Source organism: Cyclobacterium sp. SYSU L10401, from assembly GCF_010993705.1.
Lineage (GTDB): Bacteria > Bacteroidota > Bacteroidia > Cytophagales > Cyclobacteriaceae > Cyclobacterium.
On the sequence record NZ_WOFO01000008.1, the window covers coordinates 163,455 to 221,125 of the forward strand.

Below are 57,671 nucleotides of genomic sequence, written 5' to 3' on the forward strand. Positions count from 1 at the left end.
AGTGTCAGGCAGCTGATGTCAATTTTTTTACCCAGTTGCTGTCGCTTGTACCAGGTCAGTTTTTGCATGTTGTTGGTCAGCCAGCGAGGGTTTTGCAGGTGCATTTCCTGCTCGATTTTCGCAATCGCTTCATTCGCAGGCAGCAACAGGGGCTCCTGTTGCCAAAATACATCCTGCGGGTTTAATGCCTGTTTGCGGGTATTTTCCCATGCCTTTTCCATACCTGCTGCCAGCCTTTCAGCCAGCAGTTTGCGGTTGATTTTTGAGCCATCATTGTATTTGCCTGCAGCAATATTAGCACCAGCACCATTAAAATGCACATGCAGGGCTTCAGGGACAGCCAGTTGTCGCAGGTAGCGGGCTATTCCGGGGAAATCGGGGTTGGCTACTTTGGTCAGGTAATAGCTCTGCGGGTGCACGGCATAATAACTGAGCACCGCTATGGGTTGATCCCCATTCCAGAAACTGATCAGGGAAACTTCAGGATCGATCAGGCCTTCCGGGAAATCCCGGATTTGGGGATCTTGGGTAGAGGAGCTACGAAAATATTGGACTTTCCCGTCAGCACCTATTATACGGCGGTTGGAAGCCACCTTTTCCACTATTGCCTTCCCTGTTCCCACATGGCTGAGGGGTTGAGCCTCGGTTAACGCTGTTTCTATGGCCTCTTCCAGTCTGTTCAATAATACATGGTCAAAGGAACTTTCAAAAGCCTGCGGATCCAGTCCGGCATCCACCAGGATTTTTTCCGCACCCCAATCGCTGATGGGGGCATCATGTTGGTGGACCGTATGGATGGCTACCCTTGAAGGAATGGTGGAGGCTGCCTTTGCCAGGTGCGCTTTAAAGGCATCCTGGCTTTCATTTCCTATTCCAATCCAGTCCACTGCGCAAAGCACAATGGGAAGGCCGCTGCCGCTGAGGACGATTCCTTTGGCCCTGAGGCCTAAATCATCCCTGTTTTCCATCCGGTCATAGGCAAGCAAACTTCCAACCGGGGGAGTGGCATCCACATCAAAGACGGCAACTGACAATCCGGTAAGTTTTTCTTTGTTGCCCTGCCAGGCCAGGGCAGGCATGGACAGGAACAGGCAGAGCAGGCATAAAATCGAGGGAATCGGGCGTTTTATTTTAGTCATTATTCGATGGGGTATGCTGGTGAATCCAGTTAATCATTTCTTTTTGGGATGTCTCTGCGAATCGGTTAAACCCTTTTGGTATATACTGGTAAGGTTTGTTTTTGGCCCCCATTTGATTGGAAATAATTTCCAGATTTTTCAAATTACTGCTGATGGCTTTCAGGTCTGCATGCCTGTCTTGTTCAGGGCTGACCACCATCAGGGGCCGGGGCAGGATAGCAGCAAGTATTTCCGGGAAATCCACCGGTATTCCGGAAGGGTCGTCTTTATATAATCCCCATTTTGGGACCAAACCATACAGGTGAGAATAGGCCTTGATCCCCTCCAATTCTTCGCCAGCCTCCCTTAAGGAAGTAAAGGCGGAAGCAATCGCTACCCCGTCAACCTGATCTTCCAAAGCAGCAGTAAACAGTGCTACTGTTCCGCCCAAGGCATAACCGGCCAGGTAAATGTGGTCGGTATCCACAAATGCCAGTTGACCCAAAGCCTGAATAGCATCACGCGTATCCTTTACCATTTTGCCCATTTTGGACCAATCCGGATACCTGTCATAAAAATCAGCACCTTCCTCTATGCGACTGCCATAACCCAACAAGTCCATGGTGAATACGGCCATCCCCTTCTCCAGACAGGTTTCAATAAAATGGTTCATTCCCGTATCAAAGCCGGTGTTGGTATATTTGTGCAGGTAAATGACAACCGGGATTTTGTTACCACTGTCTGTTTTGAATTTCCCCTGATCATCCGAAGGGAGGTAAAGGGCACCATGCTGGTAATCTCCCAAAGCATTGTAGGGCGCAATATTTCGTCTGATCCCATGGGTGACCCGGGGGCGGTTGAGCAACAAATCCAGGTAATCACTATTGGAGCTTAAACTTGATATGGGATCGGCAGCGATCCCCTCGGGCTGTTTTCCAAGGGTCCACCGGATTTTTTCCCGGACGTTTTCCTGCCAGCCTTTCAGGTCTTCCCTGGTCATGGAGGAAATGTCATTCACCAAGGAGGGTAATTCGACCGATTGGTCTTTTGGCAAGGCAGATGGGGTGTTTTTCTTTTCCCAGAGATCAAAGTCAAAGCTATAGTACCTTTTGTTTTCCCATTTTTTGTCGGACCTGCCAAATTGAATGTCCAGCCAGTCCAGGTAAGATTCGATGTCTCTGGCAGCCACCGCATGTTTTCCATCCCTGAAGCGTATGCCTAATTTTTCTGGCTGCCCCAAAAATTCATATACCTTCTTCAGGGACTGGTAATTTTGTTCGATGGCCCAGGGATCACCTCCCCCGGCTTCCCTGATGGACGAACTCAATAAAAGGGAGTTGGGTGCTATCAAGGCCATCAGAGAATTTTGATCAATCGGCAATTTGTGCTCCCTGCCATTAAAAAACCGCAAACGGGGATGAAACCATTGAGGCCTGATGGAATTAAGGTAATCAATAGATTCATTTTCATGTCTTTCATCCGTATAACGGTAGGGGATCTCGCCGCCTGTGCCTCCGCTACTGCTGATCAGGGCCGTGATTCTGGAGTCAAAGGCGGCGGCAAAGATCGATAATTTGGCATTTCTGGAGTGCCCGGTTAAAGCAATTTTATCTTTATCTACTTCTGGTATGGTGTACAAGTAATCTACGGCCCTTTGTGCTCCCCAGGCCCGGGTCATTAAAGCGGACCAGTCGTATTCCGGGTATACTTCCTGGTAGGCAATGGTTTCATCAAAGACATCGGCTCCGGCATAAATCAATCCCATGTAGCCCCTTCTTACAGCTATTTGTACCCAGCCCCGGTGATTCCACTGGCTCATAAATACCGGATGAGGTCCCTCGCCCGGGGGAGTGTAAACCTCCAGGGTCAACCGGGCTTTTTCATGATTGCCAAACTTCAGCAGGACGGTTTGAACCTTGATGGCACCTTCCATATGTTCTGAAATTATTTCTGAAGTAAGGTTTTCAGGGGGATTGGGAAAGGTACCGGACAATAAATGGATGGCTTGTTCTTTGATCCACTCTCTTTTGTTTTGCCACTGCTCCATCGATTTCACAGGGACCTGCTGACCACCTACCTCCAGGACCAGAGGGTCTGGGAGGAAAGGGATATCAGGCAGTAAGTCGAAATCAGGAGGCAGTTCACCGGTTCTTTTTTGCCAGGCACCCCATGTGCTGTCCTTAAAGCTAAGGCGTTCAAAGGAGGCAAACACATTTCTGGTCCTTTGATCAGCTCTCGGATGGGGTCTGTTATGTTCCAGTAGGTTTTCCAGAAAGGCTTTACGCTTTATGGTATCTACTGACTGGGCAATTCCAAAATAAGGGATCAGGCAGAGTAGTAGAGGTAGGAGAAGGGGATACAGCGATTTGCCTGTTAAATTTTTCATGATTATGGGCTGGGTTCGGCTTTTGAAATTTAATTATCCTAAAATTAATGACAAAATTCCACAGAAAAAGGATCAATGGTAAAAATCCCGTCAGGACATCTGTATCCGCTGTATACAGCAGGAGAGGGAGGAGTTGATTTTGGGAAAAAGCTTCATTTACAGGTGAATTTATTAAAAAAATCAGGAATTTTTGAGTGATAAAGCTTCAAATTGATGGATTAGGTCCATCAAATGTATCTTTTACAGTTTCTTTCTTGAAAGGATTAGGAATAATAATATCTTTGTCGAAATTAAAAAATCTATATATTTCTTTAATAGCTGATATGGAACAATTATTTCTCTATTTGGTCCCTTTTTTGGGTATTTTTGGGTTGGTGGTGATGGCCATTAAATCTGCCTGGGTAACCAAGCAGCCTACCGGTGAACAGAACATGGTAGAGTTGGCGGGTTATATTGGTAAGGGAGCGATGTCGTTCCTGAAAGCGGAGTGGAAGGTAATGTTTTATTTTGTAGTGATTGCTGCCATCATCCTGGGATGGTCGGGCACATTACTGGACAATTCCAGTCCCATTATTGCAGTATCTTTTGTCATTGGAGCCGTTTTATCTGCCTTTGCCGGATACCTGGGAATGAAAATTGCCACTAAATCCAATGTAAGAACCACTGAGGCGGCAAAAACAAGTCTTGCCAAAGCATTGAATGTTTCCTTCACCGGAGGGACGGTTATGGGTCTGGGAGTAGCTGGTCTTGCCGTATTGGGAATGGGAGGCTTATTTATCATATTTTACAACATGTTTGTATTGTCTTCCGGAGGCGATGTCAATGGGCATGAAATGGAGACCGCCCTGGAGGTATTGGCCGGGTTTTCCCTGGGGGCAGAATCTATTGCCTTGTTTGCCAGAGTAGGAGGAGGGATCTACACCAAGGCTGCTGATGTAGGAGCCGATCTGGTGGGAAAAGTTGAAGCCGGAATACCGGAAGATGATGTAAGGAATCCCGCAACCATTGCAGATAACGTAGGTGATAACGTAGGTGATGTGGCCGGAATGGGTGCAGATTTATTTGGTTCATACGTGGCCACCATATTGGCTTCCATGGTATTGGGAAGGGAAATTGTAAGTAATGACAACTTTGGAGGGATTGCCCCGGTGCTGTTGCCGCTGGTTATTGCCGGTCTGGGACTGGTTTTCTCTATTATTGGAACCGTTTTCGTTAAAATTAAGTCCGAAACTGGAAATGTACAGGCAGCCCTAAACCGGGGGAATTGGATTTCAATCCTGTTAACGGTAGCTGCCTCTTTCTTTGTGATCGATTACATGCTGCCTGAGGGAGACCTGGTCATGTCCAGGTTAAATTCCATTGCTTTTACCAAAATGGGAGTTTTTGGAGCTGTTTTTATCGGATTGATTGTAGGTGCCCTGATGAGTATCATTACCGAACATTATACCGCCATGGGTAAAGGTCCGGTCAATTCAATCATCAGGCAATCGTCTACGGGCCATGCCACGAACATCATCGGCGGTCTGGCAGTAGGCATGCAATCTACCGTGTTGCCTATTTTGGTGCTTGCCGGAGGAATTTTCTCTTCCTATATGGCAGCCGGATTATATGGAGTAGCCATAGCCGCCGCAGGCATGATGGCCACCACCGCCATGCAATTGGCGATTGATGCTTTTGGTCCCATCGCCGATAATGCCGGTGGAATAGCAGAAATGTCCGGCCTTCCCAAAGAGGTCAGGGAAAGAACAGATATATTGGATGCCGTTGGCAATACCACCGCAGCAACGGGCAAGGGGTTTGCTATCGCCTCAGCCGCCCTGACAGCCCTGGCATTATTTGCTGCTTATGTAGGGATATCGGGTATTTCTACCATAGACATTTATAAGGCAGATGTATTGTCCGGATTGTTTGTGGGAGCCATGATCCCCTTTATTTTTTCTTCCCTGGCAATAGCTGCCGTGGGTAGGGCAGCCATGGATATGGTCAATGAGGTGAGGAGGCAATTCAAAGAGATGCCGGGAATTATGGACTATACCCAAAAACCGGATTATGAAAAATGTGTGGAGATATCCACCAAAGCTTCCATTCGGGAGATGGTGGCACCGGGTGCAATCGCCCTTTTATCGCCCATTATTGTGGGTTTCCTCTTTGGGCATGAAGTGTTGGGTGGCATGTTGGCTGGAGTAACCGTCTCAGGTGTTTTGATGGGGATTTTTCAGAACAATGCCGGAGGAGCCTGGGACAACGCCAAGAAATCTTTTGAAAAAGGAGTGGAAATCAACGGAGAAATGTATTACAAAGGCTCTGAGCCCCACAAGGCCTCTGTTACCGGGGACACGGTAGGAGATCCCTTTAAAGATACCTCAGGTCCTTCCATGAATATTCTGATCAAGCTGACTTCTATCGTTTCCATAGTCATTGCACCTTTTATTCCTTTGGATAGTCCATTGGGGATTTCGGATAATGCGGGGAGCGAAGAAATAAAAAAGGTGGTACAGGTACCCGAAACTTCCCCTGAAGCACTGGAAGTTTTGGAAATCAATTGAACCAAACCTGAATGTAATATTCTTCATGGCCGCCAATACATGCATTGGCGGCTTTTTGGTTCCGAGGGGCTATACCCAAAATACCAGAGATAAGATGCCCTTACTATCGGTGATTGTCTATAAATAAATGCTACAAAAGATGCCTTCCTATTTAAAGACCTGTTTGATGTTATGCTTGTTGTCCATTGGTATGGCAGCGTTCGGTTCATCTTCAGCTTTCTCTGTTTATGGTTCTCCGGATCAATTGAAAGGAAGAGTGATTTGTATAGATCCCGGTCATGGAGGTACAGCAGATACTGATGCTTACCGCGTGGGTCCTACCGGTGAGCGGGAGGAGTGGGTGAATTTACGGGTTGCCCTGTATTTGAGGGATTTGCTGGAAAATGCCGGGGCAAAAGTGGTGCTCACCAGAAGAGACGATTCTTTTGTCTCTTTGGAAGACAGGAGTAAAATGGCAGTTGCAAACAAGGCAGAATTATTTGTCTCTATCCACCACAATGCCACAGCAGATCCGGCGGTCAATTTTCCTATCATTTATTTTCACGGAAGTGCTTTGGAGAACGGTGCCAGTGTGGCACTGGGACAGCAGGTGGCAAAGCACTTGCTCCAGCACCTATTTGATGATCAGGGTCCCTTTAGTTTGGTTTCTGATTTTACCATTTTTTCCCGAGCCGGGGCAAGTGTACTGCGGGGAACATATGGTATTCCCGGCATCATTGCAGAGGCATCCTTTTTTACCCATCCTGAGGAAGAAGACAGGCTTAAATTGAGCGCCTACAACAAACGGGAGGCCAGGGCTTATTTCGAAGCCATTGCTGATTTTTTTTCCATGTCCGTACCAGTGGTAAAAGAGAAAAAAGAACCCCTGGAAATCACCCCTTTTCCGGTTTTTCAGGAGGAGGAAAGAATGCGTCCGGAGGCCTTGCAATGGAAAGCCAATTATGAAGAAGGTAAACGCCTTATGGAAACAGGTGATGAAAAAGATCAAGAGAGGGCTTACCGACTGTTAAGTCTATCTGTGAAATCTTTTCCGGACTCCTATGTAGCCAAACAATGTCATGAATTACGGGCAGCTATTCTCTCCCGGAAGGGTGATGGAAAAGCAGCGGATATGGAACACAAACGTATAAAGGCTTTTTATCCCTGAAAGCGATTAGGATCTTTCTTCCAATTCGGTTTGCAACTGGGAAATGACGGTTTCCAAAACGGTATTGGTTTCCATGATCAGCGGGGATAGTTTTTCCGGCTGACTTTCCAATTCAGCCAGCTGCTCAATTTCCCGGATTACTGGAATTAAAATTTCTATTTTAATATTATCGATACTTGGTTTGATCTGGTGGGCCAGGTTCTTGATTTCCGTGTAATTCTTTTCGTCAAAAGCAGAATTCAGTCCGCTTATGGTTTTTTTTGCCTGATCAATAAATAATTTGATCATTTCTATGATAAATTCATCACTTCCACCGCTGATTTCCTCCAAATTTATCAGGTCATACAATTTCCCCTGGTGATTTTCCATGTTTGGTTTGGTCTTTTAAAGGCTACAAATATAGGGTTTGAAACGGAAAAAACAGCATAGGGTAATTTCATGTTTTTTTCATGCTTCACAAAAAAATAGACTTAAATTGCGCCCAGTTATATAAAATCAGCAATAAATAATTTTTATTCATGTCAGATTTGAATCATTATTCAAAGATAGCCAGCGAGTTGGGTGTGCGAAATGATCAGGTGGTAAGTACCGCCGGGTTGCTGGATGAGGGGGCGACCATCCCATTTATTTCCAGGTATAGAAAGGAGGTTACCGGTAGTTTGGATGAAGTACAGGTTGCAGCCATCAGGGACCGCCTGCAACAACTCAGGGATCTGGAAAAGCGTAAAGAGGCCATTATCAAATCCATAGAGGAGCAGGGTAAGCTGACAGCCGAGCTGGAGGCCAGGGTACTGGCGGCCGAAACCATGAGTCTTTTGGAAGACATATACCTTCCTTTCAAGCCCAAACGGAGAACGAAGGGTACCATTGCCAGGGAAAAGGGTCTTGAACCCCTGGCCAATCAGATTTATGCACAGGATAGACTTCAGCCGGATACTATTGCCCAAGCTTATGTGGACGAGGAGAAGGGAGTAGGATCTATTGAAGAAGCCCTTCAGGGAGCAAGGGACATCATGGCTGAATGGATAAATGAAGATGTAGAAGTAAGGAAAAATTTGCGCAAACTGTTTATTGAAGAGGGGAAATTCACTTCCAGGGTGATTCCGGGAAAGGAGCAGGAGGCCATGAAGTACAAAGATTATTTTGATTGGGAAGAGCCCATTAAATCCGCTCCTTCGCACCGGGTACTGGCCATGAGAAGAGGGGAAAAGGAACTTTTTCTGATGTTGGATACAGGACCGCTGGAATCAGTCGCCCTGCAAATGATAGAAAAAAGGGTCTTAAAGACTACCAATCCCTGTGCAACGCAGGTAAGCCTGGCCATTAAAGACAGCTATAAACGATTGTTGAAACCTTCGATGGAAACTGAAGTCAGGCTTTATTCCAAGAAAAAGGCGGACGAAGCGGCGATCAAGGTTTTTACAGAAAATCTGAGACAGCTACTCCTGGCTTCTCCGCTGGGAGAAAAGTCGGTGATGGCCATAGATCCGGGGTTCCGTACGGGATGTAAATTAGTTTGTTTGGGACCTCAGGGGCAGTTGTTGCAAAATGAAACCATTTATCCCAATGAACCTCAAAAGAAAACCCATGAATCCGGTGCTTTGGTAAAATACCTGGTAGAGCGACATGGGATTGAAGCCATTGCCATAGGAAATGGCACGGCCAGCAGGGAAACAGAGCTCTTCATCAAAAACATTGGACTGGCACCTGAAGTATTGGTCGTCATGGTCAACGAAAGTGGGGCCTCCATTTATTCTGCTTCCGAGGTGGCCAGGGAGGAGTTTCCTGATCATGACCTGACCGTAAGAGGAGCTGTTTCCATAGGAAGAAGGCTCATGGACCCTTTGGCAGAATTAGTAAAAATTGATGCCAAATCCATAGGTGTGGGGCAATACCAGCATGATGTAGATCAAACGGCACTTAAAAATTCATTGGATGATACGGTAATGAGTTGTGTAAATGGGGTAGGGGTTGAAGTGAATACTGCCTCTAAGCAACTCCTTACTTATGTCTCCGGTCTGGGTCCATCTCTGGCTCAAAATATTGTAGCCTTTAGGAATGAGCACGGACCTTTCAAGAGTAGGGAGGACATCAAAAAGGTGCCCCGCCTGGGAGAGAAAGCCTATGAGCAGGCAGCTGGATTTTTAAGGATAAGAAATGGGGTAAATCCCTTGGATAGCAGTGCTGTGCATCCGGAAAGGTATGATTTGATCAAAAGGATGGCAGAGGACATGGGCGTGTCTGTGGCACAATTGATTAAGGATGATCAACTGGTCCAGAAGATATCCTTGTCCAGGTATGTGGATGAGCAGGTAGGATTACCTACCCTGCAGGATATCCTGGAAGAATTGGGTAAACCAGGTAGAGACCCGCGAGAACAGTTTGAGGTTTTTCAGTTTCAGGAAGGCATCAATGAAATGAAGGATTTGAAAGTGGGAATGGAGCTGCCTGGGATTGTTACGAATATTACGCAATTTGGGGCCTTTGTAGATATAGGTGTGCACCAGGATGGCCTGGTACACTTGAGTCAGTTGGCAGATCGGTTTGTAAAGGACCCGAAAGAGGTGGTATCTGTCAATCAAAAAGTAACAGTGACGGTAATGGAAGTGGATCTGCCAAGGAAACGGATTGGGCTGAGTATGAAAGCGGATCCATTTGGGAAAACGTCTCAGGAACAGAAGGACAGAGGTCCTGCAAAAAAACGGATATCCAAAAAACCTGATAGTAAGGAAAGCATGGAAGAAAAGCTGAACCTGCTAAAGCAGAAATTTGGAAAATAGGAAATTCGGGAAGATGGTAAAAAAGCCCATGCTCAGTTTTTGAGCATGGGCTTTTTTTGTAAAAATTCAACTAAAAACACTGAGGGTGAATGGCTTGTCTCTATTTGTTAATGCGAGGCATTCAATCGATAAAAAACAGAATAATATTTTATAGTAAGGTGTAAAATACAAAATAAATTTTATAAATGTTAATAATATTTTTTCTGGTTCAAAATTTAACCATTAATTCGATTTTGAAACTTTAATTAAAGAATATAAGGGTGTTTTAAAATCCAAAAAAATAATATGAAACAATAAAAATAGATTATTAAGTTTATTTTAAACCTTTAATAATTTTAATATCATAAAAATAGTATTTGTTAATTTAGTCTTTAAAATTGAATAATAAAAATTTTAAATTGTTAAAAAGGTTTATAATAAGTTAAAATAATAAAAAATAAAGAATAAATTGTTTTTTTATAATAATATTTAAATATTTCGTTTTGTTCCTTTATATAAAAAATAATTTGGTAAATTTTTCTTATTCGGTTTACTGTTTTATATTTATACCGAATTGTAGGAAGTAGGGTTATTGGAAACCTATTTTTCGATAAATACAATTCATTCCCCAAAATAATCTTTTCAGACTGACCCAAAAATAACCACTTGGGCTATCCGGCACTTATCCGGGTTAAAATCTTAACTTATTAACCATTAACAACATGATTAAAAAATTTACTCACGCAAAGGAAAGGAGTAATGGCATGACCACACTCTTCCTTGGATTGATGATCCTTTTGGGATCTACATGTATTAATCCGCTCTTTGCACAGGAGCGGTCAGTATCTGGAAAGGTAATTGATGAAAATAAACAGCCTATTCCCGGAGCCAGTATATTGGTAAAAGGAACGACCAAGGGTGCGGCTACCGATATCAATGGGGAATTTTCCCTATCCCTTTCCGGCTCAGAAAACCTATTGGAGGTTTCCTTCATTGGCTACGACAAAAAGGAAGTTAAAGTAGGTAATCAAAGTGAATTGACCATTTCCTTATTACCTGATGAAACAGCTCTATCAGAGGTGGTGGTAACTGCCTTCGGAATGGAACGCGAAAAGAAGGCGTTAGGCTACACTACACAGGCGGTAGAGGGTAGCCAGATTGCAGATGCCCGCCAGCCGAATATTGCCAATAACCTTTCCGGACGTGTTGCCGGAGTACAGATCAATAGCAATTCCATGCCAGGTAGTGGATCCCATATTGTAATCAGGGGATCTTCCTCTGTGGCTGGAAACAATCAGCCGTTGGTGGTATTGGATGGGGTGCCACTGGAACAATCTTCTGACAGAAGGTATGGCGGTGGATTATCTGAAATCAACCCGGATAATATCAAGGAAATAAATGTGCTGAAAGGTGCCACTGCTGCCGCCCTTTACGGGTCCAGAGCAGCTAACGGCGTGATCATGGTGACCACCAAAGATGGTTCCGGTTCCAAAGGTATTGGTGTGGAATACAATACCAACATGACTTTCGACAGGCCTTTGGTAGAACCTGGATTGCAAAACATTTATGGGGGTGGCATTGGCTACAGAACCTGGTATGTGGACGGAAGAAATGGCTTTGATGCTGACGGAATCCGGGGAACAGCCGGCGTGGATGAGAGCTGGGGACAGCCTATGGATGGTACTGAAGTTCCGCTTTGGTACAGTGCTCCGGGAAGGGAGCCCTTATTGCCTCAGCCTGATAATTTCCAGCAGTTTTGGGAAACAGGTAGAAGCATGACCCATAACGTGGCCGTGGCGGGAGCTAACGAATCTGGTAATTTCAGGTTGTCTATGGGCAGGTTGGACCAGACCAGCATCATGTACAACAACAATTATTACCGGAATAACTTCAAGCTCAATGCAGGTTATAATTTTACTGATAAACTAAAGTTTACTGTCAGTGCCGAATATGTTAAATCAGGGTCGGATAACAGAAGGTACACCGGAAGCTCGGATTTTATTTGGGCTCACAGACATACCGATTATGATAAGCTAAGAAACTGGGATCAATATTACGATATCCAGCGGGAGACTTTTCGCCCCGGGGACGACTATCCCTATGCCAACTGGCAGCATGAGTATTTTTCAAATCCTTACTTCCTGCAGGACCGCTATCCCAATGCCAATGAAAAAGACAGATTGGTTGGAAACATAGCGGCAACCTATAGCTTTACAGATGATTTTAGCGTGATGGTCAGGTCAGGTACTGACTTCTGGACCGACAGCAGAACAGATGTAACAAGTGTGGAAAGGACCAAAAATTTTGTAAGAATATTGGGTGCTTACACAGACACGCAAATGACCAGTCAGGAAACCAACAGTGATGTGATCCTGACCTATAATAAAACCCTGGATAATGGGTTTTCCCTGAATTTGCAGGGTGGTGCCATCAACAGGACCAACAATTATCAGATGACTGCTGTCAATGTCAGGGAACTAACCATTGATGGTTTATATAACCTGGGTAACTATGCCAGTCCGGTAGTGCCGTCCAGTGAGATCAGAAAGCAGGTGGTAAACAGTGTTTTTGGTTCTGCCCAGTTTGGCTACGCCAACTCCATATTCCTGGACGTGACCGGTAGGAATGATTGGTCCAGTACATTGCCATTAAATGGAAATTCCTTCTTTTATCCCTCAGTTGCCCTGAGTGCCGTATTGACCGATTTATTCAATGTTCAAAGTAACTTCCTTTCCTTTGCAAAGGTAAGGGCCAGTTTGGCACAGGTAGGTAATGATGCCGATCCCTATCTTCTGAATCAGGTGTTTGCTTCCCAGGGACTCTGGGCTGGTACGACGCCTACTTATGCCGCCTCTGATGAAATTGCCAACAGGAACCTGAAGCCTGAAATTACCACGGGACAGGAAATCGGTTTGGACATGAGGTTTTTGAATGGAAGAATAGGGTTGGATTTTACCTACTATCACCAATCCACCACCAATCAGATCCTGGCGGTAGCGATCTCGAGGGCATCAGGCTACCAAAGTCAGATACTTAATGCCGGGGAAATTACCAATCAAGGTGTAGAATTGATGTTAACCGGTTCCGTTTTACAAAATGCCGGAGGTTTGAATTGGGATGTAGCTTTAAACTTTGCCAGAAACAGAAACCTTGTGGTTGAGTTGGCTGAAGGCCTTGAAAACTATACCCTGGGCAGTCAGAACAGTCTGACCTCTGAAGCCAGAATCGGACAGCCTTATGGCACCCTGTATGGAAGAAGGTACCTGCGTTCACCTGAAGGAGAGATTGTTCATAGCAATGGTTTGCCCCAGTTGGAGGCCGGAACCTTCCAACTCGGAAATATTCAGCCGGATTGGATCGGAGGGTTGTCCAATACTTTTACCTATAGGGGATTTTCATTCGGTTCACTGATAGACGTAAGAATGGGTGGAGACCTGTTTGATGTAGGAACCGGTCTGGCACGAAAGACAGGACAATATGTGGAAACTGCTATCGGCAGGGAAGAAGGTGTAATTGGTCAGGGCGTGAAAAATGTTGGGACTGAGGAAAGCCCAGCCTACGTTCCCAATGATGTCATCGTTGGTGCGCAACCTTTCTGGAATGCTCAAAACCCCAGAACCTACCATGAAGCTGGAATTTTTGATGGGTCTTTTATTAAATTAAGAGAGTTGTCTCTGGGCTATAGCTTGCCACAAGCCCTGCTGTCCAATACCTTCCTTCAAAGTGTCAGGTTATCTGTAGTGGGAAGAAACCTGGCGATTTTGTTCAGAAATCACCCTCACCTGGATCCTGAATTTGATGGAAAAGGTGGCAATGCGCAGGGTTTTGGATATGGTGAAATGCCTTCCACAAGAAACATAGGATTTAACCTGAATGTATCCTTTTAAGTGATTTCCAACTTGGTAAAAAAGATAACAATGAAAAGATTAAAATTTATTCCATACACCCTTTTGTTGGGACTATTCCTTGTGGCCGGTTCCTGTACGGAGGAATTTGAAGAAATCAATACAGATCCAAACAATCCGGTTACCATATCTCCGGCCCTTCTACTCCCGAATGCCATACAGGTATCTGTGGACAGGTATTGGGGACATAGTACACGCTTTGAAAGGTTAAATATTGATGCAGCCATGTGCTGGATTCAGCATTTGTCCAGGAATATTTACATCAATGCAGAAGGAGACACCTATGAAATTCCCATTACCGTTTCCACTGGAACATGGAATAACCTGTACAACAGTTCTTTGGTGAATTTGGAGCAGGTGATTGAATTGGCCGGAGAAGGTGGAGAATTTCAGAATAGAAATTATGAGGGTATTGCTTTGGTCATGAAGGCTTTCACCTTTTCTTACCTGACAGATGCCTTTGGCCCCATTCCTTATTCCAATGCCCTGAAAGGAGCTGCCGAAGAGCCGGTAAACTCTCCAGACTATGACTCTATGGAAGAGGTTTATGCCGGGGTATTGGAGGATTTGAAATTGGCCAATGAGAAGTTAACGGTCGGAGGACCGGTAGTAAATGGTGATATCATGTTTGACGGAGACATCATGCGCTGGAAGAAGTTTGCCAATTCCTTACGAATCAAATTGGCCAACCGACAGGCGGCCAAAAAGCCAGCAGAATCCCGGGCAATCATGCAGGAGATACTTTCATCTCCGGAAACTTATCCCATATTTACAGGGAATGATGATTATGCCGAGCTGAACCACGCCAATGTGATCGGTAGCAGGAATAAAATGTTTGACGTGTTTTCTACCCGATCTGACTGGAACATCAGTACCACATTGGTGGATAAGCTACTCGAGCTGGATGATGATCGGATCAATGTGTATGCATTGCCCTTGTCTGATGGAACCTTTGCAGGATTGCCCAATGGGTTAACCGATGCAGCTGCCTCCTCCATATCCGCTTCTACCATTGGGCAGAAATTTCTGGATCCTGAAGCTCCAAGTATTTTGATGACCTATTCAGAATTGATGTTTGTGCTGGCCGAAGCAGCCTTTGATGGAGACATTACCGGAGACCACATGGATTACCTGGAGAAAGCAGTCAGTGGTTCTTTTGATCAACATGGCCTGGAAATGCCATCTGATTACATCAGCAGGTTGGGAAATATAGACAAGGAAACGATCATGACACAAAAGTGGATTTCCCTGTTTGGCCAGGGTATCGAAGCCTGGACGGAATACCGAAGAACTGGATTTCCGCAAATGCCAACGCCTGATCCGAATGCGATCTTTGTAAACGAAGGCGTATTGCCAACGCGCATCGAATACCCTCCTTCCGAATACTCATTGAATATGTCCAATCTGGAGGAAGGTATCCAAATGCTTGGCGGATCGGATAATATGAGAACCAGGTTATGGTGGGCAGAGTAAGCGTGCTGTTTAAAGCCATTATCGAAATGAAATTCATTCATAATCAATTGAATACATATCATGAAAAAAATATTGAATAAAATTACATTATTGGGTTTGGTTGTGGCGGCTTTCTCTTGTGTGGAAGCGGTGGAATTGGCTACACCAAATGTTGCTTCTCCGGTATTGGTAGTTCTCGAAGGAAACGAATTTGAGGCCAGCACCGGTGTGGCCGTGGAAGGTTCCTTTTATGAACTCGATAAAAGCGGTATCCTTGATAGGACGGTAGGCATTGATTCCATTCCGGTTTCCGGATTGGAAGTAACGGTCTTCATCAATCAGACCGAAGAAGTAAGTACCTTAACCACGGATGGTCAGGGAAAGATCTTGTTTCAGAATCCCTGGACCTCTTTGGGGATTTCAGCTCCAAGTTCCGGTACCCAGATCAGGTTGGAATTTGCTGGAACGTACAATGACATTGCCTTCAGGCAATTCCACAATGTGCGGGTAAAATAAAATAGTAAATCTTAGGACAGGGTTCCTTGAGTAAGGGATGTTTTGTTTTGGTAAAAGTCTGTTTCTATTTATGGTAATGTACCTTAGAATGAGATTGACGCATAAAATACCAGGCAAAGCATCCCTTTATACCTTTAAATCTTACAAAATAATTTTAACCACTTAACAAAAGAACGATCATGACTAACTTAAACAGAAGAAACTGGCTAAAATCCAGTATGACGCTAACTGCAGGTCTGATGACCATGGGCTATGCCGGGGCAGAAAACGGAAGAGATGTAGCTTCAGCGAAAGCTTTTCCTAAAAAAGACAGGTATGCCAGATTGACTTCAAATGAAAATCCATTTGGTCCTTCAGCCTCTGCAAAAAAAGCTTTGAAAGCTGCTTTGGATGATGCTTTCTTGTATCCCAGGGAGTACAGGCAAACACTGGTGGAGCTCATCGCAAAGGAAGAAGAGGTAAGTGAAGACCATATCCTGCTAGGAGCCGGATCCAGTGAGCTGCTACATGCCGCTGCCAGGGTATATGGAGGAGCAAATGGAAAAGTCTTGTCCGCTGATCCCACCTATACCTCCCTGGTTAGATCCGCTGAAATGCTGGGTGCTGAATGGGTGAAGGTGCCTTTGGATAAAAACTTCGACCATGACCTGTCTACCATGGAACATCAGGTCAAACCGGATATATCCCTGGTCTATCTGGTAAATCCCAATAATCCAACCGGTAAAATCATGACCGGAGAGGAAATCATTGGTTTCTGTGATACCGTATCTTCCAAAGTACCAGTGTTTGTGGATGAGGCTTATTGGGACTATATGGAAAACCCCAAAGGATCTACTACTACTGCCTGTATCAAAAAAGGAGCAAACGTAATCGTAGCCAGAACTTTTTCTAAAGTTCATGCTTTTGCTGGTCTACGTGTAGGATACTGTATTGCTCAACCGGAGGTAATTAAAATGCTGGCTAAGGAAGGTCCCAGAAATACTTTGAGTGGTCCATCGATGAGTGCTGCCACAGCCAGTTTGGTAGACCATGAATTCATCAAGTATTCTGTTAAGATGAATAATGAAGGTAAAAAATTCGTTTATGATGTTTTGGAAAAAACCGGTCACGATTATTTCCCATCTCATACCAATTTTATTTTATTCCCCATTGCCATGGATTATTCAGATTTCAGAAAGAAAATGCTGGATAGAGGAGTGGGCATAAAAAGCATGAATGTTGCCGGTCAGGATTATTGCCGGGTTAGTATGGGAAAAATGGAAGACCTGGAAATGTTTGCAGACGTTTTCCAAAAAGTAATCGGTACCTCTATCAACAAATCCTAAGGACCGATGGATTTCTCCCATTGAAATCCCTTATTCCATCATCAATCTCAGGTATTAAAACAGCCTCTTCCAAAAAGAGGCTGTTTTTTTTGGTTTCAACAGGGTAATAACCTTTTATCTGAAGGACCAACGACAAATTTTAAAGATCATGCTCACAGGTAATAGCGAAAGGTCGGTTTCATTGATGGGCTAACTTGGGGCTAATGCGATAAAAACACCGTGGCTGTTTTCTCGCCGGGTCGCACTTTCCGCATCCGCTTACCCGGGGCTACCAATCTGGCAATCCTATGCGCTTGCTTTTTTTATGCTCTCCTCCTGATTGTAAGTTTAAATATGTTTGTTCTCAGAATGAATGTTTTTTTAGCACTTTTACACCCCGAAATCACCTTATTAACTAATGGAAGGAGTTTTATGCTGGTATTGCCGGCTTGAATATTGAGAGTTAAGTGATATTCCCTGGTTGGTTCGTTTCGTGACGTATTTCCTGAAAGAGGTAGACTTGCAAAAAACTGGTTAGGCCATCTATTTTGCAGAAGAAAAGTAAACGAATAATTTGACCCGGACCAGCAGCTTATAAAAAAAAGCAGCTCTCCACATGAAAAGCTGCTTTTTAAGTTTACAGAGGTAAATCTGATCACATTGTAAATTAATTGTTAGTGGTTTATTTTTTAAGAAGAGTGGGTTTCTTTTTCCAATGCTGGCTCATATTCGATAAGATTAAACCATTTCAGTAAAGGTTTAATGATCCCTAAACCTATCAAAACAAAGCCTATAACCAATAATGTGGTGGAAGACGCGAATAATTCTCCAAAGGAAAATACCGTCAGCATAATGAGAGTGGAGAAGGGGAGTGAACAAGCTAAAATGTTTACTGCCAGTTCCATGTCGAAAGTTTTATTCCTTTTCTTTTCACTATCCTGTTCCAGAGCTGTAACCGAGGCCATGTGAGCAAAAGGCCAGAAACTGATGGCACTTTGCGGGAATACTACCAAAACCAAAATTGCAGCATAAGATAATTGCGGTGCAAATAGCAAGATCGTGCCACTCAGTAGGAAAGTCAAGCCGGATCGAATCATGAGTAGGCCTGCAATTTTCCTGATTTGTTTCCAGTTAAAGACAACGGCAATGCCGATAAAGATCAAAACCAATGGCGTCATCAGATTACTCAGGGTACTGATGGCTGTAGCCATAAATGTGGGGAGGTTTTCCAAATGTAAGCCCATACTGATCAACACCAATGCCAATATAATGACCACATTAATCGGTTCATTTATCAGACTCAGTAGAAGAGATTTGATTTTCTCTCCATTGCCTACCTTTATATCGTTGTTAATTTTAAAATACCAGCTCATGGCAATCATGTAAGCGATTACCAGGACAAATACCTTATTTCCAATATCCGCCAATGCACCCCAGGCCAGGGCATCATCTCCCAGGTATTCTATCAGAAAGGGAAAGCACGATAATCCCGGAGCCAGCGAAGGAAACAACAACAAATAGGTCCTATATGCTGAGGAATCTTTTTCCAGGCCAAATAGCGGAAGCGTGTATTTTAGTATAAAGTATAAAATAAAATTGAAGGCTAGTGCCATAACAGGCAAAGCCAATAGATCCCACTGCACTTCAGCCTTTAGTAGAGCTACAAATATGATGGCGGGAAGGGCGACGGTGAGAATCAAGGTTTTTAAACCTTTTTGCTGTGCAGGATCTTTGAGTTTTTTTCTTAGTAAAAACCCAATAACCAATAGCAATAGCAAAGAAAGCGTCTTTTGGACAGCTAAGTTCATAAGGATTGATCAGTTTGTTAGTGATTGTAAAGTGGTTGGTTATTTGGGGTTTATTGCTAACTGATCAATAATCAAGCTGTTACTGTTTTTAAAGCATCTACAAACAATTTCATTTCATCCATGGTGCCCATGCTTACCCTGCACCAAGGTTGGTCTGCTATGGAATACACACGAATACCTACACCCTGATCCATCATTTTACCGGCAAATGCCTTACCTTCCTGTTGAATGGGGAAAATCATGAAACTGGTGTGAGAAGTGATAGGATCAAATCCCATGGATTTTACCTGACCTAAGGTATATTCTTTGGATTCTTTGTTCCATTCTCTGCAGGATGCAATGAATTTCTCGTCTTTTAGGCTGGCAATCGCACCTTTAAGAGAGGTTACGCAAAGACCCATGGTACCTCTTACCATGCTGGTGATGGACTTGATGCGTTCTTCGGTGGCCACCATATAACCTACCCTAAGTCCGGCCATGCCATGAATTTTTGAAAAGGTGCGTGCTACCATTACATCATGTCCTTCCTTCACCAAGCCTACCATGGTGTGGTCAGCAGGTTTGTCCATAAACTCCAAATAAGCTTCATCCACAAAAATCGGTCGCTTTTTGGAAGCACTTTTGCAAAAACCCTTCAATTCAACTGGATCAGTGATGGCTCCCATTGGATTGTTGGGATTACATACATAGAGTAATTTGGTGTCTGCATCAATGGCGCTTTCCATGGCATCCAAATCATGGGAATAATCAGCTTTCAAAGGAACAGCTTTCCAGTCTCCCCCCATGGCTTTGGCAGTGTTGACCAGAGACATGTAAGAAGGGTCTGCTGAAATCACATTTCCTCCCTTTTGGCACAATACTATAGCTGTTTTTTCCAGCATGTCTGTGGAACCTGGTCCAAGCATGATGTTTTCAGGTTTAACTCCCTCCTTTTCGGCCAGCATATCTATCAGGTAAGCGGCATCCCCATGTCCATACCGGTTACCCATGCTGATGGATTCTGCTATTGCTTTCTGAACACTGGAAGAGGGTCCAAATGGGTTCTCATTGGCCAGTAATCTGGCTTTCATTTTCACGTCTTTATAGATGGGATTCATCTCCCATAACATGCTTTCGCTGCTCCAGTTTTGTCCAGATACGGAATTGGTCTTAGCTGAAAGGTTTCCGGTTAACAATGGTAGTGAACCCAAACCCAAAACGCTGGTTTTTAACCAGTCTCTTCTGTTGAAATTTTTCATAATTCTGCTTTTGTAAAGTGGTTAATATTTTGGTTTAAATTTACACCAAATTTGAATCAAAAAAAATTTAATCATAAAAAATAGGCTTATTTAAAAGCCAAAAAAAATATTTTGTGTACAAAAATATAAAAAGTAGGGTGAAAAATAACCCTATTAACTAGATAGGGAAAGCAGTTAGGCACCGTTCCGGGTTGTATTTTTTTTAAACTGGAGATTTTCCAGAGATTTTTTAAGAAATTCCCGCCTTAGTAACCTGAGTCTGGCCAATTTTCTGCAAATAACCGTGAATGGCTTCATTGGTAAACCTTCTAGTCATATTGTGGGAAGGGAAGGGGCCTGGTAGTCCCGCAACCTGGGAGATTTCCACAGCTTTCCAGGCTCAAACTTATCTCTAATCCTACCGATACCCGTTTTTTAACATAATTTCAACCCGAATTTCAGGATATGACAAATTTGGGCAGGTCAGCAGAAATAAAATAAATTGATTTGTTTATTTTATTAACCTTTCATATATTTATAATGTTGATTTTATAAACATATGGTTCTAATGAAAAATTGCTTCAAAATAAACTTTACTACAAAAAAACTTACCTCAGGAAATGTTCAGGTTAAATTTCATGTTTTGGATACCCCAAAACCAAGGTATGGTTACCTTTTGGTGGGGGCAGACTATTCGGATCAGGAAATCATTGATGAGATTAAATTGAGGTTGAGCCAAAGATCGCATTCCAAAATGGACCTGCTCAGGTTTACATTCAAAAACCATTGGAAGGATGACCACCAATTTTTTCTTTATTCCGCATGAAATTTTTGTCATCAAATATCAGGCATTTGCGAAAAAGCCGACAACTTACCCAGGAACAGCTTGCTGAAAAACTGGGTGTTCAAAGAAGCATGATATCCGCCTATGAAGACGGTAGGTCAGAGCCCAAGCTTTCTGCTTTAAAGCTTATGCTAGCTATATTTGAAGTCGGAATGGACGAATTGGTTTTTTGGGACATTAAGGAAAATGGTCGCAAATACCTGCAGAAGGATCCAATTAAAATTTTGACGGTTACTTTGGATGCAAAAAATGAAGAGTGGATAAGTATGGTTGGACAAAAAGCTTCTGCTGGCTACCTGAATGGCTATGCAGATCCTGAATACATGGAACAATTACCCAGTTTCAGTTTGCCAAATCTTTCGAAAAGCAACACTTACCGGGCTTTTGAAATCAGTGGGGACAGCATGCTCCCCTTGATGCCCGGAACTTTGATCATTGGGGCCTATCTGGAAAATGCTTTGGAAGTAAAAAATGGTAAATCATACGTGCTGGTAACCAGAAATGAAGGCATTGTGTATAAGCGGGTATTCAATTATATCAGGGAGAAGGGAAAGCTATTTGTGGTATCTGATAATGATCGATATAAACCTTATGATATACCTGTTGAGGATGTAATGGAAATTTGGGAAGCAAAGGCTTATGTAAGTACCCATTTTCCGGAGCCCTCAGCAAGCCCTCTTTCTTTGGAGGATTTGGGAAAGATGATTCAGGAGATCAAGACCGATATCCGAAAAATTACCGGGAATTAACCTTATCAATATTGCTTCAGTCGGATAATTCTTTGAATGCCTCCATGATTTTTTCCTTTGCATCAAATTCCTCGTCCAGATTGATTATTCCGGTTTCAAAATTATGCCAAAGGCCATCTCCGCAATCCAGGTATTGCCCCTCTTGGGTTGGCGCTTCTTCCCTGGCTAATCCATAGTCATAGTCAGGGATGAAAATGAGAGAGGCCAGGTCCCTGCCTTTTTCCCATTCCATGGATTTGACCTGATTATTCACTTTTGCTTCCACCTTTCTGATAGAAAACCTGAATAGTAAATCGATATTGATTTCTTGCGATGGGTGGATAGATTTATACCTGATGCACAGGGGAGCTTCTTTTTTACTGATTTCGTAGATTGCCTGGATAAAATCCTGACAGGTAAGGTACCATTCATCTTGGTTTAATGGAATATCCCTGGTGATTTTACCATGAATGTCTTTTGCTAAAATCTTAATACCTCCTTTGTCTCCCAAAGCTTTTTGGTTGGACCATTTGGATGATGAATAAAGCTTTTTAAAAATATTCTCCCATAGATTGGGGATTTCACCTTTATAGCTATAGTCATCTGCCATGGTAAAGCCTTCGTCGGTAATCTCTTCTGGATTTAAGTTTTCCCTTCCGGTATATTGGATGTCGAATTGGGTATTGACAAAATTCTTACCAAAAGACATTTTTAGCTTAAACACATGGCTGAAGGGTGGTGGTACTTCACCGGTAATATACTCAATTTCCAGCCGGGTGATGTCGTCGGATTTTAAATGCATGATTTACGCTTCCTGTGATGGGTTCAAAATTAATGCTTATTTATCAAATAAATCGAATAGGCCCGAAATTCCATTTTCTTCGGATGTAATTAGAGAGAATTTCCCAATTTAAGAAAAATAAATCAACCGGTATAATGCAAATTTTCCCGAAATTTGCAGGTATGGATGAAAAACAAGTTGCAGGAAAAAAAACAAATGAAGAACTGGCAGAGGAGCTATACGCCAGGGGCTGGTCAGTGTCTGACCATTACATTTCGGAAGACTTCAGGAAGCAACTGTTAAAGGAGCAGCAAGAACTGCTTTACCATGGACAGTTTCGCCATGCCGGAATAGGCAATGGAGAAAGCTTTGCCATCAAACCTGAAATAAGAAGTGATAAGGTATTATGGCTTGACGAAAATCAATTGACTCCTTTGCAGCAAAAATACTGGAACTCATTGGATCAATTAAGAACGGCGATCAATCAACGGTGTTTTCTTGGGTTGAGATCTTTTGAATCCCATTTTGCCATGTACCCTCCCGGCTCATTTTACCTCCGGCACCTGGACAGGTTTCAATCTGTCAGTTATCGGATCGTATCTGTCATTCTTTACCTGAATGACAGTTGGGATGAATCAAAAGGTGGGGCCCTCAGGCTGTATTTTACAGGACAGAATGGATTAGAGCAGTATCAGGATATTTTCCCAATAGGCGGAAGATTGGTTGTGTTTCTGAGTGGAGAAATGCTTCATGAAGTATTGCCCACCAAAAGCACCCGAATCAGCATCACCGGTTGGTTTAAAGACGAGTTTTGAGGCCATTAATTTTCCCGATTATCCCTTTCCTTCATTTCCCTGATCCGCATGGGCATGGCATCAATGGTGCTGAAAAGTTCCTTCCAGTCCACCTGAGCTTGCTCTCTTTTTAACTTTACTCCACCGTCTTTTCCAATCAGCACATAGCAAGACAGTTTTGAGCCCATGGCATACCTACTGGTTAATTTTTCCCGGTAGGCTGGGGTAAATACGTATTCACTATTGCCGGAGAGGGTATCCCCCAAGTGAAAATATATCAAATCCCTATCTGCAAGTTCTTCATCCAGTTGGGATGATTGGTCTATATCCAGCCCAGGTGGGGCATCCTCGCCGGGAAAAATCAGGACTACCCTGTTTTTCCACTGAAGATCCTCCAGGGTGATGGGGGAGGGATCGATGTTCATAACAATTAGGAATAGGGAAATAAGCAGCAGTTTCATAATTGATTCCCGGTTTTAAATACTTTTGATAGTTAACCACCAAAAATGCGCCATGTTTTCCCATATGACCGTTTTTCTTTGACAAATACACGATCCATCCGGTTTACCGGATGGTGGAGCCGGGGTTTGTGCTTTCATGGGGCGTCAGTAATTTGAATTTTCCTTCCGCATCTTCTGCCATCAGGATCATGCCCTCGGACGCAATCCCCGCCATTTTTTTAGGCGCAAGGTTGATCAGCATGGTTACCTGCTTTCCAATAAGGAACTCCGGTTCAAATTGTTCTGCCACTCCACTTAAAACGGTTTTTTTAACTTGTCCGGTATCCACGGTGAGCTGCAGCAGTTTCTTTGACTTCTTTACTTTTTCTGCTTTTATGATGGTTACAACCCGTAAATCCAACTTTGTAAAATCATCAAAGGCAATCAAGGGTTTTACCGGATCTGTTTGATATTGGACCTCTTCATTTTTGCTCTTGCTGTCCAATAATTTTTGCACTTGCTTTTCTACGGTGCTGTCTTCGACTTTCTGGAACAGCAAACTGCCGGGGTTGATTTCATCGCCTGCCTTTAAAAGGTCCATTTGACCTGCATTTTCCCAGTTGAATATTTTTAAACCCAGCATTGCCTTGATTTTTTCAGCCGTAAAGGGTAAAAAAGGAGCAGAAAGGATGGACAGATTGGCCGCAATATTCAAGGCTATATTCAATATGGTACCCGTTCTCTCCCGGTCAGTTTTAATGGTTTTCCAGGGTTCGGTATCTGCCAGGTATTTATTGCCTGTCCTGGCAAAATCCATCATGAGTGCCAAAGCTTCCCGGAATCGATACCTTTCCAAAGATTGGGCAATTTTATCAGGATAGGACTGCAATGCCAGCATCACTTCCTCATCTATGGGCTGCAGGCTGGATTTTTCGGGCACTTTTCCCTGAAAGTATTTATGGGTCAGGACCACCGCCCGGTTGATGAAATTTCCATATACGGCGACCAACTCGTTGTTATTTCTGGCCTGAAAATCTTTCCAGGTGAAATCATTGTCTTTGGTTTCAGGAGCATTGGCTGTCAAAACATAACGAAGTACGTCTTCCTGCCCGGGAAACTCTTCCAGGTATTCGTGCAGCCATACCGCCCAATTTCTGGAGGTAGAGATTTTCTGACCCTCGAGATTTAAAAACTCGTTGGCGGGCACATTGTCCGGCAAAATGAAATCCCCATGGGTTTTCAGGATAGCAGGAAAGGTGATACAGTGAAAAACAATATTGTCTTTGCCTATAAAATGCACCAACTTGGTATCCTGATCTTTCCAGTAAGGTTCCCAATCAATGCCTTTTTCCTTTGCCCATTCCTTGGTAGACGAAATATACCCTATAGGAGCGTCAAACCAAACATACAATACCTTCCCCTTCGCTTCGGGTAAGGGTACAGGAATTCCCCAGTCCATGTCCCGGGTCATGGACCGGGCTTGCAGGCCATCCCCTGCTTCCAGCCAACTTCTGCATTGACCCAGTACATTGTTTTTCCAGTCATGGGCGTGGTCTTTCAATATCCATTGCTTGAGAAATGGCGTGTACTTGCCCAGGTCTAGAAACCAATGTCTGGTCATTTTAAGCACAGGCGTATTGCCGCTAAGTTTCGATTTTGGGTGGATCAGGTCAGTAGGACTCAGGGAGGAGCCACATTTTTCACACTGATCTCCATAGGCCTGATCGTACCCGCAGTTTGGACAGGTTCCCTCTATGTACCTGTCCGCCAAAAACTGTCCGGCTTCTTCATCATAATATTGCTCGGTCTCTTTCTCTACAAATTCCCCCTGATTATACAGGTCCTTGAACAGTTGGCCGGCGGTTTCATGGTGAACCGGGGAACTTGTCCTGGAATAGTGATCAAAGCTAATACCGAATTTTTTAAAACTTTCCTTCATGATCCCATGGTAGCGATCTACCACTTCCTGGGGACTGATGTTTTCATTTTTGGCTTTGATGGTTATGGCTACGCCGTGCTCATCGGAGCCGCAGACATAGGCCACATCCCTTTTTTGCAACCGCAAATAACGCACATATATATCGGACGGAATGTAACACCCGGCCAGGTGGCCAATGTGAAGGGGTCCATTGGCGTAGGGTAATGCAGAAGTAATGGTATATCTTTTAAATATTTTTTCGCTCATAGCGCACAAAGATAGGGAAAATAGGTTTTGAGTGAAATATGCCGGCACAATAATCCCGTACGCAAACCCGGGGCACAGCCAGTTCAATCGGAGTCTTTAATCTTTGCCAAAGGGTACGGTGAGTCCCAGCCAGGGGATAGCAATGATGGTATCCAAACCCGGAGCTATGGGTAAAAATAATCCGTAATCCAGCCCGATTCTTTTGATGATTCTTCTTCCTCCTGCCGATATTATACCAATGGTTTCGCCTCCTGCTGCTATAAAATAGTTTTCAGTCAAAAAGTAACCGCGTGGACCAGTCCGGATCATCCCCGCTACAGAAAGGATAGGAGCATTGGCGATGGATCCTCCTGCGAAGGCCCAGCCCAATCCTAAAGTGAGGTTTTTGTCCCTGGACCCAAAAGTAGAAAGCCCATAGAGCATGCCAAAGCCTCCATCATCCAGACCGATAACCGTTCCTGCCAGCGCACCTGCACCCAGGTTGATTTTATCTTTTACTACGGGAAAAGAAACTTTAGGGGTAATCCATACCGGGGTTTGTGACCCGGCAAATAGGAATAGCGGTACAATGCCTCCTCCAATCGAAAAATTATCCGTAATGCCGGTTGCTACCTGATTGAAAAAGATCCACACGTTTTGATAGTAGGATTCTCCCTTTTTCAGTCCATAGCCATTGGGAAGCCAATAGTACCGGGTAGCCTGGGGATTGGAAAACCAGAATGCACCGTTTACAGTTTTGCCTGTTTCCATACCACTTATGCGCACAATATCAGATCGGAATAGGGTGATTTCTCCAAGATTCTGTGTATGAAGGGTAATTTTTACCTCATCTTCCGCGATAATAACGCCCAGATACTCATTCCCATCCTTTGTTTGCACCCACACCCTTTGGTTTTCCTCCGATTGGGTATTCAGGTCCTGAGCCCCAAGCATGAAAGGAAGGAAAGCCAAGGCCAGGGCAGTGCCTTTGAGACAACTTTTCATGAAGGAGAGCAGTGCATGCATCTGGATCAATGATTAAAATTTTTCACCTGACAGCACTTATAGCCATCACCAAAACTCCTTCTAAAATACAATTATTAAATGAATTTTAGCAGGATTTTTCGGAAATAAAATTCTTCAAATTTTTTGGCTAGAATTGATTTGATAAATCAAAAAATATAGGAAAAATTTTAATTTTTTTATGATTAATACTGATTTGGCTGTATAGGTGGATTGAAATCAATTTTGATGGTACAAAATTTTGATAGATTTTTTTGTTTTTTTAACAAAATATTTTCTATATTTCAAAAATCTTTAAGAATAATTAAAGATTAAATTAATCAGGATATCCGGGATTTAACCAGCCTGGTGTCAGTATAATTAACAAAACCTATAACCTAAACATTATGCAAACTTACACTTACATTTTGAAGAAACCTTTTTCATAGTTTCTGTCTCCCCTTAAGGGATTTTTAAAAGACCTTCCATCAACTTTATTTACTTATTATAGATCCCTGTTCAGGGCCTGAGGAGGTTCTATGTGTTGGTTATTCAGATTTTCATGTTTTGATTTTAAACGAAATCTAGCATGACACAATCGACACACAAAGGGATGATTATCAAACATGCGAGGTTCCATGTGACCCTGAAAAAACAATTATAAACACATGAAATGAATACTATGACCTAAACAATTCAATTAAATCCATATATAATTAAACCCAAAATTATGTTTAAATTTTACAAAAAGGTGAGTTTGTTTCTCTTGCTTACTTGCCTGGTCAGCACCGCTGTGCTGGCTCAGCGAAGCGTTTCCGGAGTCGTTTATGATGAGTTCGGTGACGGATTACCGGGTGTTACGGTGTTGGTGAAAGGTACAGCCACTGGCACGGCAACAGATTTAGATGGGAATTTTTCTTTAGATGTTCCCAGTAACGAAAGTGTATTGGTATTTTCTTTCGTAGGCTATAGGTCTACGGAACAGGTGGTTGGAAATCGGAGTGAAATTACCATTACCATGCAGCCTGATGAACAGACCCTATCGGAGTTGGTTGTAACAGGCTATACCATCGATGAAAGGAGGGAGACAACAGGAGCAATCTCCATTGTGGATCCCAAGGACCTTACCATTGTACCCACTGGAAATGTGGAACAAACCCTTCAGGGAAGGATTGCCGGAGTAAATGTGGTTACCAATGGTCAGCCAGGTACCACATCCCAAGTTAGAATCAGGGGCTTTGGAGCTTTTGGAGGAAATGAGCCGCTTTATATTGTAGATGGACTGCCTGTGGGTTCCACAGATTTTTTAAATCCGGATGACATTGAATCCACCACAGTCCTGAAAGATGCAGCAGCTGCTTCCATTTATGGAGCCAGGGCTGCCAATGGTGTCATCATCTATACGACCAAAAGAGGTAAGAAAGGTGCAGAGAAGCTGCGGGTAGATTACAATGGCATGTACGGATTTACCGATCCGGGTCCTGGTTTTGATATGATGAATCCGCAGGATTTTGCAGATTACACCTGGCTGGCGGAAAGAAACACCGCGATGATTCAGGATAGGGAGCCCAACTATGACCACCCGCAATTTGGATCAGGACCAGAACCAGTCTTGCCTTATTATATCAATGTGGGAGGGGCTTCAGGAGTTGATGGTCCTTTGTCCGATGCAGAAATTGAAGAACAGCGGGCCCTATATAACATCGACACGAGACAAGGAGCCGTTCACCAGCTGGTCAGGGCCAATCATGAAGGGACAGACTGGTACGCTGCCATTACACGTAGGGCACCGATCCACAGGCATTCACTAGGTTTTTATGGCGGTGGTGATGGAAGTCGTTTTTATCTCGGCCTGGGGATTCAGGAACAAGCGGGTATCATGACTGGAAATAACTTCAAGCGCTATTCATTGAGGGCGAATACGGAATTTGATGTTACACCTAACCTAAGAATTGGACAAAATTTCCAGGCGACTTACCGGCAAATCTTAGGTCAGTCGGGAGGTGCAGGGGGCCAGGGCGTAGCCAATGCGGAAAATGATTTTAATCTTTCATACCGAATGCCTACCATTATACCCATATACGATGAATTTGGAGGATATGCTGGTACAGCAGCAAGGGGATTCAATAACCCCAGAAATCCGGTAGCTAATAGGGAAGGCTTGCTGAATAACAGAAGTTTTAATGCAGAAGCCTTCGGAAATGTATACCTGGAGTATGATATAATAGATGATTTGACTTTCAGATCATCTTTGGGAGGCCGCTATAACAACTACTATTATTGGAATTATTCCAGACTTCAATATGAAAACTCAGAAAATAACTCGGCCTTCGGCTATGGAGAAGGTTCAGGTTTCTCTTTGAGCTGGACCTTTACCAATACCATGACTTACAATAAGACGTTTGGATTGCACAACCTCGACTTAATTGTAGGTCAGGAAGCTTTAAACACAGGTGCAGGGAGAAACAACAGCATGGTGGGACAGAATCCATTTTCAGAGGATATCAATTTTGTCAATATGTCCAATGTTCCTGTCAACACGAGACAGGTTAACAGTGGCCTTTTCAATGGAGTGAACTTTATGTCTTACTTTGGCAGGGCCAATTATATTTACAATGACAAATATATCCTGAGCGCTGTACTGAGAAGGGATGGTTCCTCCCGTTTTGGTGCCAATACCCGGTATGGGGTATTTCCAGCTTTTTCAGCCGCCTGGAGAATTTCAGCTGAACCATTTATGGCAGGCGCTACCTGGATGGATGATGTAAAAATCCGTGGTGGTTGGGGACAGATGGGAAATTCCAATAATGTGGACCCGGATAACCAATTCAGCCTTTTTGGAGGAAATATCGCTGCTTCCTCCTACGACATCACCGGTTCCAGTTCATCTGCCACCATAGGTTTTCGAAGGTCAAGGTTGGGAAATCCCAATGCCCGCTGGGAAACCGCCGTTACTCAGAATATTGGATTTGATGGTACATTCATTGGGGGTAAATTAGATATAATAGTGGATTGGTGGCAAAAGGATACCAGGGACTTGTTGTTTAGGGTGCCTGTGCCACTTACTGCTGGATTTAATGCCACGCCACCTTTGGTGAACATCGGAGAAATGTTGAACCGGGGATTGGATTTTCAAGTCATGACCAGGGGAAGACTTCCAGGTGATTTCACCTATGAGTGGACTGTTAATGGAGGATTTCTAAGAAATGAGATCGTATCGCTGGCTGGTGATTTACAATTTATCACTGATGTCAACCCTGGTTTCAGGGGTATTTTCCCCATTAGAAATCAATTGGGAAGACCGCTTTCTGCATTCTTTGGGTACGAAGTAGAAGGATTATTCAGGGATGCAGAGGATGTGGCCAGTCATCCCGATCAGGAGGGAGCCGCCCCGGGAAGATTTAAATTCAGGGATTTGAATGGAGATGGTAATATTGATGCAGACGACAGAACCTACCTGGGAAGCCCTGTTCCAAAGTTTACCGGAGGAACCAATTTCTCTCTGGGATATAAAAACTTTGATTTATCAGCCTATTTTTACACCTCTATTGGTAATAAAATATGGAATCAATCCAGGTGGTTTACAGATTTCTTCCAAACCTTTGAAGGTGCGGGAATATCTAACCGCTTAAAAGATGCCTGGACGCCTGAAAACCTGGATGCCAGCATACCCATCGTGGAAAAAACGGCTAATTTTAGTACCAGTAACAATGGGTCTTCCTTTTACGTGGAAGACGGCTCATACCTGCGGTTGCAAAATGTTACCATTGGTTATACCATGCCGGCCAACTTATTGGAAAGATGGAAAATGGAAAGGTTAAGGGTATTTGCTTCAGCAAATAACTTGTTTACCATCACCGGTTATTCCGGATTAGATCCCATGGTGGGTGGAAATGCTGACCTGACTTTTGGTATTGATGTGGGAAATTATCCCCTTACCAGAGGATATACTTTCGGTGTTAATTTAAGTTTTTAAATGGTGCCGGTTTCCAAACATTCAATTTTAAAAAGAAATAACCATGAAAAATATAAAAGCAAGATTGACAATGATTCTGACAACCTGTTTGATGTTGTTTGCAATCAGTTGTGACGAATTTCTGGAAGTGGAGCCTACCGGTCAAATAGGGGAACCTCAGCTGCGTACCCTGGATGGCTTAAATGCAGCGTTAATAGCAGCCTATTCTCAGGTAAATGGAAGAAACCAGCGCATGGCCTCCCCCTCCAATTGGGTTTGGGGTAGTATCAGGGGTGCGGATGCCAACAAGGGTACAGATCCAGGTGATTTTCAATCGATTAATCCTATTCAAAGATATGAAAATGATGCTACCATTGATATAATTCGTGAAAACTGGGCAGGTACCTATGAAGGCATTTCGCGTGCCAATATGGTGATGCGTTTATTGGAAGATAAGGAAGAAACAGTGACCAATCAGCAAGCCGCGGAGATCGCTGCGCAGGCAAGATTTCTGAGAGGCCACTTTTATTTCCAGCTGACTAGAAACTTTGATAAGGTACCCTATGTAGACGAGTCTGTCGATTATCAGGAGGGTTTGGAAGAAGTGTCCAATACCCAGGATATGTGGCCATTAATTGAAGCAGACTTCCAATATGCAGTAGATAACCTTCCCGAAACACAAGACCAGGTAGGCCGTGTTAATTCCTGGGCGGCGAAAGCTTATTTGGCAAAAGTCTACTTGTATCAGGAAAAATATCAGCCTGCAAAACAACTATTTGACGATGTGATTGCCAATGGAATGACTAGTGGTGGCGTCAAGTATGACCTTGTCCCTTATTATGATGACATGTTCCGTGGCGCAAATAATAACCATGAGGAGTCCATTTGGGCGTATCAGGCAGCAGCCAACACTGGTAGTGTCAACAATGCCAATCCTGAATTTGATCTGAACTTCCCATACAATACAGGGCCCGATGGTCCGGGTAATTGCTGCGGATTCTTTCAACCTAGCTTTACCTTTGTCAACTCGTTCCGAACAGATGCCATTGGACTGCCCTTACTTGATAATTCTTATAACGCACCGGACAATCAGGTGAAAAATGATTTTGGTCTGGAAAGCGAAGATCCTTTTTCTCCGGATAATGGGCCCCTGGATCCAAGATTGGACCATACTACCGGAAGAAGAGGACTGCCTTACCTGGACTGGATGGATCACCCCGGAAATGCCTGGATCAGAAACAGGGCCAATGGAGGACCTTATGCGCCAAAGAAATATGTGTATACCAGAGAAGAACAAGGTACTTTTCAGGACAATAGTTCCTGGACCCCCGGCTATACCGCCATCAATTTTATGATCATTCGATTTGCTGATGTTTTACTGATGGCAGCAGAGACTGAGGTGGAATTAGAAAATTTTGAACAGGCCAGGGAATATGTCAACAGGGTGCGACAAAGGGCTATCAATTCCCCTTTATTGCGTTCTGATGGATCCCCCGCTGCAAATTATCAAATTGGTCTTTATGAAAGCCCCTGGACTGATCAGGAGCAGGCCAGAAGAGCGGTGAGGTTTGAAAGAAAATTGGAATTGGGTATGGAAGGACACCGATTTTATGATTTGGTAAGATGGGGGACAGATGTAGATGAGTTGAATGCCTATCTGGACCATGATGGCGCATTGTTGCAGGCTGCCTTGGGCAATGCAAACTATACCGAAAAATACAGACTGTTACCCATACCCCAGGACCAAATTGATTTGACCGGAGCTGATATTCTAATCCAAAATCCCGGTTTTTAATTTGCTTTCAGCAGTTGAGCTTTGAAAAGAGATGGCAATTGCCATCTCTTTTTATTTCTTTTCAAGTAGTTAATTGCTTCATTTAAAAGCCTTCCTATGAATTTCTTGCGTCTATTTCTTTTTTTTACCGCGATTTGGCTGTGCTGGTCATGCCAAAAGGATCCCAAATTATTTGAGCTATTGCCTCCAGCTAAAACCGGTATCACTTTTTCAAATGATATCACAGAGACAGACAGTTTTAATATATTAACAGAGGAGTATATTTTTAATGGTGGAGGGGTAGCTGTAGCTGATTTTAATAAGGATGGCAGACCGGATCTGTTTTTTACCGGAAACGAAGTACCCAATAAACTTTACCTCAATAAGGGAGATTTGAAGTTTGAGGATGTATCTACGGCTGCCGGTATCGAAGCCTCAGATAAATGGGCTACCGGTATAGCAGTGGTAGATATCAATGCGGATGGTTGGCCCGATATTTATGTTTGTGCTGCAATGTATCCCCAAAACCGAAACAATCTCCTTTTTGTACATCAAGGCCTGGATGACAATGGAATTCCCTACTTCGAGGACATGGCAGAAAAGTATGGCGTTCATGAAGCAGGAAATAGTATGGGTGCTGCTTTTTTTGATTTTGACAGAGATGGGCTACTGGATCTTTATGTACTTAATAATGAACAGAATAACATACTACCAGGAAATTATAGGGAAAAAATTTCAGATGGCACAGCCATTAACAATGATCAATTATACCGAAATCAAGGAGATGGTACCTTTATCAATGTGAGTCACGAAGCAGGTATTACCATAGAGGGCTTTGGCCTTGGGCTGGCCATTGCTGATATCAATCAAGACGGCTGGCCGGATATTTATATTTGCAATGACTATCTCAGCAACGATTTGTTGTACATCAACAACGGAGATGGTACCTTCTCAAATGAAATTAAGCAACTTATCAGGCACCAAAGCATGTTTTCCATGGGAGTGGATGTAGCTGATTATAACAACGATGGTTTGTTGGATATTGTCACCTTGGACATGTTGGGAGAAACCAATTATAGAAAAAAAACAACTATAGGAGGAGAATCTTATTCCAGATATATCAATAATGAGCGATGGGGGTATGAATACCAGCATGTCAGGAATATGCTTCATTTAAATAACGGTCCGGGAATCCCATTTAGCGAAATCGGCATGATGGCAGGTATCCACCAGACCGACTGGAGCTGGTCTCCGCTTTTTATGGATGCAGACAATGATGGGTTTCGGGATTTATTGGTCACCAATGGGTTTCCAAGGGATATTACTGACAAAGATTTTGCGGATTATCGGGCGGATGTGGGGAATGTGGCCAGTAACAAACAATTGCTGGATTCTATCCCCATTATTAAAATTCCGAATTATGCCTTTAAAAATAATAGAGATCTAAGGTTTCAAAATCAGGGTAAGGAATGGGGGTTGGATATTCCTTCTTTTTCCAATGGCGCAGCCTATGCGGATCTGGATGGAGACGGAGACTTAGACTATGTGGTAAACAATATCAATGATTCCGCATTTTTATTTGAAAACAAGCTTAACCAAGATAAAGCTGCACCGGGATTTCTGAGGATAAAACTAAATGGCCCCCCGGATAATCCCATGGGCTTCGGGGTCAAAATGGTACTGGTAATGGACAATGGGGATATACAGTACCACGAGCAATATACTTCCAGAGGCTACATGTCAGTGGTGGAGGATGTGGTTCATTTTGGACTGGGAAATGATAAAATCCCACAAAAGCTTCAGGTGCTCTGGCCAGATGGACGCTTTCAGGAAATTCCCCTATCACTAGAAAATCAATATTTAAGGGTAAGTTACAATGATTCAGATCCGGCTAAAGGTATACCGGAATTTCCATTTTCATCAAAAACATCTTTACCATTTTTTACAGAGGTTACAACGCAGCTTGCCCTGGATCATCACCACCAGGAGGAAGATAAAATAGATTTTAACCTGCAAAGAACCATTCCCCATAAACTCACCCAATCTGGTCCGGGCCTGGCTGTGGGTGATGTCAATGGTGATGGCCTGGATGATTTGTTGGTGGGTGCAGCCGCAGGATACCTTCCAAAGATTTATCTTCAGCAAGCAGAGGGAGGTTTTCAACCCTTTGAAGCTTTTGAACCAGATGAGACAGCTCAATTTGAAGATATGGGGTTATTGTTATTGGATATGGATAATGATGGAGATTTGGATTTGTATGCAGTGAGTGGTAGTAATGAATTTGCGGCAGGATCCCCGAATTATTATGATAGGATTTACCTGAATGATGGAAAAGGTAACTTTGGACTGGCAGAGGATGCCCTGCCTTTGATAGCTTCCAGTGGTACCACCGTCAGGGCTTCTGATTGGGATGGAGATGGTTTGTTGGATTTGTTTGTGGGAGGAAGAACCCCTTATGGACGATATCCCTTTCCTGATAATAGTTTTTTGCTGAAAAACCAGGGTGGGAGACTTGTGGACGTGACGGACGAATTGGCCCCCGGTTTAAAACAAATTGGCATGGTAACCGATGCAATTTGGTCTGATGTCAATGGGGATGGTAGGGTAGATCTGGTTGTTGTCGGAGATTATATGCCCATAACTGTCTTTGTAAATCGGGGAGAGAAATTCGAGCAACTTAGCCAGACAGGTTTGGAAGATCATACTGGATGGTGGAATAGCATTGTATCCGGAGATTTTGATGAAGATGGGGACATGGATTACATCGTTGGTAATGTAGGTCTAAACAATTTGTGGGGCACAACCATGGAAAAGCCTGTGACTCTCATCGCCAAGGATTTTGATGGCAATGGTTCTGTGGATCCGGTCACCTTTGCCCATTTCAAAAATGATGAAGGTAGTTATGAAGCCTTTCCTGTTCATTTCTGGAATGAATTGTATGGACAAAGCACGTTGTTTCGAAGGAAATTTGATCGTTATAAATCTTACGCTCGCAGCAACATCCATACCTTGTTCACCCCTGAAGAACTGGAGGGTGCTTTGATTTTAAAAGCAAATCAGCCAGCTTCAGTATTTGTTGAAAATCTTGGGAATGGAAAATTTGAAATGCACCCGCTTCCACTATATGCGCAAATGGGGCCGGTCAATGGTATGGTGGTAGAAGATGTCAATCAGGATGGGCACCTGGATGTATTATTGGTAGGGAATGACCATGGCAATGAAATATTTACAGGTAAGATGGATGCCCACACAGGATTGCTTTTATTGGGGGATGGTAAAGGTAATTTTGAACCCAAAAGGTCTGCAGAAAGTGGTTTTTTGGTTGCCGGCGATGCCAAAGCAGCAGTGAAATTGGTGGATGCTCAGGGTAAATACCTGTATGTGGCTTCGCAGAACAGAGGGAAATTACTGGCATTTACCCGGGAAATGCCGGGTCATAGGGCAATCACCTTGTCGGATGAGGTGCAAAAAGTACTTTACACCCTGGAAGGAGGGAAAACCAGGGTAGTAGAAATACCCTATGGTAGTGGCTATCTTTCTCAATCCAGTCGTAATATTCTTATTCCGGAGGAAGCAGAGCAAATCCAGGCCTTTGATTTTAAAGGAGCTCCGGTGTCAATAGGAGGTTACTAAGACAAGGGAACTTGTTGTGATGAATTTTTGAATCTCAATCATCTACGGCCGCACCTACCATTTGTTTGAATTTCCAGGCCGTCTGATCTCCGGTGCCTCCCTGGGTTTGCTTCATGATGATGCCAATGACCTCTTCTTGTGGGTCCGCAAAGTATTGGGTATTGAAATAGCCACCCCATACAAAAGTACCCGGACTCCCTAGTCCTCCTTTGGCCTGACCCCGTTTGGTCAATACACCAAAAGCCAGCCCGTAATGCTGATCAGCCCCCCCATATAGATCCAGGGTTTGATCTGCCATCATGGTGGCAATCGTCGTCCTGCTTAAAAATCTTTTGCCATTTAACTCCCCACCATTGAGATACATCTGAAGAAAAGTGGCGTAATCTTTAGCGGTACTTGACAGGCCGGCACCTCCTGAGAAAAAGGTTTTGGCACCTTTTACGGGATAATCTACATCATAAAAGGTATTGGGGTAGTCCTCCCATTGGTCATTTACCTTGTGTTGTATGGACACCAGCCTTTCAGCTTTGGATGCGGGCAGGTAAAAACCGGTGTCTTCCATGCCCAAAGGTCCAAATAACCTTTCCTGAAGGAAGGCCTCAAAAGTCATTCCCGACATGATTTCAACGAAATAGCCCAATACATCCAAGCCCAGGCTATAGGTATATTTTTCACCTGGATTATGGTGCAAGGGTAGCTTAGCCAATTTCAAGACCACGTCTTTGATTTTTACATCCTCCGCGGTAAACAGATCAGTAGTCCCGGCTTTATGGTAAATCATTTTCATTCTTTCATCTCCGTCAATTACCCCATAACCCAGACCGGAGGTGTGGGTAAGTAAATGCCGGATGGTTATTTCCCTGCTGGCGGGACGGGTGGTGTATGTGGTATCCGCATAGCGAAAATTGACCAGTACCTGGGGGTTTTTAAATTCAGGAATGTACTTGGAAATAGGGTCGTCCAATTGAAATTTACCTTCCTCCCAAAGCATCATTACTGCAGTGGAAGTAATGGCCTTGGACTGCGAAGCTATCCGGAAAATGGCATCTTTTTGAAGTTTTTTTCCGCCGGCATTGGATTGGCCATAGGCCTCGTGAAAAATAATTTTTCCCTTCCTGGCAATCAGTGCTACAGCTCCTGGAATGGTGTTTTCTGCTACTGCCGCTGCCAACATTTCATCTATGCGGTCCAGCCTTTCACTAGACATGCCTGCCTGTAAGGCATTACCTTCAGTTAAAAACGGAGATTTTTGTTGGGAATTGGTCTGGGCATAAATGCCAGCCATGCCTTGAAGAAAAACAAATAATAGCAAAAAGGATTTTTTAATAACCATAAGTGAGAAAGGGATTGAATTTATTCTGATTTTTTACTGGATGAAAGTAAGCAATTATTATAGTAAATCATTGTTTTTACGATTGAAATATTTTTGAACCTGAGCGGGAAATGTCTCATCGCCAATCGCATTTAATAGGCGTAGAAATATTTTCAAAGGGTCAAAAACTTGTCCTGCACGGAAGGATGGAAATGCCTTTCCCGAATTTGATTTGTGAGAATCTCACATCCTTTCCCCACTGTGTGTCGCCTCCCTCATTTTCGCCTGCCTCAGGCAGGCTTGATTTTCAAAGTGAAAGAGGTACTTAAACCGGGACTATGCATTAGGAATCGTATTAGATAGGCTAATGCATATTTCGGATTAAACAGTTTATTTTTCTTTTAGGGTGGTCTGGGTCAATAAATGCCGTAATAATTTTTCAGGTATTTAAATAGGTGTAATTTTGGATCCAAATCAGGAAAATAAAATGTGAATCCAGAAAAGAGGCGTCTCATAATATGGTCCGTAGCCATCAGCCTGCTGCTACTGACCATTAAATTTTATTCATTTTACATTACCCGTTCAAATGCCATATTAACAGATGCCATGGAGAGCATTGTCAATGTGGTGGCTTCCTGTTTTGCGCTTTACAGCATTTATTTAAGTGGGCTACCCAAAGATAGCAATCATCCTTATGGGCATGGTAAAATTGAATTTTTCAGTGCCGGAATTGAAGGAACGCTAATCATTGTCGCAGGTGTTTTTATCATTTACCAGGCCATTCTCGGATTGATATTTCCTCAGGAGTTAAATGATTTGCCCATAGGGATGGCACTTGTTGGTTTTTCCGGAATAGTCAATGGATTTTTAGGTTATTTGCTTCAAAAAAAAGGGAAGCTGCTAAACAGCATTACACTGGAAGCTGATGGCAGACACCTTTCCACCGATGCAATAAGTAGTTTTGTATTGATAGGTGGCATTGGAATCATTTATTTCTCTGGCTGGAATTTTCTGGACAGTATCATTTCAATGGCCTTTGCCGTTTATATCATATACAATGGTTATTTTTTGGTACGGCGCTCTGTGGCAGGTTTGATGGATGAATCTAACCCGGAAACCATCAATCTGACGGTGAAAATGCTGAATCAAAACCGAAAGCAGAATTGGATCGATATCCATAACATGCGGGTCCAGCAATATGGTGGAGATAGCCATATCGATTTGCATTTGACCTTACCTTATTACTTTGATTTGGTGAGTGTGCACGATGAGGTACATGAGCTGGAGGAAGTGCTGGAAAAAAGCCTCCCGGGATATGTTGAAGTATTTGTCCATGCCGACCCCTGCCTTCCTGATTCTTGCTGTCACTACTGTCAGGTAAAGGACTGCCCGGTCAGAAAATATCCCCGATCAAAAAAGATCCAATGGACGGCGGACAACATGTCCAAAAATCAAAAACACTACCATGAACTGAGCCATTACAAGCAGAAAAAACAATAAATACCCTTTCATTGTTTTAAACTTTTCAAATTTTTTTCCGGATAAAAAAATTATTATTTTGATAAAATAAATAGTAATATTTGTCGTTTAAAGCAGGTTTTTTGCCGTAACATTGTTTTTTTAACAATATAGAACTTAGCTTTTGTTGGGTAATCAAAATATTTGTATATATAAAATTTTGTTTTATATCCTATTATTTGTATCTTAATACCGTGGTATTCATCTAAATATTGGAGTCATGAAAGATAAACAATTTACTGTACTTATAATGGTTTCTGCAATAATCTGGTTGTTGATAATTGGTTTTATCATCATTTGATTGATATCATCCATTTTGTTTCCTACCTATTTTTCCGATATACGGAGCTAGTCAGTTTGATCCGTAATGAGTTTTCAAAAGGGGCATCTTTTCGGTGCCCCTTTGTACTATGATCAAACCAACAGGCCCGCCCTTTTGATCAAGGCATCTGGTTTGGGAGATCTACCCCTGAATTTCTTATACAATATATCCGGGTGTTCTTTACCTCCCATGGCCAAAATATTATCCCTAAAAGAGCTTGCCGTTTTTTTATCAAAAATCCCTTTTTCAAGAAACAATTCAAAGGCATCCGCATCCAGCACTTCCGCCCATTTGTAACTGTAGTACCCTGCAGCATAGCCTCCCTGAAAAATATGCGAAAAGGAAGGGCTCATCATGGTGCCGGCTACGGGTTTCAGTAACTCAGTAGATTTCATAACCTCTTTTTCGAAGGCAAAAACATCTTCAATTTTATCTGGGTCGGCAGTATGGTAAGCCATGTCCAGTAATCCCAGACTGATTTGTCTGACGGTCTGATACCCCTGGTGAAAATTAGCTGCTTTTTTTATCCTTTCAATGAGCATTTTCGGTATGGGTTCTCCGGTTTGATAATGTTTGGCAAAAAGATCCAAACAGTCTTTCTCATAACACCAGTTCTCAAATATTTGCGAGGGGAGCTCCACAAAATCCCAATATACATTGGTGCCGGACAGTGACTCAAAGGTGCCATTGGCCAGCATGCCATGCAAGGCATGCCCAAACTCATGAAATAAGGTGGTCACCTCATTGAATGTCAATAAGGAAGGCTTGGTTTTGGTAGGTTTGGTGAAATTACAAACAATGGATACATGAGGCCTTTGTTCCGAATCCCCTGTTTTTTTCTGGCCCCTGTATACGGTCATCCATGCGCCGTTTCTTTTGCCCGGTCTGGGGAAGAAGTCGGCATACAGCACTGCCAGGTGTTTTCCATGCTCATCTTTCACTTCATAGGCCTTTACCTCCGGATGATATACGGGGATCCCGGAATGCTCTTCAAATGAAAGGCCATATAATTTTTTTGCCGTTGCAAATACCCCTGCTATGGTGCTGTTCAACTCAAAATAGGGTTTCAGTAGCTCATCATCTACCTCATATTTTTCCATCTTAAGTTGTTCAGCATAGTAGCTGATATCCCATTTTTGCAGGTCATTCAATTGATCTTTTTTTCTGGCAAATGCAGCCAATTCCGCAACCTCTTCCTTGGCTTTGGGCAGCGCCTTTTCCAAGAGTTCGTTTAAAAAGGAAAGTACCTGATCGCCGTCAGCAGCCATCCTTTCTTCCAAAACAAAAGCGGCGAAGTTTTCATAGCCCAGAAGTTTGGCCCTTCTATTTTTTGATTGGAGGATCTTTTTGATGATTTCCTGATTGTCTAAATCATCACCTTTACAGGCTTTGGTATTGTAAGCAATAAAAAGTTTCTTTCTTAATGCCCTTTTGCTGGCATAGGTCATAAAAGGTATGTAACTGGGAAAGGCCAGCGTAAATATCCACTTGCCCTTTTTACCTTTTTCCTCCGCAGTCTGAGAGGCAGCCTCTACCACTCCCTCCGGAAGTCCGTCGAGGTCCTTCTCTTCAGAAATCACCAATTCATATTTATTCGTTTCATTCAACACGTTTTCTCCAAACTGTAATCCCAACCTGGACAGTTGCTGATCAATTTCGCGAAGCTTCTTTTTACCTTCCTCATCCAGAAGCGCACCATTTCTGATAAAAGATTTATAGGTTTTTTCCAATAAGGTGGTCTCCTCTGTATTGAGATCCAACTGCTCTTTTTGGTCATAAACCTTTTTAACCTGTTCAAATAAATCCTCGTCCAGCAATACATCATTGCTATGCGCCGAAAGCAGGGGAGAAATTTCTTTTGCCAGCCGCTGGATTTCATCATTGGTTTCTGCAGCATTGAGATTGAAGAACAGGGATGCTGATCTGGATAATTTCTCTCCGGAATGGTCCAGGGCAACAATGGTGTTATAAAAATCAGGTTGAGAATTTTCCTTTATCAATTTTATTTCTTCCCGGGCAAGTTCTATGGCAGATTGAATGGCAGGCAGGAAATGTTCATTTTTTATCTGGTGAAATGGGGCTGTTTCAAATGGGGTATTAAAATTTTCCAATAATGGATTCATAGCTATTTTTTATATTTGAATTCAATATGCAAAAATAGCAAAATTATGGAGACTATTTTGGGACTAAAAATACCTGAAGACGGTTCTTATAATCCTTTTTATAAAAGGTACATAGACCTGGTTGCAGGTAAAAACCTCCGGGATGTTTCAAGTGAACAGGAAGAACAGGTGGTTTCGATCTTTCAGCCGCTCACTTCCAGTATGGGACAGGTAACTTATCAAACAGGAAAATGGTCCCTGAATCAGGTTTTGGGACATATTGTGGACACCGAAAAAATCATGCACTTCAGGGCGCTATGTATCAGTAGGGGGGAAACAGCCGCCTTTCCGGGGTTTGATCAGAATAGCTACGTTGAAACAGCGGCATTTAATAACGTATCTAATCAGGAGCTTTTGTCCTCTTTTTTATTAAACCGGCAGCTTTTTTGGCAATTTACCCGTACCATACCTATGGAGCAGTGGAATGGAATAGGGGAAGTAAGTGGTTACCCCATGTCGCTTCATGCGCTGGTGCATATTATATTTGGTCACCTGGAACATCACCTGGTTTTGATCCGGCAGCATTACCTCCCCTTATTGGCCTGATTTCCTTAACTGTGATTTTTATTACTGAATGGGTTGGCCCATTTTTTTAAATTTGTAGTAAATTAAATTCAAATATCATGGCAAGTGGAAAAAATTTCTCTGAACTCATCAATGGTGACCAGCCGGTACTGGTGGATTTCTATGCTACCTGGTGTGGACCCTGCCAAATGATGCAGCCTATACTACAGGAAACTGCTTCAAAAGTAGGCGATAAGGCCAAAATTTTAAAAATTGATGTGGATAAAAACCCCCTGGCTGCCAGTAAGTTTCAGGTAAGGGGAGTCCCCACATTGATCCTTTTTCATAAAGGAAAGCCTGTATGGCGGCAATCAGGAGTAGTACCTGCCCACCAATTGGTGCAAGTGATTCAACAGCATGCTTTGCAGGATGCCTGATCGGCCGGGTAATGCTTACCGCTTCTTGAAGGACCAGGTTATCTCAAAGGTGGCAACGATATTTCCATCAGGATGATACCCGGTAACGGGCACCAGGACGGTTTCAACATCTCCGGAGACTTGTAATTTATCTATGGCCTCCGAAATCTTTTTACCCTCCTTACATTTCATGGTGACCGTTTGGTTGGCCTTTTTGCTGAAATCGGCTTTAAAACCTGTCACCAGCATTGAAATGGATGGGCTATCGGATAGATGAAGCATGCAAAGGATTCCGGATGCCAGTTCTGCTGTTCCAGACAAGGCAGAAAAGTAGATGGAGCGAAAGGGGTTTTTAGACCGGTAGTTGAAAGGTACCGTTGTATGGCATTCTATAAGGTCCAGTTTTTTTAAACGGCTTCCCCAAAAGATTACTGATGGTAGGTTTTGTAGCATGTACCACCAAAAAGAGGGTAAGGTAGTAATTGACTTATGAAAGCTTTGCTGTGAGGGGCTCATCTATATTTTCACTTTATGGTAGGAAAGCTGATTAATATAAGCTTTCCTTAGGTATGATCCAATGGATCAATAAAATAAAAAACCGCAACCAAAATGGCTGCGGTTTTGTAGCATATAAACCCATAATACTCGATTCAATCCATTTATCGATCTTCCGTGAAAGAAGTGTCTGGTCAATTTCCTTTTTTAAATGGTGACCGCTGCATTACTTCCTACATTGCCCTGAGCTACAATGGTCCCCAGGTCATCCATTGACAAGTGTACGTTGACATACCCATCAATGGTTAAGATGTCTGCATAACTCAGTGCCGTACCATTATCCAGGGCCCTTATCGTGGTATGACTCATGCCTGTGCTTCCATTCACCGGATTAAAGGAAACAATGATTCCACCGCCTTCAGCCGCTGAATTGGCATGTATATGTGCAGGATGGATTCCACCGTCCGGGGTATTCATCAAATTGATCGTGGCCAGGGTAAATCCGTTGTTCCTTTCACTGAAAGTGATGGTTCCACTGATACCGGGAACGGCCAGTTCTTCCAGGTCATAGCTGGTAGAATTGCCGGTCAGTTCGTTGCCACCAATATCTCCCTGTGCTACAATTGTTCCCAGATTATCCATTGACAAATGCACATTGACATAGCCATCAATAACCAGAATTTCTTCATAGCTGAGCGCAGTTCCATTATCCAGAGCCCTTATTGTGGTATGGCTCATGCCTGTACTTCCATCTACCGGATTAAAGGAGACGATGATTCCACCACCCTCAGCTGCCGAATTGGCATGTATATGTGCCGGATGTACACCTCCATCAGGAGTATTATTCAGCATAATGGTGGCGAGAGAGAATCCATTTTTGCGTTCCTCAAAGGTGATGGATCCGTCAATACCGGGAACGGCCAATTCATTCAATGGATACATTTTAGACATGCCGGTCAGTTCATTGCCACCAATATCTCCCTGAGCTACAATAGTTCCTAGGTTATCCATTGACAAATGCACATTTACATAGCCATCCAGATCCAATATGTCTTCATATAGGAGGGGACCTCCGCTATCCAGGGCCCTGATGGTCGTTTTACTCATTCCGCTTGTACCATCTACCGGCTTGAAAGAAACAATGATGCCCCCGCCTTCTGCAGCAGAATTAGCATGAATATGCGCTGGATGCATCCCTCCATCTGGTGTATTGTTTAGCATAATGGTGGCGAGGGAGAATCCGTTTTTCCGTTCTTCAAAGGTAATAGATCCGTCAATGCCTGGAACTGCCAGTTCATTCAGGGTATAACTTTGACTCATACCGGTCAATTCATTGGCCCCTATATCACCTTGGGCTACGATGGTGGAAAGCTGATCCATGGAAAGATGCACGTTCACATATCCGTCCAGATCAAGGATCTGATCGTAAGTCAGTGCCTGACCATTGTCAAGTTCTCTGATGGTGGTTTCGCTTGTTCCGCTTGTACCATCTACAGGATTGAAAGAGACAATGATTCCACCACCTTCAGCGGCGGAGTTGGCATGAATGTGGGCAGGGTGCATGCCGCCTTCCGGTGTGTTATCCAATTGGATACTGGCCAATGTAAACCCACTCAGTCTTTCCTTGAAGATGATAGAGCCACTGATGCCAGGAACGGCCAATTCATTGAGCGGGTATTCCTTAAAATTTTCGGTCAATTCGTTACTCCCAATATCTCCCTGGGCCACGATAGTTCCTAGATCGTTTGCACTGAGGTGCACATTCACATAACCATCCATACTGATGATTTCCTCATAGGTAATGGGCTGTCCGGCATCATTGTTTCTGATAATGGTTCGGCTGGTACCAGTTGTACCATCTACAGGATTAAATGAGACCAGGATACCGCCCCCTTCAGCAGCAGTATTGGCATGGATATGAGCAGGGTGAGAGCCACCATCCGGGGTACCGGTAAGGTTTATGGTAGCCACTGTAAAGCCACCTACACTTTTCTCAAAAAGGATGGTTCCACTGATACCATCTACATCCCGCGTAAGCAAATTATAGCTTTTGGAATTGCCATCCAGGGCATTTCCTCCGATATCACCCTGGGCTACTACCGTTTCCAATTGACCATAGGCCAAATGTACATTTACATATCCTTCGAAAGCACTCAGTGTCTGGTAATTGATGTGAGTACCGTCGTCTAACTGGTTGACGAGGGTTACGCTGGTGCCTGTTGTCCCATTTACAGGTTCCAATGAAATGGCAATATCACCCCCTTCAGCGGCTGAATTGAAATGAATGTGTGCCGGGTGAGCACCACCATCAGGTGTACCGCTCAAGTTAATGGTTACTTTGGTATAGCCCCCTTCTCCTTCTTCAAAAACAACATTACCGCTTATTCCCGAACCATCAACGGCGTTGAGGGGATAGGTTCTGTCGTTACCCAAAAGTTCCAGAGCGTCTGCCGGACTTTGTTCATCCACACAGGATTGCATCAGCATACTGCCTGCAATACCTAGCATTAAAAACAATAAATGATAATACTTTTTCATAAGCTTTTAGGGTATTGTTTAAATTTGTATTTTCCTATTTTTATAAACTGTTTGGTTAGAAAGTTGTTTTATATTTGTGAATATTTTTGATTGATACCCATTAAACGAACATTTATTTTTTTAAAAAAAAACCCCATAAATTGGCACCTTTTTTGACAAAAATTGAACGGTAAGAAATAAAAGATCATGTTAAAAAAAATATCAGCTTTCCTTTTTTTGGGATTATTCATTTATAGTTGTGCTACCGTACCACTAAGTGGAAGAAGGCAATTGAGTATTGTAAGCAATGCGGAGGTATTGCCCTTATCTTATGATCAGTATGGGCAGGTGATGAAAGAAAGCAAGGTGGTAACCAATTCGGCCAAGGGTAAGCAGGTGGTCAATGTGGGAAGACGGATTGCTGATGCGGTAGAAAAATACCTGGATGACAATGGGCATCCTGAAATCACTGATGGTTTTGCCTGGGAATTTAATTTACTGGAAAGTGATCAGGTGAATGCCTGGTGCATGCCTGGAGGTAAGGTAGCGTTTTACACGGGTATATTGCCTATCTGTCAGGATGAGACCGGTATTGCGGTGGTCATGGGACATGAAGTTGCTCATGCCATAGCGAATCATGCCAGGGAGAGAATGTCTCAGGGAATGGTAGCCAATGGCCTTATGGGTGGAGTTCAGGCCGCAATGGGTGAGAACCCCAACCTGACCCAAACCATCTTCCTACAAGCCGTTGGTTTTGGTGGCCAGGTAGGAATGTTGAAATTTTCCAGGGATCAGGAACTGGAAGCAGATCAATTGGGACTTATTTTTATGGCCATGGCGGGTTACGATCCCAGAGAAGCCCCAGCATTCTGGCAAAGGATGAATGCGCAATCTGAGGGATCAAGACCTCCCGAATTTCTTTCCACACACCCGGGGCCTGAAAGAAGGATTGACCAGCTGAATGAACAAATGAACGATGCCTTAAAATACTACGAAAACCAATAAATTTATTGCCTTAATGTCGCAATTGAATCACCTGTTCCTTTTGGTCCAGGTGCAGGGTGATTGCGGGAACAGCTTTGCAGATTTGAAAGGCATGATCCCCCATAGGTAGGGGGTCGTATTCCGAAATTTCATCCAAAAATGCCACGTTGTTTGGTTCCAATTTTTGTTCTTGTCCATCGATGATCAGGTGCTGTTCGGAAAATCCATGGAAATATATTTTAGCTTTTGAAAAAGAGCTCTGGAATTCACCGGTAGCTTCTCCGATCACAAGGGTCCCATGGTCATGGTCCATCTGAATCGTTCTCGAAATGTATCCATTAGCCTGATAGTCATAGCTTATGCCATCATCCTCATAAAGGCTCTGGGCGTGGGTGCCTGTTCCTTTGTAAATATGTATTTTTAACCTGCCGTCATGTTTATCTGCTGCATGTTGATTGGCGGACTGCATGAGCAGTATGGATCCTGCAGCTACAAATACCGGCAGGTAATTCAAGGGGCAATCCCAATAAATTTCCTGTTCCCCTTTTAATTTTTTACCCGAAAAAAAATGGTACCAATTACCTGCCGGCAGGTAAATTTTGGTGATGCTTTTATAGCTTTCTACCGGAGCGATCAATAATGCATCGCAAAATAAATACTGATTTTCAAAAGTGCCATGATACACCTTGTCATCAAATGGGTATACCAATGCCAGACTTTTGGCGACCGGTAAACCTGTTTGGCTGGATTGATGGAAGGCAGTATAGATTGTTGGCATCAGTTTGTACCTCAGGCGAATGTAATTTCTGGCTATGGCCTCTACTTCCTCCCCAAAGGACCAGGGCTCCGAAGCATGGCTATTGATCATGGTATGGGCCCGGAATAGGGGACAAAATGCAGCTATGCTGATCCATCTGGCGAAAAGATCAGGCGAACAATGGCCCACAAAACCGCCAATATCGTACCCTGCAAAGGGTACGCCGCTTAGTCCAAGACTGTTGACCAGCCTTATTCCGGCCAGCATGTGCTCATCACTGGACACATTATCACCGGTCCATACGGCTGCATGACGTTGCACACCGGCAAACCCGGACCTTGTCAAAACGAAGGGTCTTGATCCGGGATTTTGTTTTTTTTGACCCTCGGAAGTACATCTGGCCATTTGCAGGCCATATACATTTCGGCTTTTTTTATGATTGCCTCCGGCTCCCTCGTAGTCAAACTGCACCAGATTGGGAACGGTTTGGCCCCAGGTGGCGGGTTCGTTCATATCGGTCCAGAACCCATCCACGCCCAGGTCTGTGTAAAACTTTAATTTTTCCGCCCACCAATCCCTTGTTTGGGCAAGGGTAAAGTCAGGAAAGGCACACCAGCCCGGCCAAACCTGTCCCTGGTAAATTTCCCCATCAGGATAAGTGAGAAATAGCTTTTTAGATTTTCCTTCCTGGTAAGGAGTGTAGGCTTCATCCACCTTAATTCCCGGATCCAGGATCACCACTATTTTAAACCCCATTTTCTTTAGCTCCCGGATCATGGATGCCGGGTCAGGGAAGTTAATTGCGTCAAAGGTAAATACCTTGTATTTCTCCATATGGTGGATGTCCAGATAGATTACATCTGCCGGAATCCCCTTGTCCCTGAAAGTTTGTCCAAGCCGGATCACCTCTTTATCCGGATAATAGGAATACCTGCATTGCTGGTAACCCAATGCCCATTTTTGGGGAAGTTCCGGCCTTCCTGTCAATGCTGTATAGGCGGTAATAATCTCAGAAATGTATTGATCATGGAAAAAATAATAATCCAAATCCCCATCTTCCGCAGAAAAGTATGCATAGCGGTTGTTCCCTGCCCCAAAATTGAAGGTTGTCTTGTGGGTATTGTCAAAAAATATACCATAGCTCAGGCCATGATGCAAACCCATATAAAATGGTATGGAAAGGTACAAGGGGTCGTCCCCTGTGCCGTAGGCAAAGTGATCTGTATTCCAGTGGGTGTAGGTTTGCCCAAACCGGTTTAAACCTCCTGTTTTCTCACCCAATCCAATGAATTTCTCCCATTCCTGAAGTTTTTTATAATTGCTGACTTCCGTTCCCAACCAATGAATGCCATAATTGGGGTCGTCTTCACTGATAACCTCTCCTGAGGGATTTTTAAAGGTCAGGGAGAAATTTTCCTTCCTGATCAACAGGTGAATTTTAGTAGTTTTTAATATCAGGAAAGCGTCTGTCTCTTCAAAAGTAAACGCATTTTCTGTTGCCCTCGCTACTACTGAATAAGGATTGGCCTGAAAGGTTTTTTTTAAACTTACCTGAATTCTAAAAGTATTTTCTGCATAAATCTGAATATAGAATATACCGTTTGCAGTTTGTCCGGAAATACCTGTGGGTGTCAGCCGGAAGTTTTTCAGTTTTCCAGGTACCGTGGGGTAAGCATCGTTTTTTTGCATGTTGTAGGCCAAGTTTTTTTCAATTTAAGCAGGAATATCAGGATTCAAAAGCAGGATCAGACTCCTGCCAAATGTTTTATCGGAAGGTTAACTTTTGATCCAGTGCAGTCTGGTATTTTTATTTTTGATAGCATGATTAAAATCATATGAAGTAGTTTGAAAGATAACTCCTGTTTCAGTAACTTGTATTGGTGAAAATAGCATTTTTGCTTTTGGTAATTGTCCACGGCTTGATCCATTTACTGGGGTTCATCAAAGCGGTTGATTGGGTTCAAATAAAAGATTTTCCTATTGAGGTTTCAAAAGGCTCGGGATACCTATGGCTCACAGCCGCTTTGTTCTTTTTGATTTTTGCTCTCAGCTATTTTCTGGAATGGAAATACAGCTGGTATATTGGCCTGGCCGCTGTTTTGGTTTCTCAGGTTTTGATCATCATGTACTGGAAGGAGGCCAAATTCGGTTCTGTGCCAAACCTGATCATTTTGATCCTGACCTTGATTGCCTGGATGAATACCCGCTTTGATGCAAAAGTGGAGAAAGAATTGGGGTTATTGTTTGCGTCTCAAACCAATGAAAAGGCTATGCCCCATGCTTCCATGGATGCGTTGCCTGCTGCTGTTCAACTTTGGTTAAAAAATTCAGGGGCATCAGCACAAACAGGGCCTCAAAAAGTCAGGGTAGATCAGGCATTTCAGTTGAAATTGAAGCCCGAACAAAATGACTGGTACCGGGGGAAAGCGGTGCAGTATTTTAATCCTGTTCGTCCCGGTTTCCTATGGTACCTGGACCTGAACATCCTGGAATGGGTAAATATCCGGGCCAGGGATTTGTATTTGGACGGAAAGGGAGAAATGCTGATTAAACTTTGGTCATTAATTCCAATGGTCAATGAAAAAAATAATCCGAAGATAGATGAGGGTACCCTTCAACGTTTCCTGGGAGAAATGGTATGGTTTCCCTGGATGGCAAAAAGCCCTTATATCACATGGGAATCAGTGGGAGAAAACAAAGCTGAAGCCTACATCCAATTCCAGGGTGTGGAGGCATCTGGTACCTTTACTTTTGATCAGGAGGGTAAGTTCCGGCAATTCCAGACCGAAAGATTTATGGGAGGGGATGAAAATGCCAAACGCTATCCCTGGATAATAATTGCCCAGGACCATGCCATCCACCAGGGGATTGAAATACCAACCTTGTGTGAGGCATCATGGATACTGGATGATGGACCCTGGAAATGGGCCATCATCGAAATTCTATCCGTTGATTATGAAGGCGGCTAAGGCTTCGTTTCCCTTTTTACCAAATAGGCTTTAGCGGTTTTTCTTTCGCTGGCATCGACTTCCAGGGTTTTTAAGCCTTTATCCGCTGGAATTTTGATTTTGATGATTTTAAAATCCGTGTAATTCCCCATGGGAGGTCCCGGAACAGGAGATTTTTCATAGGGCAGGTCTTTGGCCAGGAAAGTGGTAGTCGATACCTCAGGATTTACTGCCTCAAACTGCAGCGCATCATATTCCTGAAAATGAAAACTTTCATCCTTGGTTCGCTTCTCAAGCTCCAGATCACTTTGCGCCTGCACCTGAATAGAAAAAAAAGCAAGACAGCATATTAAGGTCATCAACTTCATATTCGTATTGGTTTTGGTTATAATGGTGGTTTAATGTAAGCAGGTTTATGATCAATTCCCAAAATATTGGATAGTATTTAGCAATTTATTTTTCATCCATCGGTTTCATTGATGGTTGGATGGTATAAAAAAAATATAAAAGGAATGGGTAAGGAAATCGAGTTCATTTTGGCTGAGGAGGATTTTATGCCATAATTCTGGCTAAATGCCGCCCCATTCCATTTATTTCCGGCCAGGGTTTTTCCTGGAGCGGGTAAGTGGTCGGTAAGAATAATAAATAAACAAGACACAAAAAGCGGTGCAGCAGGGCTTTTGGTTGGCTTTGCCGGTTTAGGAGTAGTTTAGTGATCACCGATTTAATGACAGGATTCCATTCAGGCCTATTTGATTTTTTCTTTGCAGTTCAAATATGATGCTGGTCAAAATGTAAGTATTATTGCTTAAATTTAACCTTGATCTTGTTTACTTGAGAAAGAAAAAATGAAATTTTTTAAGCCTCAAAAAACGCCTGAATATATCTCAATAAGGATAACTTTCTTTTTCCTGCTTGTATTTTACCTGTCTGTGCCTTCCATCGCACAAGAGCAAGCCCTGCGGGTATATATGGACAAGGACAGTAGTTCCTATGCCGGCGTAAGGCTTACTGGGCAGCTATGGATGCGTTTCAATGAGAATAACCCGGGTACCCTGATCAATGGTCAGGCCGCTTCATCATTTTTCGACATTTCCATCAGGAGGGTCCGTTTTCAGACCTATGCCAGGATCAGGGATAAAACCAATATTACCATGACCCTGGGGCAGAATAACATCAATTACCTTACCGCTCGTTCAGGGGAGATTCGTCTCCTGGACTTTTATGTAGATCACCGCTTGCACGACTACCTGTCGGTAGGAGGAGGTCAATCCGGGTGGAATGGTACCTCCCGATATGCTTCTCCGCTGACCAGCCGCCTGCTCACCCTGGATGTGGCTCCATTTATGATACCTACGGTCAACCAAACAGATAATGTATTGAGAAAATTAAGTGCCTATGTCAAGGGACAGGTGGGTAAATGGGATTACAGGTGGGTATTTAGCCGGCCTTATGCCCCGGTAGAGCATACAGGCATTTCTTCCAATTCAACTTTTGCCAATGTCAAACCCGGCATGCAAGCTGCTTTTTACCTGAAATACCAGTTTTTTGAAAAAGAAAGCTTCCATTCTCCATTTCACAGTGGCACCTATGATGGCAGCAAGAAGATTTTAGCTTTGGGGATGGGCTTCGAGAGGCAAAACAAGGCCATGTGGCACCTGAATGCCGCCTCAGATACGGTAACCACTCCTATAAGCCTGCTGGCTGTAGATCTTTTTGGGGAATTTCCTTTACCCAAAGACAGGGCCTGGACCTTTTATACGGGATATTTTTATTATGATTTCGGCCCCAATTACCTGCGCGTCATAGGGTTCAACAACGTGGGAAGGGGGGTAAATGAACTGGGGACATTTAATGGATCCGGCAATGCCTGGCCTGCCATTGGAACAGGGCATACCGCCTACTTTCAAGGGGGGTATTTGTGGCAAATTCCCGACAGAAAAGAGAAAATCCAACCTTTCATTTCGGGGCAATATTCCCGGTACCAGCGATTGGATGATCAGGTAAGCTATTTTGAAGGGGGGATAAACTTATTATTGAACGGACAGGCGTCAAAAATTACCCTGGCCTATCAAAACAGACCGGTCTTTGATTTTTCCGGGGAAGGCCGGCTGATTAGGGCTAGCAGACGAAGTGCCTTTGTTTTGCAATACCAGTTGCGTTTGGAGTAAGAATTCTTTTGTAAAAACATCCTGATGGCCAGGGCACAGGACCCGGCCATCAGTTATACACCCTATTCCTTTACCCACTCATTGTCTTCCCTATTGATATCTGCCAACCTTTGAGAGGGATCGATGCTAATGCTTTTGACCCCTGAAAGCGGCTTATCTAGCAGGATTTCTGTTGTCCTATGGGTCCAGGGCCATTTTTGGGTATGGGTTCTTTTGGCAAAACCTTCCTCTTCGGCCTTTTCTCCCCGCATCATGGTTAAGGGCAGGTAGATGCTTTCCTGATGGCCATCCTCATGAGTGACCAGTAGATCTATGGGCATGGGCATCAAACCCTTCCTTTGCAGGGTGATTTTGGTTTTGCCATTTGCTTCTTCTACCCCTGTTATGGCATAATCTATGGTTTTGGTGGTGTAAACCCAATATTCCTTGAACCAATCCAGCTCCAAACCACTGGCCTTTTCAATGACCCGGGTAATATCGTTGGCATTGGGCTGTCTGAATTTCCACTGATCCCAATAGTTCAGCATGGCCTGATCCCGGACCTCTTCACCGATGATATAGCCCATTTGGGATAAAAAGAGGGCTCCCTTGGAATAAGCCGCCGCCCCATAGGCGGTGTTGGTATGAAAATGATCGGCATGGGTGGACATTGGCTCTTCCAGGCCGGACTTTGCCAGCCGCTCATAGCTGACATAAGCACCTCTTTGTGGATATCCGGAGGGTTCTTCTGAAAAAATGGCTGCCATGCAGCGGTTACTGGCGAAGGTGGTAAAACCCTCATCCATCCAGGGATAAAGCGATTCGTTGGAGCCCAAAACCCCCTGAAACCAACTGTGGGCCAATTCATGCACCATGACTCCTACCAAACTTCCAAGAGACCTGTGCCCGGTAATCAGGGTGGACATGGGGTATTCCATTCCGCCGTCTCCGCCTTGTATCACCGAATATTGCTGGTAGGGATATTGACCGTAATTTTCACTAAAGAATTCCATCGCCCTGGGCGTATATTCCTTTAGTTGTGACCAGTTTTCTTCTGTCTTTGAGTTTTTGATGTACAGGTGGTGGATGGTGATCCCATTTTCCATATCTATTTTGTCATGCGTAAAATCAGGATCGGCGGCCCACATGAAATCATGGACCTGCGGTGCATAAAAATGCCAGGTTAGTTTGGAGGCCTCAGTTCGCCTTACCGTTTCTCCGGCAGCCTCATAGCCATGCCCAATTTCATTGGCGTTTTGCAGGTACCCGGTTCCCCCTAATACATAGTCCTTATCAATGGTGATTTTAACATCAAAATCGCCAAAGGTACCATAGAATTCCCGGCCAATATAGGGGTTGGCATGCCATCCCTGCTCATCATAATTGGCCATCTTGGGGTACCACTGCGCCATGGAGTACCTGACCCCTTCGGCATTATCGCGACCTGCCCTTCTTACCTGTAAAGGTACCTGGGCTTCAAACTCCGTGTCAAAAATCACCGTACTGTTGGGGAGTATAGGCTCGGGTAAGGTTACCTCCAGAATGGTACCCACCTCTTCCATGGATACCTTATTGCCATTCATGTGCATGCCTTTGACCGACATGTATCCGATTTCGTCAGGACCTAAATTTGATATCCTATCACCTACTCTTCTGTCTGGATCGGCGATGGTCCTGGACCTTTCATCCATCATGCTATTGGGTTGAAAGGCATTGTAGTAGAGGTGGAAAAATACTTTATGTAAGGTATCCGGAGAGTGATTGGAATAAGCGATGGTTTGCTGGCCCTGATATTGATTGGCCCTTACATCCATATCTATGGACATCTGGTAGCTGATGGACTGCTGCCAGCGGCTGCCCTGGGCTTGGATAAGCTGCTGGTTAAATCCGGACATGATCAGGGTCCAAACTAAAAAGAAGGTGATTTTTCTCATGTGTTGTTTTGTTTTGGGCGTAAAATAAAGCAAATAAAGGTAGCAGACAAACCGTTTTTCACAACAGGTTGTTTTGAATCTAAAAGCCCTGATTGTTTTGGCTCGTAAATTTTTAGTTTTTTAAAGTTTACCCTGGAATGATTTGAACCAGGACCAGTGGAAAGGAGTTGCTAGAGAGAAATGGTCATTTATTGGAGGTTATATGCAAGTTATTTATGAATCATAAGAAAGCTTTTTGGGGTTTGGCATTGGCGGGAGCTGTCAGCTTGTTTTTTATATTTACCTGGCAGGGACTCACTTTTAATTATAACTTCGAAAACTTTTTTCAGGAGAGTGATCCTGACTTGGATTTTTACCGGGAATACAGGGAAAAGTTTGAGAATGACAACGATTACCTGTTGATTGCTTTGGGCAATGCCCCAGATATTTTTGACAGCCTTTTCCTGGAGCAATCACTTCAGCTGAAAAAGCAGATAAGGGAACTGGAAGCCGTTCAGGAAGTGGCCTCCCTCATGGATCTGGATGAACCCCTGATAGGACCCTTTGGTGTCCGCTTCCGGCCGCTGATGGATTGGTCTACCTCCGAAGATTTAAAGAAAACAGCTCAAAGGCTTTCCGCTGACGATTGGTGGAAAGGGAGCCTCATGGATACAAAATCCAATTACTTGTTGCTTGTGGTAAAGAACCAACAGTTGATCAGCAAGGAAGAAGGGGACAGGCTGTTTGGTGACATCAAAGAGTTGCTTCAGCAATCCGGAATAGGGGATTATAAAGTGGCCGGGAAAATAAAGGCACAGGGAACTTTCGTAAGCCTGCTTCAGGAAGAATTTGCTTTTTTCTTTCTCCTGGCCATCATTTTGGTGTTGCTTTTACTTTGGGTGTTGTACCGGATTTGGTGGGCGGTAGTCCTTCCCCTTGTGATCATTTTAGTAGGAATTTTTTGGACCCTTTCATTTTTACTGCTTACAGGAGGGGAGCTGGACGTCATGCTGGTGATGCAGCCTCCCATTCTGATGGTAATCGGTCTGAGTGGGCTGGTGCATCTCTTAAATCATTACCAGGGCCTGATCAGGAAGGGGCTGCCAAAGGAAGAAGCGGTATCCCAGGTTTTTGAGGAACTGACTTTCCCCATATTTTTAACAGCATCTACCACGGCATTGGGGTTTATTTCCCTGTATTTCACCGATGTATACAGCTTGAAATGGTTTGGTTTGTATACGGGCTTGGGTGTGTTATTCATGTTTGTTTCCCTGATGAGCCTTTTACCCCTGGCGTTGTATACCTTTTCACCACTGGGGGCCTCTCAAAAGCAAATTTGGGCCAACAGATGGGAAAATCTCCTGGGCATACTCTACGAATGGATTTTGGCTAACAAGAAAGGAATAACGGTACTATTTATCGGTACCAGTCTATTGGCAGGTTATTTTATGTCTCAGGTTAAAACCAATGGTTACATCCTGGATAGCTTACCCGATGATCACCCTTTAATGGAAGACTTTCGCTTTTTTGATGAAAATTTTTCCGGCTCCAAGCCCTTGGAAATTTACCTGGAGGTGGGAAGTGAGGTGCCTGATATGTTCGATTACCGGGTGCTGGAGGAAATGAATGAATTGGAAGCATTCATCAAAACCAATTATCAAACCGATCATGTGCTTTCCCCGCTTATCCTGATCAAAAGCATCAACAAGGCAAAAAACGGGGGCAATCCCAAGGCTTTTCGATTGCCTTCGGAACTGGCCTACCAAAGCATGGACCGGCTGCGGGATCAGTTTATAAAAGAACGGGACCTGGGTGTATGGACCGAAGACCTGAAATCAGGTAGAATGAGTGCCCGGATGGCCGATCTGGGGAGCTTTAAAGGGCAGCAATTGCATCAAAACCTGGCTTCCTTTGTGGAAAAAAATATAGACCGGGAGCTGCTGAGGGTCAGGTTGACGGGCACCTCCTTTCTGATAGATAAAAGTCATGCACAAGTAACAAATAAGGTCTTTGAGGGCTTGGGCTTTGCTTTTTTGCTGGTGGCTTTTATTGTCGGCTTGCTGTATAAATCCTGGCGCATAGCCTTTCTGGTTTTACTTCCCAATATCGTTCCTTTGGTTTGGATTGGGGGAGCCATGTATTGGTTCGGTATAGATTTCAAATTGTCTACCTCCATAGTTTTTGCCATCGCTTTTGGTATAGCGGTAGATGACAGTATACATTTTATGTCCAACCTGCGTTTGCAGATGACTCAGGGGAATGTGCTGGAAAAAGCCATGCGATTGACATTTATGACAACAGGCAAGGCCATCATATTGACCACGTTTATCCTCTCCTCAGGGTTTTTGGTGTTGGTTTTAAGTGACCTGGAAATCCCCTGGTTTACCGGGTTTTTGGTTAGTCTTTCCTTATTTTTTGCCTTACTGGCCGATTTATTTTGGCTTCCGGTCTTGTTACTTCCGCTAAAGAAGCTGCTAAATGCCAAAGTTATTGGCCCTATTCCGGAAAAGCAAAAACAGCAGAGATAGGGTAATGGTCTGAATAATCCACTTCTCTGTGGGTATTGAATTGTAAAACTTTCAAAACCTGGTTAAAAAAAATATTGTCTATGCGCAGAAAGAACAGTACCCGATTGTAAGTGAAACCAAAGCCCCTGCCCATTTGTTCGAAACCATTCTCCAAGATCTCCCTGAGGCTAAAATAGGTGTAACTGTAGGGTAAATCATTGAAATCTCCCGCCAAAATGACAGGATGCGGGCTGTTTTTTATATGTTCCTTCAGTATTTCGGTCTGTGTTGCCCTCATCTGAATGCCTTGCTTTAGTTTCCGAATCGTGCCCCTGTACTGGTTTTTGATCCCTTGCAGGTTGTCCAGGTCTGCTGCCCGTATATTCATGGATTCCAAATGGGTGTTGTAAATCCTGATCGTGTCCTGTCGGATAATGAGGTCGGCAAACATGGCCCCGTTGTTTTTTCTATTGTCAAAAACCTTCCCGCTGTTGATAATTGGGAACCTGCTGAAAATGGCCATGCCATAGGATCTCTTTCTCGGGTTGCCATCCACCGTTAAGAATGAATGCTCATATTCTCCATCATTTCCAATGATTTTCAAGGCATTTCTTGAGGGAGTAGTGAAATCCTGATAGAATTCCTGGAAGCATTTGATATCGGAAGGATTTTCTTTGGCCCATTGTATGGAATTCAAGATCCGGTCCTCCCTTCCCGATTCCCAATTATTGTTAAAGAGCATCACATTATAACTCAACAAGGAAAAGCCTTCTGTCTCCGTATCAGGTACATTCCACTGAAAGGTTACCAGGAAAAATTTCCAGCCAATAAGCAATGCCATAATGGGGAAAATAATCAATTTTATCCTGCCAAAAAGTAGGAGGGCAAGGAGA

At 43.6% G+C, this 57,671-nt stretch carries 37 protein-coding genes (2 of these 37 cut by a window edge); 20 read left to right on the plus strand and 17 right to left on the minus strand.

Annotation, left to right across the window (positions count from 1 at the left end; genetic code table 11):
* Both GL182_RS18045 and GL182_RS18050 read right to left on the minus strand, forming a co-directional pair.
* On the minus strand, positions 1-1,139 hold the 5' portion of the coding sequence (locus GL182_RS18045) for an alpha/beta hydrolase family protein (RefSeq protein WP_240469879.1). It extends 1,276 nt beyond the left edge of the window; only the first 1,139 of its 2,415 coding nucleotides appear in the window; its start codon is at positions 1,137-1,139; its stop codon lies off the left edge, out of view.
* Positions 1,132-3,504 carry a dienelactone hydrolase family protein gene (locus GL182_RS18050; protein ID WP_163381183.1) on the minus strand — a complete coding sequence of 791 codons (2,373 nt, stop codon included), beginning with the start codon at positions 3,502-3,504 and terminating at the stop codon, positions 1,132-1,134. Before GL182_RS18050 ends, GL182_RS18045 begins: the two co-directional genes overlap by 8 nt.
* A 323-nt stretch (positions 3,505-3,827) precedes the next feature.
* On the opposite strand from GL182_RS18050, the gene GL182_RS18055 reads away from it, so the two are divergent.
* Together GL182_RS18055 and GL182_RS18060 are read left to right on the plus strand one after the other, a co-directional pair.
* Positions 3,828-6,050 carry a sodium-translocating pyrophosphatase gene (locus tag GL182_RS18055; protein ID WP_163381184.1) on the plus strand — a complete coding sequence of 741 codons (2,223 nt, stop codon included), beginning with the start codon at positions 3,828-3,830 and terminating at the stop codon, positions 6,048-6,050.
* A gap of 139 nt (positions 6,051-6,189) precedes the next feature.
* Positions 6,190-7,197, plus strand: a complete 1,008-nt coding sequence (locus GL182_RS18060; protein ID WP_163381185.1) for an N-acetylmuramoyl-L-alanine amidase — start codon at positions 6,190-6,192, stop codon at positions 7,195-7,197.
* 6 nt (positions 7,198-7,203) lie between these two features.
* Here GL182_RS18060 and GL182_RS18065 read toward each other — a convergent pair whose 3' ends face one another.
* On the minus strand, positions 7,204-7,566 hold the full coding sequence (locus GL182_RS18065; RefSeq protein ID WP_163381186.1) for an Hpt domain-containing protein: 363 nt from the start codon (positions 7,564-7,566) through the stop codon (positions 7,204-7,206).
* A gap of 149 nt (positions 7,567-7,715) precedes the next feature.
* On the opposite strand from GL182_RS18065, the gene GL182_RS18070 reads away from it, so the two are divergent.
* From GL182_RS18070 to GL182_RS18090, 5 genes are all read left to right on the plus strand, one after another.
* Positions 7,716-9,977, plus strand: coding sequence for a Tex family protein (locus GL182_RS18070; protein ID WP_163381187.1), 2,262 nt, complete (start codon positions 7,716-7,718; stop codon positions 9,975-9,977).
* 701 nt (positions 9,978-10,678) lie between these two features.
* Positions 10,679-13,843, plus strand: a complete 3,165-nt coding sequence (locus tag GL182_RS18075) for a SusC/RagA family TonB-linked outer membrane protein (protein ID WP_163381188.1) — start codon at positions 10,679-10,681, stop codon at positions 13,841-13,843.
* A gap of 30 nt (positions 13,844-13,873) precedes the next feature.
* Entirely contained in the window at positions 13,874-15,334 is a 1,461-nt protein-coding gene (locus GL182_RS18080) for a SusD/RagB family nutrient-binding outer membrane lipoprotein (protein ID WP_163381189.1), read from the plus strand.
* Between the two features lie 60 nt (positions 15,335-15,394).
* Positions 15,395-15,829 carry a hypothetical protein gene (locus GL182_RS18085; RefSeq protein WP_163381190.1) on the plus strand — a complete coding sequence of 145 codons (435 nt, stop codon included), beginning with the start codon at positions 15,395-15,397 and terminating at the stop codon, positions 15,827-15,829.
* 179 nt (positions 15,830-16,008) lie between these two features.
* A complete protein-coding gene (locus GL182_RS18090; RefSeq protein ID WP_163381191.1) occupies positions 16,009-17,154 on the plus strand; it encodes a pyridoxal phosphate-dependent aminotransferase in 1,146 nt (381 codons plus the stop codon).
* Positions 17,155-17,822: 668 nt separating this feature from the next.
* Here the strand turns inward: GL182_RS18090 and GL182_RS18095 are convergent.
* A complete protein-coding gene (locus GL182_RS18095; RefSeq protein ID WP_163381192.1) occupies positions 17,823-18,941 on the minus strand; it encodes an AEC family transporter in 1,119 nt (372 codons plus the stop codon).
* A gap of 71 nt (positions 18,942-19,012) precedes the next feature.
* A complete protein-coding gene (locus GL182_RS18100; RefSeq protein ID WP_410492717.1) occupies positions 19,013-20,182 on the minus strand; it encodes a pyridoxal phosphate-dependent aminotransferase in 1,170 nt (389 codons plus the stop codon).
* A 544-nt stretch (positions 20,183-20,726) separates the two neighbouring features.
* On the opposite strand from GL182_RS18100, the gene GL182_RS18105 reads away from it, so the two are divergent.
* Positions 20,727-20,984 (plus strand): hypothetical protein, encoded by a 258-nt coding sequence (locus GL182_RS18105; protein ID WP_163381194.1) that lies wholly within the window; start codon positions 20,727-20,729, stop codon positions 20,982-20,984.
* A complete protein-coding gene (locus GL182_RS18110) occupies positions 20,981-21,751 on the plus strand; it encodes an XRE family transcriptional regulator (protein ID WP_163381195.1) in 771 nt (256 codons plus the stop codon). Before GL182_RS18105 ends, GL182_RS18110 begins: the two co-directional genes overlap by 4 nt.
* A gap of 16 nt (positions 21,752-21,767) precedes the next feature.
* On the opposite strand, the gene GL182_RS18115 is transcribed toward GL182_RS18110, so the two are convergent.
* Positions 21,768-22,532 carry a hypothetical protein gene (locus GL182_RS18115; protein ID WP_163381196.1) on the minus strand — a complete coding sequence of 255 codons (765 nt, stop codon included), beginning with the start codon at positions 22,530-22,532 and terminating at the stop codon, positions 21,768-21,770.
* 134 nt (positions 22,533-22,666) lie between these two features.
* Here GL182_RS18115 and GL182_RS18120 point away from each other — a divergent pair, with 134 nt between their 5' ends.
* Positions 22,667-23,326, plus strand: coding sequence for a 2OG-Fe(II) oxygenase (locus GL182_RS18120; RefSeq protein ID WP_240469880.1), 660 nt, complete (start codon positions 22,667-22,669; stop codon positions 23,324-23,326).
* A gap of 5 nt (positions 23,327-23,331) precedes the next feature.
* Here GL182_RS18120 and GL182_RS18125 read toward each other — a convergent pair whose 3' ends face one another.
* The 3 genes from GL182_RS18125 to GL182_RS18135 all read right to left on the minus strand — a co-directional run bounded on the left by GL182_RS18125 (position 23,332) and on the right by GL182_RS18135 (position 26,935).
* The gene (locus tag GL182_RS18125; protein WP_163381197.1) at positions 23,332-23,766 is read right to left on the minus strand and encodes a DUF4174 domain-containing protein; all 435 of its coding nucleotides are present in this window, start codon (positions 23,764-23,766) and stop codon (positions 23,332-23,334) included.
* Positions 23,767-23,869: 103 nt separating this feature from the next.
* Positions 23,870-25,978, minus strand: a complete 2,109-nt coding sequence (metG, locus tag GL182_RS18130) for a methionine--tRNA ligase (protein ID WP_262889350.1) — start codon at positions 25,976-25,978, stop codon at positions 23,870-23,872.
* A gap of 48 nt (positions 25,979-26,026) precedes the next feature.
* Positions 26,027-26,935, minus strand: a complete 909-nt coding sequence (locus GL182_RS18135; RefSeq protein WP_163381199.1) for a hypothetical protein — start codon at positions 26,933-26,935, stop codon at positions 26,027-26,029.
* 706 nt (positions 26,936-27,641) lie between these two features.
* On the opposite strand from GL182_RS18135, the gene GL182_RS18140 reads away from it, so the two are divergent.
* The 3 genes from GL182_RS18140 (at position 27,642) to GL182_RS18150 (ending at position 36,273) form a co-directional block, all read left to right on the plus strand.
* On the plus strand, positions 27,642-30,887 hold the full coding sequence (locus GL182_RS18140; protein ID WP_163381200.1) for a SusC/RagA family TonB-linked outer membrane protein: 3,246 nt from the start codon (positions 27,642-27,644) through the stop codon (positions 30,885-30,887).
* Between the two features lie 43 nt (positions 30,888-30,930).
* Entirely contained in the window at positions 30,931-32,661 is a 1,731-nt protein-coding gene (locus tag GL182_RS18145) for a RagB/SusD family nutrient uptake outer membrane protein (protein WP_163381201.1), read from the plus strand.
* Positions 32,662-32,841: 180 nt separating this feature from the next.
* Entirely contained in the window at positions 32,842-36,273 is a 3,432-nt protein-coding gene (locus GL182_RS18150) for a VCBS repeat-containing protein (protein WP_240469881.1), read from the plus strand.
* Positions 36,274-36,307: 34 nt separating this feature from the next.
* Here the strand turns inward: GL182_RS18150 and GL182_RS18155 are convergent, their stop codons facing one another.
* Positions 36,308-37,606: a serine hydrolase domain-containing protein gene (locus GL182_RS18155; RefSeq protein WP_163381203.1), complete on the minus strand. Its 1,299-nt coding sequence runs from the start codon at positions 37,604-37,606 to the stop codon at positions 36,308-36,310.
* Positions 37,607-38,074: 468 nt separating this feature from the next.
* Between GL182_RS18155 and GL182_RS18160 the strand changes: the two genes are divergently transcribed.
* Positions 38,075-39,085, plus strand: a complete 1,011-nt coding sequence (locus tag GL182_RS18160) for a cation diffusion facilitator family transporter (RefSeq protein WP_163381204.1) — start codon at positions 38,075-38,077, stop codon at positions 39,083-39,085.
* A 432-nt stretch (positions 39,086-39,517) separates the two neighbouring features.
* Here GL182_RS18160 and GL182_RS18165 read toward each other — a convergent pair whose 3' ends face one another.
* Positions 39,518-41,548: a M3 family metallopeptidase gene (locus tag GL182_RS18165; RefSeq protein ID WP_163381205.1), complete on the minus strand. Its 2,031-nt coding sequence runs from the start codon at positions 41,546-41,548 to the stop codon at positions 39,518-39,520.
* 45 nt (positions 41,549-41,593) lie between these two features.
* On the opposite strand from GL182_RS18165, the gene GL182_RS18170 reads away from it, so the two are divergent.
* Positions 41,594-42,133 (plus strand): DinB family protein, encoded by a 540-nt coding sequence (locus GL182_RS18170; RefSeq protein ID WP_163381206.1) that lies wholly within the window; start codon positions 41,594-41,596, stop codon positions 42,131-42,133.
* A 77-nt stretch (positions 42,134-42,210) separates the two neighbouring features.
* Positions 42,211-42,528, plus strand: coding sequence for a thioredoxin (gene trxA, locus GL182_RS18175; protein ID WP_163381207.1), 318 nt, complete (start codon positions 42,211-42,213; stop codon positions 42,526-42,528).
* A 15-nt stretch (positions 42,529-42,543) separates the two neighbouring features.
* Here trxA and GL182_RS18180 read toward each other — a convergent pair whose 3' ends face one another.
* The gene (locus GL182_RS18180; RefSeq protein ID WP_163381208.1) at positions 42,544-43,023 is read right to left on the minus strand and encodes a DUF4442 domain-containing protein; all 480 of its coding nucleotides are present in this window, start codon (positions 43,021-43,023) and stop codon (positions 42,544-42,546) included.
* A gap of 186 nt (positions 43,024-43,209) precedes the next feature.
* Complete coding sequence (locus GL182_RS18185; RefSeq protein WP_205603687.1) at positions 43,210-45,540, minus strand: hypothetical protein; 2,331 nt, start codon at positions 45,538-45,540, stop codon at positions 43,210-43,212.
* Positions 45,541-45,726: 186 nt separating this feature from the next.
* Between GL182_RS18185 and GL182_RS18190 the strand changes: the two genes are divergently transcribed.
* Complete coding sequence (locus tag GL182_RS18190) at positions 45,727-46,524, plus strand: M48 family metallopeptidase (RefSeq protein ID WP_163381209.1); 798 nt, start codon at positions 45,727-45,729, stop codon at positions 46,522-46,524.
* Between the two features lie 10 nt (positions 46,525-46,534).
* On the opposite strand, the gene GL182_RS18195 is transcribed toward GL182_RS18190, so the two are convergent.
* Positions 46,535-48,949 (minus strand): glycoside hydrolase family 31 protein, encoded by a 2,415-nt coding sequence (locus GL182_RS18195; RefSeq protein ID WP_163381210.1) that lies wholly within the window; start codon positions 48,947-48,949, stop codon positions 46,535-46,537.
* A gap of 191 nt (positions 48,950-49,140) precedes the next feature.
* Here GL182_RS18195 and GL182_RS18200 point away from each other — a divergent pair, with 191 nt between their 5' ends.
* Positions 49,141-50,229, plus strand: a complete 1,089-nt coding sequence (locus GL182_RS18200; RefSeq protein WP_163381211.1) for a DUF6920 family protein — start codon at positions 49,141-49,143, stop codon at positions 50,227-50,229.
* On the opposite strand, the gene GL182_RS18205 is transcribed toward GL182_RS18200, so the two are convergent.
* Complete coding sequence (locus GL182_RS18205; protein WP_163381212.1) at positions 50,226-50,576, minus strand: hypothetical protein; 351 nt, start codon at positions 50,574-50,576, stop codon at positions 50,226-50,228. The genes GL182_RS18200 and GL182_RS18205 overlap by 4 nt on opposite strands.
* Before the next feature lie 480 nt (positions 50,577-51,056).
* Between GL182_RS18205 and GL182_RS18210 the strand changes: the two genes are divergently transcribed.
* A complete protein-coding gene (locus GL182_RS18210; protein WP_163381213.1) occupies positions 51,057-52,379 on the plus strand; it encodes a hypothetical protein in 1,323 nt (440 codons plus the stop codon).
* A 62-nt stretch (positions 52,380-52,441) separates the two neighbouring features.
* Here the strand turns inward: GL182_RS18210 and GL182_RS18215 are convergent, their stop codons facing one another.
* Positions 52,442-54,292: a M1 family metallopeptidase gene (locus GL182_RS18215; protein WP_163381214.1), complete on the minus strand. Its 1,851-nt coding sequence runs from the start codon at positions 54,290-54,292 to the stop codon at positions 52,442-52,444.
* Positions 54,293-54,507: 215 nt separating this feature from the next.
* Here GL182_RS18215 and GL182_RS18220 point away from each other — a divergent pair, with 215 nt between their 5' ends.
* Complete coding sequence (locus tag GL182_RS18220) at positions 54,508-56,799, plus strand: efflux RND transporter permease subunit (protein WP_163381215.1); 2,292 nt, start codon at positions 54,508-54,510, stop codon at positions 56,797-56,799.
* Here the strand turns inward: GL182_RS18220 and GL182_RS18225 are convergent.
* Positions 56,768-57,671, minus strand: partial view of an endonuclease/exonuclease/phosphatase family protein gene (locus tag GL182_RS18225; protein ID WP_163381216.1) — the 3' portion only. It continues 134 nt past the right edge of the window; only the last 904 of its 1,038 coding nucleotides appear in the window; the start codon falls outside the window, past its right edge; the stop codon is at positions 56,768-56,770. The genes GL182_RS18220 and GL182_RS18225 overlap by 32 nt on opposite strands.

Excerpts from the sequence above, each read along its gene's own strand:
- GL182_RS18085 (WP_163381190.1), top strand. The coding sequence starts at position 15,395 with ATGAAAAAAATATTGAATAAAATTACATTATTGGGTTTGGTTGTGGCG.
- GL182_RS18170 (WP_163381206.1), top strand. The coding sequence starts at position 41,594 with ATGGAGACTATTTTGGGACTAAAAATACCTGAAGACGGTTCTTATAAT.
- GL182_RS18140 (WP_163381200.1), top strand. The coding sequence starts at position 27,642 with ATGTTTAAATTTTACAAAAAGGTGAGTTTGTTTCTCTTGCTTACTTGC.
- GL182_RS18125 (WP_163381197.1), bottom strand. The coding sequence starts at position 23,766 with ATGAAACTGCTGCTTATTTCCCTATTCCTAATTGTTATGAACATCGAT.
- GL182_RS18210 (WP_163381213.1), top strand. The coding sequence starts at position 51,057 with ATGAAATTTTTTAAGCCTCAAAAAACGCCTGAATATATCTCAATAAGG.
- GL182_RS18185 (WP_205603687.1), bottom strand. The coding sequence starts at position 45,540 with ATGAAAAAGTATTATCATTTATTGTTTTTAATGCTAGGTATTGCAGGC.
- GL182_RS18190 (WP_163381209.1), top strand. The coding sequence starts at position 45,727 with ATGTTAAAAAAAATATCAGCTTTCCTTTTTTTGGGATTATTCATTTAT.
- GL182_RS18220 (WP_163381215.1), top strand. The coding sequence starts at position 54,508 with ATGAATCATAAGAAAGCTTTTTGGGGTTTGGCATTGGCGGGAGCTGTC.
- GL182_RS18050 (WP_163381183.1), bottom strand. The coding sequence starts at position 3,504 with ATGAAAAATTTAACAGGCAAATCGCTGTATCCCCTTCTCCTACCTCTA.
- GL182_RS18065 (WP_163381186.1), bottom strand. The coding sequence starts at position 7,566 with ATGGAAAATCACCAGGGGAAATTGTATGACCTGATAAATTTGGAGGAA.
- GL182_RS18205 (WP_163381212.1), bottom strand. The coding sequence starts at position 50,576 with ATGAAGTTGATGACCTTAATATGCTGTCTTGCTTTTTTTTCTATTCAG.
- GL182_RS18135 (WP_163381199.1), bottom strand. The coding sequence starts at position 26,935 with ATGCATGCACTGCTCTCCTTCATGAAAAGTTGTCTCAAAGGCACTGCC.
- GL182_RS18075 (WP_163381188.1), top strand. The coding sequence starts at position 10,679 with ATGATTAAAAAATTTACTCACGCAAAGGAAAGGAGTAATGGCATGACC.
- GL182_RS18060 (WP_163381185.1), top strand. The coding sequence starts at position 6,190 with ATGCCTTCCTATTTAAAGACCTGTTTGATGTTATGCTTGTTGTCCATT.
- GL182_RS18195 (WP_163381210.1), bottom strand. The coding sequence starts at position 48,949 with ATGCAAAAAAACGATGCTTACCCCACGGTACCTGGAAAACTGAAAAAC.
- GL182_RS18155 (WP_163381203.1), bottom strand. The coding sequence starts at position 37,606 with ATGGTTATTAAAAAATCCTTTTTGCTATTATTTGTTTTTCTTCAAGGC.
- GL182_RS18215 (WP_163381214.1), bottom strand. The coding sequence starts at position 54,292 with ATGAGAAAAATCACCTTCTTTTTAGTTTGGACCCTGATCATGTCCGGA.
- GL182_RS18095 (WP_163381192.1), bottom strand. The coding sequence starts at position 18,941 with ATGAACTTAGCTGTCCAAAAGACGCTTTCTTTGCTATTGCTATTGGTT.
- GL182_RS18145 (WP_163381201.1), top strand. The coding sequence starts at position 30,931 with ATGAAAAATATAAAAGCAAGATTGACAATGATTCTGACAACCTGTTTG.
- trxA (WP_163381207.1), top strand. The coding sequence starts at position 42,211 with ATGGCAAGTGGAAAAAATTTCTCTGAACTCATCAATGGTGACCAGCCG.
- GL182_RS18080 (WP_163381189.1), top strand. The coding sequence starts at position 13,874 with ATGAAAAGATTAAAATTTATTCCATACACCCTTTTGTTGGGACTATTC.
- GL182_RS18090 (WP_163381191.1), top strand. The coding sequence starts at position 16,009 with ATGACTAACTTAAACAGAAGAAACTGGCTAAAATCCAGTATGACGCTA.
- GL182_RS18165 (WP_163381205.1), bottom strand. The coding sequence starts at position 41,548 with ATGAATCCATTATTGGAAAATTTTAATACCCCATTTGAAACAGCCCCA.
- GL182_RS18055 (WP_163381184.1), top strand. The coding sequence starts at position 3,828 with ATGGAACAATTATTTCTCTATTTGGTCCCTTTTTTGGGTATTTTTGGG.
- GL182_RS18070 (WP_163381187.1), top strand. The coding sequence starts at position 7,716 with ATGTCAGATTTGAATCATTATTCAAAGATAGCCAGCGAGTTGGGTGTG.
- GL182_RS18105 (WP_163381194.1), top strand. The coding sequence starts at position 20,727 with ATGAAAAATTGCTTCAAAATAAACTTTACTACAAAAAAACTTACCTCA.
- GL182_RS18115 (WP_163381196.1), bottom strand. The coding sequence starts at position 22,532 with ATGCATTTAAAATCCGACGACATCACCCGGCTGGAAATTGAGTATATT.
- GL182_RS18110 (WP_163381195.1), top strand. The coding sequence starts at position 20,981 with ATGAAATTTTTGTCATCAAATATCAGGCATTTGCGAAAAAGCCGACAA.
- GL182_RS18120 (WP_240469880.1), top strand. The coding sequence starts at position 22,667 with ATGCAAATTTTCCCGAAATTTGCAGGTATGGATGAAAAACAAGTTGCA.
- GL182_RS18180 (WP_163381208.1), bottom strand. The coding sequence starts at position 43,023 with ATGAGCCCCTCACAGCAAAGCTTTCATAAGTCAATTACTACCTTACCC.